Origin of the sequence: Dickeya ananatis (genome assembly GCF_019464615.1) — a bacterium.
GTDB lineage: Bacteria > Pseudomonadota > Gammaproteobacteria > Enterobacterales > Enterobacteriaceae > Dickeya > Dickeya oryzae.
Genome location: NZ_CP040816.1, coordinates 2,132,500 through 2,187,318, shown reverse-complemented (window position 1 = coordinate 2,187,318; position 54,819 = coordinate 2,132,500). Strand labels below are relative to the sequence as shown.

Sequence of the window (54,819 nt, the reverse complement as noted above, 5' to 3'; positions counted from 1 at the left end):
ACGGAGGGTAGGAGGCTTCCGTGGCAAAACGAATGGTCTCAGCTGCGCCAGCGGAAAGACTTAAGCCGCCGAGCAGGGCGGCAACGAGCAGTTTCTTCATGTTATTATCCTTATCTATCAGTGAGATAAATAGCCAGCAAACTCGGGTGTTTGTGGTTGGGAAAAGTGTGAGGCGTCGCCATGTTCCACAATGCGGCCATTTTCCATATACACCACGCGGCTGGCGGTTTTACGTGCAAAATCGACTTCGTGGGTGACGATGACCTGAGTAATACCAGTTTCGCTCAATTCTTTAATGATACTCACCACCTGAGCGGTGATTTCCGGGTCGAGGGCCGCGGTCGGTTCATCAAACAAGAGTACCTGCGGTTCCATCATCAACGCGCGGGCAATGGCAACGCGTTGCTGCTGACCACCCGAAAGGTGGAGCGGGTAGCGGTCGGCAAAGTCGCTCAGTCGCAGGCGGCTCAACAATTTTTCCGCCCGGGTATGTGCTTCCTGACGGTTGAGGCCCAGTACGCGGCAGGGGGCTTCGACCAGATTTTGCTGCACAGTGAGGTGCGGCCACAAATTATATTGCTGGAACACCATACCGACATTGCGGCGCAGCTCACGGATCGCGCTCTCACCGGGTGTCTGGCTAAAATCAAACGTTGTACCGCTGATGCTCAGGGTGCCGGAGCGGGGCGTTTCCAACAGGTTCAGTACCCGTAATAATGAACTTTTACCAGCACCACTGGGGCCGAGCAATACCAGCGTTTCGCCGGATGGACAATCAAGGGTGACATCGAACAGCGCTTGATGTGCGCCATAGAAACAGTTAATGCTGTTTAGTTGAATACTCATGCGCAAGAATTGAATAGACATTGATGCCGCAAATGGTAGCCTCGGCAGAATAGTTATGCAATCGCCACGGGTTAAAATTTGCGAATACACGACTTATTGTCGCTATTTTAGCACAAAATCTCGCTTTGCCGCGATGGCGGTGGATTTGTCAAGGCAATCGCCGTACTGTGGCACACAATCTTCAACTATAACGTTACCCGGTTTTGGCGCAGTTCGTTGTTAAAACAGGCGATTGATGACTTCTGTGTTGTAAAATGCACTGTTAATGGCAGAAATTGCTATAAAAGCGTAAGAAGACTGTGAAAAACACGAGTGGTCAGGCAAATGAACATCGGATGCGAGGAGGCATGATGCTGTTATCGACAACACCCACGCTGGAAGGACGGGTTATTGAAACCTATTGCGGTGTGGTGACGGGAGAAGCCATTCTTGGTGCCAACATCTTTCGGGATTTCTTTGCCGGTATTCGAGACATTGTCGGTGGTCGTTCCGGTGCCTATGAAAAAGAGTTATGCCATGCCCGGCAAATCGCATTTCGTGAAATGCAGCAGCAAGCCGAGGAGTTGGGGGCGAATGCTATCGTCGGTATCGATATCGATTATGAAACCGTGGGGAAAAACGGCAGCATGTTGATGGTTTCCGTCAGCGGCACGGCGGTTGTGGTTCGTGGTTCATGACAAGGAAGGCGATTCGGTTGGTGTGGCGAAGCGCAGTACTGATTACCGTGATAGTGCTGGCAGGCTGTCAGACGCATAAACGGTATGTCGATGAAGGTGATTACCAGATAGATCTGTCGTCGACGGCGGTCAGTCGTGGTGAACGAGTGCGTTTTCTGGTGTTGCACTACACGGCTGAAGACCTGGATTCGTCGCTGGAGACGCTCACGGCTGAGCAAGTCAGCGCACATTATCTGGTTCCCGCTTATCCGCCGCAGGTAAACGGTAAACCTGTGGCGTGGAAACTGGTACCAGAATCACAGGCTGCCTGGCATGCGGGTGCCAGTTACTGGCGTGGCTACAGTCAGTTGAACGCGACGTCCGTTGGTATCGAGCAGGAAAACCCCGGCTGGCGTCAGACGGCGTCTGGTACGCATTGGTGGCAACCCTACACACCGCAGCAAATTGCGCTGGTCACCCATCTGGCGCGTGACATCATCGCACGCCATCACATTGCCCCGCAGGATGTGGTGGGGCACAGCGATATAGCGCCCCAGCGTAAGGTTGACCCGGGCCCGTTGTTCCCCTGGCGGCAACTGGCAGAGTCGGGGATCGGTGCCTGGCCGGACGCAGCACGGGTGCGTTTCTATCTGGGCGACAGAGAGAAAACGATGCCGGTCGACAGAACCGTGTTGCTCACAAAACTGGCGTGTTATGGCTATGAAGTCAAAGAAGGGATGACCGAACGTCAGCAGAGACGGGTCGTGGCGGCATTCCAGATGCATTTCCGGCAGCAGCGCTACGACGGTGAGGCTGATGCGGAAACCGAAGCGATTGCGGATGCCCTGCTGGAAAAATACGGTGCGACGTCGTGTAAGGGCGCGTCATGAGGTTTTTCCTGCTTATCGTCTGTGACGCGAACGGTATGGGACTGCACCGCACAGTGTGAAACCTGCCTTGTTACCCAAGGCAGGTGTGCTGTAAAGGTTGATGATTAATCGCGATGAGAAAAGCGATGGATATCCCGTTGTTCCGCTTCCTGCGCCAGCGCCGCGATACGGCGTGCCATGCCACGGAATATGAATAAATGTGCGGGCATCATCAGGAACCAATAGCCTAGCCCGCTGCAACCTGCCGGATGCCACCAGGCCCGAACATCCAGCACCCGGTAGGTGCCACGCTCGTCAATAGAAAACGCCAGTCGTCCAAGCCCAGGGGCTTTCATTCCAAATAACAGCACCAACTGGCGCAATGGTTTCAGCCGGATGACTTTCCAGCCGTTGATAAGGTCGCCTTCCATCAATTCCGACCGTTCCGGGCGGCTATAAACCACCTGATTGCCGCACAAATCATCCATTCTGGCCCGAATTGTCCACAACGGATTGGCGTAAAAATAACCGTGTTTCCCACCGACTTGCTGCACGATGTTCCACAGTGCCTGACTACTGGCGTTGGTCTTATGGCTGTAACCGGCTTGTTTCGGGTAGAAGGCGTAATCAGGGCGCCAGCGCGCCTGTACATCCGAGTCAAACGCCCAGTCAGGGTGCTGCGCGGCGGCTTTCTCATCATCCAGTGTGGCCCGCACCGCGTCGTCAAAGGTCAATAACCGCTGCGAAATCAGACGCCGCAGTTTGCTATCGTCCATTGGCAAGTCATGCCGCAGACCTTGCACCAGCGCCCGGGCGGTAGAACTGGACACCGAGGTTATCAGGTTGAGAAACCAGGTGGAGATCAACGCGGTCGGTACGGGAACCGGAAGCAGCAGGCGGCGTTTACCGGTAAGGCGAATAAATCGTTCGAATAGGGTTTGATAGCTGAGGTATTCCGGTCCGGCGGCATCGAAAATGCGATGCTGTTCGGCGGGGTGAAGCCTTATTTCTGCCAGATAGGTGAGCAGGTTTTCCAGCGCGATCGGTGAGGATTTCGAGCGCACCCAGCGTGGTGGCGTCAGCACCGGTAAATTGTTGACCATATCACGCATGATTTCGAATGCAGCGGAGCCCGGACCGACGATGATCCCCGCACGCAGTTCGGTGACCGGGATGCCGCTACTGCGCAGAATATCACCGGTCAGTTTACGTGCCTGCATATGAATAGATGGGTGCCTGTCGGTCTGTGCTGACCCCAGATAGATAATCTGGCGGATTCGGCTGGTGCGGAGTACCTGACGCAGGTTTTGCGCCGACTGGTATTCCCGCTCCAGAAAATCGGCACCGTCGCCCATGCTGTGCGCCAGATAATAGAGCGTATCGGCCTGCCATAGCCCCTCAGGCAGCGTATGGGGCTTCATTAAATCGATGTATTCACAGCGCACACCAGGAAGGTTTAGCGCTGCCAGTGAGTCGATATGACGTGAGGCGGCGATCAGCGGTTGACCTTGTTGACTCAGTCGTGTGAGGAGGTGTCGGCCGATATAGCCACTGGCGCCAAGGATAAGTATCGGGGCGGGTTTGACGGTCATCATGTGTTTTTGCTCCTGCCACAACAACGCAACTTAAAACGTCAGCGGTGTCCCTGTCGATGTTTACGTCCGCCATGCAGACCCTACGAAATAATAGGCCATACAAGCTAACCGGCCATAAGAAACAATAAATTATGTGAAAATAAATTATGTGAAAATGGATTATTTAAAAACAGACTATGCCAATGTAGCGTAAAAAAACAGTCAGCGTACGGCATGCTCTGGCGTGTAGGCATGCTATAGCGCGGTGATTGCGCCACGCATCAAGCGTGATACCGCCTAATATAGCGGGAAGCTGAAAGGGGAAAAACCCCGCCTTAACGGTTTTGTAACGAAAATGCGGGGTAGGTCCAGAGGCTGATGAGAGCCGTAGGTGGGGAGGGTAAGGGAAATCAGGCTAGCTCAACATCTCCTTGCAACTGGCAACTGCAGGCCAACACATAGCCGTTTTCAATTTCTTCTGGCGTCAACGTCATGGTGCTGGTGGTGGTGTAGTGACCGCTGAGAATTCGCGTCTTACAGCTACCGCAGACGCCCGCACGACAGGCGGCATTCACCGGTAACTGGTGACTTTCCAATGCCGCCAGCAGGCTGATGCCGACCGAAACTTTCACTTGCTGTAATGAATGGCGAATCGTCATCGTGAGTTGTTCGCTGTCATCATCCACCGCCATATCCGGGGCGCCGAACTGCTCTTTAAAAATACGATCGCGTGGCACACCGGCCTGTAAACAGAACGTTTCTACCTGCTGCATATACGGCTGAGGACCACAGGTCATCACGGTACGGCGGGTGATATCAGGTACCTGTTGCAGCAGGACTGATTCAGTCAGTCGCCCGCTGAGGAAACCGGCTTTTGCCTGTTGCTCTGCCATCAGCGTGAGGTGCAGTTGCTGCGGGTAATGCTGACAGAGCGTTTGCCACTCCGAAGCAAAAATCACGTGTTGCGGGTCGCGGACGTTGAAGATGACCTGAATGTCGGTGTGTGGGCGATTCGCCAGCAGCCAGCGGGTCATCGACATAATCGGCGTGACACCACAGCCAGCAGCCAGCATCAGGTAACGGTCACTGACAGCATGGGTGCAGGTGAACTCGCCTTGGGCGTCGGAGATCCATAAATAATCACCGGGTTTTACCTGCTCTGTCAGCCAGCGTGAGCCAACGCCGTTTTCCAGCCGCCGTACGGTGAACGTGATAAAGGGACTGACTCCCGGTGATGAAGACAAGGTATAGGCACGCAGCGTTTCGCTACTATTGGCGATACTGACCAGTGCGTACTGGCCGGGCTGCCAGGGATAAAAATCATGGCTAATCAGCGAAATCGTCCAGACATCCGGCGTTTCCTGATGAAGAGAGTGCACCTGCATGCGGTTAGGGCATTGCGGGGTAGGCATAGTCATGGGGTGTCTCCATAACAGGCCTTCCGCCGGGTTGCAGCGGAAGGCGAAGGTCAACAAACAGGTCAGGCGGTGAGGATATCGTTCAGGTCTTGCTCAACGGTCGTGATAGAGCGCATACCGAATTTCTCGTTCAGGATGGCCAGCAGTGACGGTGTCAGGAAGCCCGGTGCGGTAGGGCCGGTGTAGATATTTTTCACACCCAGCGCCAGCAGCGTCAGCAGGATGACAATCGCTTTCTGTTCGAACCATGACAGCACCAGACTCAGTGGCAAATCGTTGACACCGCAACCCAGTTTTTCCGCCAGATTGACCGCCAGCATGATAGCGGAGTAGGCGTCGTTACACTGACCGACATCCAGCAGACGCGGCAAGCCTTCCAGTGTACCGAAATCCAGCTTGTTGAAGCGGTATTTACCGCACGCCAGCGTCATGATCAGGCAGTCTTGCGGTACGCTACGGGCGAAATCGGTGTAGTAGCTACGTTCGGTACGGCTGCCGTCGCAACCACCAACCAAAAAGACATGGCGCAGTTTTTTGCTGGCGACCAAATCAATCACGGTATCTGCCGCATTCAGCAGTGTTTGACGGCCAAAACCGACGGTAATCAGGTGTTCAATTTCACTGTATGGGAAGCCCGGCAGTTGCTGTGCCTGTGCGATGACGGCGCTGAAGTCATCCCCTTCGAGGTGTTGAGCGCCCGGCCAGCCGACGATACTACGGGTCCAGATACGGTCGGTATACTGGCCTACGTTAGGGTCGATGATGCAGTTGGAGGTCATCAGGATCGGGCCGGGGAATTTGGCGAATTCGGTTTGCTGGTTCTGCCAGCCGCTGCCGTAATTACCAACCAGATGGGAGAATTTTTTCAATTCCGGGTAACCGTGCGCTGGCAGCATTTCACCGTGGGTATAAATATTGATACCGGTCCCTTCGGTTTGTTCCAGCAGCATGCGCAGGTCTTTCAGGTCGTGGCCGGAGATCAGGATGGCTTTGCCTGCCACCGGACGGACGTTAACCTGAGTCGGTTGCGGATGGCCGTAGGCGGAGGTTTCCCCCTGATCCAGAATCGCCATCACGTTGAAGTTCATTTTGCCGATAGCCATTGCATTGCCGAGCAGCGTATCGACATCGGTAGGCGCGGTGCCAAGCCAGACCATAAACGCATGGTAGTCGGCGTATAAAGCGTCATCATGCTGCCCCAGTACGTGGGCGTGTTCCATGTAGGCCGCCGCACCTTTCAGGCCATACAGACACAGCATGCGCAGCCCGTGGATATCGTCGCCAATCGCGGCTTTATCTTTGTTCAGCGCGAACTCGGCAGACTGTTGTAACAGGGGCGGGATGTCGTCGCCCGCCAGTTGCAGTTCCGCCATCGGGTGGTCGACGGTAACACTGGCGTCTTTCAGACGGCAACGGGTTGCCAAACTTTCGCGCAGGCTAATGGCTTCGCGGGCATAACCGATGATGCGCGGCGAGTCAAAGTTTACATTGGTCAGAGTAGAGAAGAAGGCGCGAGGAGCAAAGCTGTCGATGTCGTGATCGATAATGCCCAGCGCGCGTGCCTGCAACGCCCAGGCCGATAATCCCTGGAGAACAGCGACCAGCAGGTCTTGCAGGTCAGAGGTTTCGGCGGTTTTACCGCACATGCCTTGCGCGTAGGCGCAGCCGTTGCTGGCCGGGGTTCGGATGGTCTGTTCACATTGCACACAATACATGATGGCTTCCTTTATTAAAGTTGCATTTGTAATGCCTGTTATGAGGATAGAACGGTTGCAGGTGTCTAAAAAGGCTTTTTATATGCAATTTAAGGTGAACTTGATTTAGCGCAATTTTCACGTGTGGATGAAAATCACTCGCATCTGTGGGGCATTTTTATGCGTCGCGAGGCAGATCCGAGGCATAGGGCTTGACCCTGTTGTACTTTTATCGTCATGCTCATCAGGAAAGCACAGCACTGGAGGCACGGATGTATCTGGAAAGAGTCGAGATTGTTGGATTCCGGGGCATTAACCGACTGTCGCTAACACTGGATGAGAATACGGTTCTGATTGGTGAAAACGCTTGGGGAAAGTCCAGCCTGTTGGATGCGCTTTCGCTGTTGCTGACACCGTCGCCGCCGCTTTATCACTTCGATCTGCAGGATTTTCATTTTACACCCGGCGATGAAACCAGCCGGGAACGTCACCTGCAGGTGATCTTTACGTTTTGTGAGTCTGCTCCGGGTCACCACCTGGCTCCCCGTTACCGCTCGCTGTCACCGGTCTGGATTAAAGGTGAAGGACGATTGCACCGTATTTTTTATCGTCTGGAAGGGGAAATGGATGAAAGTCAGGCGATTTTTACCTGGCGTAGCTTTCTGGACGCCAATGGACAGGCGCTGGTGCTGGAGAATATCGACTGGCTGGCCAGCGAGATAGTTCGGTTGCATCCGGTATTGCGGCTGCGCGACGCACGTTTTATCCGCCGCTTTCGCACCGGTACATTGATGCCACAAGTCGATGATAATGAGCTGCTATCACGCCAGTTCGAAACACTGGTGCGAGAATTGGCGCAGAATCCCAATCGGCTGACGAATCAAGAGTTGCGTCAGGGGTTGGTGGCGATGCGCCAACTGGTGGAGCACTATTTTTCTGAGCAGGGTGCTGACCCGAACGACAGGCGTCACCATCGTCATGCGCGAGCCGGTAATGGCCGTGCCTGGCGCTCGCTGGATAACATCAACCGCATGATTTCCGGCTCTCACAATCGCAGCCGCCGCATTATTCTGCTGGAGCTGTTTTCTACGTTGTTGCAGGCCAAAGGTTCCGCCGTGTTAGACCCGCACGCCAGACCCTTGTTGTTGATAGAAGACCCGGAAACCCGCTTACATCCGATCATGCTGTCGGTAGCGTGGGGGCTGCTGACGCAATTGCCATTACAGAAAATCACCACCACGAATTCCGGCGAGCTGCTGTCACTGGTTCCGGTAGAGCAGGTGTGCCGTCTGGTACGCGAGTCGGCGAAGGTGGCGACCTATCGCATTGGGCGGCAGGGCATGACGCAGGAAGACAGCCGCCGCATCACCTTCCACATTCGGTTTAATCGCCCAACGTCGCTGTTTGCACGCTGTTGGTTGCTGGTAGAAGGCGAAACCGAGGTCTGGATGCTCAGTGAACTGGCGCGCCAGTGCGGGCACCATTTTGAAGCGGAAGGGGTGCGCGTTATCGAATTTGCGCAGGCAGGGCTAAAACCGTTATTGAAATTCGCCTACCGCATGGGGATCGAATGGCATGTGTTGGTGGATGGTGATGACGCCGGGAAAAAATACGCGGCTACCGTTCGCAGCCTGTTGCAGGCGCAAGGGGAATCAGAGCGCGACCACCTGACGATGTTGCCCGCGCTGGATATGGAACATTTCATGTATCGCAATGGGTTTAGTCAGGTCTATCACCGGGTGGCGCAATTACCGGAACCGGTGCCGTTGTCAGCGGCTAAAATTATTACCAAGGCAATCCATCGGACGTCGAAGCCGGATCTGGCGATTGAGGTAGCGATCGAGGCTGCAACGCTTGGGGAATCGGCAATCCCGTCGCTGATTCGCAGCATGTTTTCACGGGTGTTATGGCTGGCGCGCGGGCGGGCGGATTAAGAACCTATCCGTAGTAGGCTAAGAATACCGGCCGCCCGACGGCGGCCGGTATTGGAGTCGTTTGACCTGGTCACAGGAATTAAAGGAGAAAGACCGGAAAGCGTAAGGTGAGCATTCAGGCGACCGTTTCACCGGCGATCGGTACGATCAGACTGGCGTGATTTCCTTTCGGTCCCTGGTGCACGGTAAATTGCACGACCTGACCTGCTTTTAGCGTCCTGTAGCCGTCCATCTGAATGGTTGAATAGTGGGCGAAAATATCTTCACCACCGCTTTCGGGGCAAATAAAGCCAAAGCCTTTGGCGTTATTGAACCATTTAACAGTACCTGTCTCCATGCATCTTCATCCTTCGCTAGAGTGTTCTCTAAGGTGAGGTTATTGGGTTAAGGCAAACCGAATTGATTAAAACAGCATCAATCCAACTCTACACTCTATTGAAATCGCCTTTGCCGTCAAGCGTCCGGCTCGGACACTTTGCAGCAGGTTTGTGAAAATTTGATGCAGGTAACGCTATCGACTGGTTTTATTGCCGTTAATATCAGGAAGGGAGTTTGTGGGGCCAGAGCGATTTTGAGCGGGCGGTGATACAATAAAAATCAGGTATGCTGCTGTAATGACAGCCAGCGATTAAGTATCAGAACTGATTTTGGGTAGAAGATGGGAAATCATAGCACTGGGCCACAGACCGACGACCTGACTAAAGAGCATTATACTGAAGCCTTGCAACCGCCATCGATGTATAAAGTGATACTTAACAATGACGATTACACGCCGATGGAATTTGTTATTGACGTTCTGCAAAAGTTCTTTTCTTATGATATTGAACGTGCAACGCAACTGATGCTTACGGTTCACTATCAGGGTAAGGCTATCTGCGGTGTGTATAGCGCCGAAGTGGCTGAAACCAAGGTCGCGCAAGTGAACCGTTATGCCAGGGAGAACGAGCATCCGTTGCTCTGTACGCTGGAAAAAGCCTGAATAGGGCAATTTATTGGGGGAGGTGCCTATGCTCAATCAAGAACTGGAACTCAGTCTCAACATGGCTTTCGCCAGAGCGCGTGAGCACCGGCATGAGTTTATGACCGTGGAGCATCTGTTGCTGGCGTTGCTCAGTAACCCCTCCGCACGAGAGGCCCTGGAGGCCTGTACTGTCGATCTGGCGGTTCTGCGTCAGGAACTGGAAACCTTTATCGAACAAACCACGCCCACGCTGCCACAAAACGATGAAGAGCGTGATACACAACCCACACTGAGCTTTCAGCGCGTGCTGCAACGTGCTGTGTTCCACGTGCAGTCGTCGGGGCGCAGTGAGGTGTCGGGTGCCAACGTTCTGGTCGCCATCTTCAGTGAGCAGGAGTCACAGGCCGCCTATCTGCTGCGTAAACACGACGTCAGCCGGTTGGATGTAGTGAATTTCATTTCCCATGGTACGCGCAAAGAAGAGTCCGGCCCGGCTGCAAATCCGGAGAATCCGGTTAACGAAGAACAGGCTGGCGGGGAGGAGCGTATGGAAAACTTCACTACAAATCTCAACCAGCTTGCCCGAGTGGGTGGCATCGACCCGTTGATTGGCCGTGACAGCGAGTTGGAGCGCACCATTCAGGTATTGTGCCGCCGTCGCAAAAACAACCCCTTGTTGGTCGGTGAATCCGGTGTGGGGAAAACCGCCATCGCTGAGGGGCTGGCCTGGCGTATTGTGCAGGGCGACGTACCGGAGGTGATGGCCGGGTGCACGATCTACTCGCTGGATATCGGTTCCTTACTGGCCGGTACCAAATACCGTGGTGACTTTGAGAAGCGCTTTAAATCGCTGCTCAAGCAACTGGAGCAGGATCAGAGCAGCATTCTGTTTATCGATGAAATCCATACGATTATCGGGGCTGGTGCGGCGTCCGGTGGTCAGGTGGATGCGGCTAATTTGATTAAACCGCTGCTGTCTAGCGGCAAGATTCGCGTGGTAGGCTCCACCACTTATCAGGAATTCAGCAATATCTTTGAAAAGGATCGTGCGCTGGCCCGCCGCTTCCAGAAAATCGATATCACTGAGCCGAGTGTGGAAGAAACGGTACAGATCATTAACGGTCTGAAGACGAAATACGAAGCGCACCATGATGTGCGGTATACCGCTAAAGCGATTCGCGCCGCAGTAGAACTGGCGGTGAAATACATCAATGATCGTCATTTGCCGGATAAGGCCATCGACGTTATCGATGAAGCAGGTGCGCGTTGCCGTCTGTTACCAGCCAGCAAACGCAAGAAAACCGTCAATGTGGCGGATATTGAATCGGTGGTTGCCCGTATCGCTCGTATTCCGGAGAAAACGGTCTCCGCCAGTGATCGTGATGTGCTGCGTAGTCTGAGTGACCGCCTGAAAATGCTGGTCTTTGGACAGGATAAAGCTATCGAAGCGCTGACCGAAGCCATCAAGATGAGCCGTGCAGGGCTGGGTCATGAGCGTAAACCTGTCGGGTCGTTCCTGTTCGCCGGGCCTACGGGGGTGGGGAAAACCGAAGTCACGGTGCAACTGGCAAAAGCGCTGGATATCGAGTTGTTACGCTTCGATATGTCGGAGTACATGGAACGCCATACAGTCAGTCGCTTGATTGGTGCCCCTCCGGGTTATGTCGGTTACGATCAGGGCGGTTTGCTGACCGACGCGGTCATCAAGCACCCGCATTCGGTATTGTTGCTTGATGAAATCGAGAAGGCGCACCCGGATGTATTCAACCTGCTGTTGCAGGTGATGGATAACGGGACGCTGACGGATAACAATGGTCGCAAAGCGGATTTCCGTAATGTTATCGTCGTGATGACCACTAACGCCGGAGTGCGTGAAACCCAGCGTAAGTCGATTGGCCTCATCCAGCAGGATAACAGTAGCGATGCGATGGAAGAGATCAAGAAGGTCTTTACGCCGGAATTCCGCAACCGTCTTGATGGCATCATCTGGTTCAACCATCTGTCGGCAGAGGTGATCCAGCAGGTTGTCGACAAGTTCATCGTCGAACTGCAGGCACAGCTGGATGCCAAAGGCGTGTCGTTGGAAGTCAGTGAAGAAGCACGCAACTGGCTGGCAGAGAAAGGCTACGACAAAGCGATGGGTGCCCGACCGATGGCGCGCGTCATTCAGGAAAACCTCAAGAAACCGTTGGCGAATGAGTTACTGTTTGGCTCGTTGGTGGACGGCGGCTCAGTGAAGGTGGAACTGGATAACGCTGCCCAGCAACTGACTTACCGTTTCCTGAGCGCCCAGAAAAACAAGGCGGAAGGTGTGGTTCACTAGTGGGGTTAACGGAGTGTGTGGCGCTGAGGTAAGCACACTCCTCAAACCAAATAGGTTTCATACCCATCTACATCTCGAACGAAAATAGAAAGGGCATCGTCAGATGCCCTTTTTCATGACGGTATGACCGTCTTTGTGTGCCAACTGGCACCCGAATCGTTTGAATTAATAGGTGGGTAAGTAACGTGCCACCTTAAAATGCAAACGCCCTCGCCAGAGGCAAGGGCTGAAAGGTAAACATACCGGCCTATCGCTTCAGACGATAGTGCGGTTGTTAACGGCTACGGAAGACAATGCGGCCTTTGCTCAGGTCGTACGGGGTCAGTTCCACAGTCACTTTGTCACCCGTCAGGATGCGGATATAGTTTTTACGCATTTTACCGGAGATATGAGCGGTAACCACGTGCCCGTTTTCCAGCTCAACGCGGAACATGGTGTTGGGCAGCGTATCCAGCACGGTGCCTTGCATTTCAATATTGTCTTCTTTGGCCATCGAGTCCTCTAGGTGTAATTACCTTAGTTTTTAACCGGCAAGATAATGCCGAAAAACCCTCATTATGTAAAGGCGCGTGAGCAGCCACCGTTCATTTATCGCCCGCGGATGTCGCCCCGACAAGGGGGAAAGGCAGTGACTGCGGGTGCCAGCATCCGTCGCGTAAGACCTTATGTTGCAACTGTTGCAGCAAGTGCAGAAACTCGCGTCTGGGGATATCTGTCGCCCCCAGAGAGGCTGTGTGGTCGTTAAGTACCTGACAGTCAATCAATTGGCCGCCGTGATGCACAAAGTGCTGCAGAAACGTCGCCAGAGCGTATTTGGAGGCATTGTCCGCCCGGCTAAACATGGATTCGCCACAAAACAGCGCACCCTGAGCGATGCCGTATAACCCACCAACCAGGTGTTCGCCGTGCCAGACCTCAACCGAATGGGCCACACCTGCCGAATGCAACTGGCAATAGGTACGAATAATCTCTTCGCCAATCCAGGTACCTTCCTCACGTTCGCTGGCACAGGCGGAGATCACGGCCTCAAACGCTTGATTGAGTGTGACGCGATAATCGGCGCGGCGCATGAATTTTCGCATGCTACGACTGAGGTGGAATTGCGCCGGAAACAGTACCGCCCGTGGGTCAGGGCACCACCATAGAATGGGGTCGTCCTGAGAAAACCATGGGAAAATGCCTTGCCGATAGGCACGTAATACCCGCTCGGGCGACAAGTCGCCGCCGTAAGCCAGCAGACCGTTAGGGTCGCGCAGCGCCGTTTGCGGGTCGGGAAACTGCAGTGAGAATGGGGAGAGTTCACACAGTAACATGCTCACCTCAGCCTACAGGTGTTGATGAAATTGCCAGTAGCGCCCCTGCAACGCCATCAGGCTGTGATGTGACCCCTGTTCTACCAGTTTCCCGCCATCCATCACGAACAGCCTGTCCATGCTTTCCAACCCGTTGAGACGGTGGGTAATGACGATCAGGGTCTTACCAAGACAGTGTTGCCGCAACAATTGCAGTATACGCTGTTCGGTATCGGCATCGAGCCCTTCGGTAGGTTCATCCAGCAACACTAAAGGGGCCGGGTGGAGCAGGACTCGTGCTACGCCAATACGGCGTTGTTCGCCGCCGGAGAGCTGGCGTCCCCCTTCGCCCAGCCAGGCGTTCAGCCCCTGGTCATCCAGCAATTTTTCCAGCCCAACCTGAGTGAGCACGGCGCTGAGCTGCTCGTCGCTGGCAGACGGTGCCGCCAGACGCAGGTTTTCCCGCAATGTCGCACTGAAAATATGCACCCGCTGCGGTACTACGCTCATGGCATTGCGCAATGTCGATTCCGGCCATGCGGCAAGCGGCGTGTCATTCAGGCGAATTTCGCCAGTGTTGCAATCCCATGCACGGGTCAGTAACTGCAATAGGGTCGATTTACCACAGCCGGTGCGACCAAGCAAGGCGACATGCTCGCCCGGTGTCAGCGTGAGCGACACGCCGCTCAGTGCTGGTTGGCTTTGCTCCGGGTAGGTAAAACTCACGTTATCCACCGTAAGCTGAACCTGTTTTACCTGTTCAGGCCCCTGGGTGGGGAAAGTGACCGATGGGCGTAATGTCAGTAACTGATTGACCCGTGTGGCGGAGGCCACCACATGGCCGATGTGTTGAAATGCACCCGCCACAGGGGCCAGTGTTTCAAATGCGGCAAGGGCGGTAAACACAAATAGCGCGATGAGCGCTCCCGGCTGACTATCACCACCTACGCCGCCGGCAGCCAGCCATAACATCAGGGTGGCGGTCAGGCCGCTGGCAGCAATCAGGATAGCTTGCGACAGTGCACTGAGTCCGGCTTGTTGGCGTTGTCGTTCAAACCAGCGCAGTTCCAGTATTTCCAACTGCTGACGAAAATGTGTCAATGCGCCGAAGACAGCCAGTTCTGCCTGCCCCTGAATCCAGGTCGTCAGTTGCACCCGGTAATGCGCACGCAGCATAGTCAGATCAGCACCGACAGGTTGTCCGGCACGATAAAAAACCAACGGTAGCACTACCAGCAACGCCAGCATGATGGCTGCCAGCGTCAACGCCAGCGAAGTATCGAGAAAGCTGAGCCCATAGGCCAGCGCCACAATCACCACCAGCGCGCTGATCAGCGGTGAAATGACGCGCAGGTAGAGGTGGTCCAGTGTATCTACGTCCGCTACCAGCCGGTTGAGCAGTTCTGCCTGGCGAAAACGAATCAACCCACCCGGTGACAACGGCAGAATGCGGCTAAAGGTGAACACCCTAAGATGTAGCAAAACGCGGAAAGTCGCATCGTGGCTTACCAGTCGCTCAAAATAACGGCTGACGGTACGCAGGATGGCCGCGCCACGCACACCCGCAGCGGGCAGCATATAGTTGAATGTGGCTAATCCAGCCAGCCCAGCCAGCGCTGACGCGGCCAGAAACCAACCTGACAGTGTTAACAGACCAATACTGGCGAGCAACGTAAGAATTGCCAGTATGATGCCCAGTCCGAGCCGAAAAAAATGGCGGCGATACAACGCCAAAAAGGGTTTAAGTACCTGCATTACGCGAATTTTTTCCATCTTACAGTTCTCCCCGGCGTTGCATCAGTAGCGTGGCGAAGGGGCCGGCTACCTGACTCAGCGTGAGGTAATCACCCTGCTGGACTAACTGCCCGTTGACCATGACCCAGACGGCGTCGTAGTCCCGAATTTCGCTGAGTTGGTGTGTCACCAGCAGTGTAGTCTGCGAACGTGAGGCATCGTTTAGCGCGCTCATCACCCGTTGCTCACTGTGTGCATCCAGACTGGCGGAAGGTTCATCCAGCAGTAGCAATCGACATGGATGAAGCAGCGCACGTGCCAGCGCGACCCGCTGTGCCTGACCGACCGATAGTCGGGCGGCACCGTCGCCCAGTGGCGTGTCCAGACCTTGCGGTAACTGCGGCAAAAATTCGTGGACATAAGCGCGCTCAAGCGCCTGTTGCAGCGACGGCTCCGAGGCATCCGGTCGTCCCAGCAACACATTCTGACGTAAGGTCGATTCGGGCAAATGCGGATTTTGCCCCACCCAACTCAGGTGTTGTCGCCATGAAGTGGGCGATAGGGTGTGCAGTTCTTCACCATTGACGGTTAGTGAGCCGCGATATGGCAGGAAACCTAACAGTAGATTCAGCAGAGAGCTTTTCCCGGCACCACTCGGGCCGACTAGCGCGACGCGTTGACCGGCTTCCAGCCTGAAGCTCAGCGGTCCTGCCAGCGTCTTACCATCAGGCGACAAGATAATGAGTTCATCGGCGATGAGCGTGACAGGGGTATCGCTGTGAAAAAGGTGTGTACCGCTTCCGGTTTCTTCGCTGGCGGCCATCATAAAGCGGTGTAACGCTTCTGCGGCGCCAATCGCCTGTGCTTTGGCATGATAGAAGGTGCCAAGGTCGCGTAACGGTTGAAAGAATTCCGGTGCCAGAATCAGTACCAGGAAACCGGCAAACAAGGTGACTCCGGTACCGTAACTGCCGAAATGTAACTCGCCAAGGTAGGAAAAGCCAAAATAGACGGCGACTACCGCGATGGAGATGGAAGCGAAAAACTCCAGCACGCCGGAAGAGAGGAAGGCCATACGCAGCACTTCCATGGTCCGGCTGCGAAACTGCTCGGATGCCTGACGAATCTGTTCGATCTCTGCTTCGCCGCGATGGAACAGGCGCAGGGTGTCCAGACCGCGTAATCGATCAAGAAAGTTGCCGCTCAGTCTGGCCAGTGCCTGAAAATTGCGCCGGTTGGCGTCGGCTGCGCCCATACCAACCATCGCCATGAACAGCGGGATCAACGGTGCGGTTGTCAGCAGGATTAACCCTGCCGCCCAGTTCACTGGAAACACAACAATCAGTATCAGTACGGGAATGATCACGGCCAGATACATTTGCGGCAGGTAGCGAGCATAGTAATCATGCATGTCGTCGACCTGCTCCAGAATCAGCGTCGCCCAACTTCCCGCCGGTTTGCCTTGAATCCAGGCTGGCCCCAATTGCTGCAGGCGATCCAATACCTGCTGACGGATATGTTGGCGAATGGTTTGTCCGCAGCGAAAACCAACACGCTCACGTACCCAACTGACGAAGGCTCGTAATACGAAAGTGGCCGCCAGTAGCAGAAATGTCATCACTACGTGATCTCGCGGCGTATGGTCGATAATCAGGGCGTGCAGCAGTGATGCCAATAGCCATGCCTGCGCCATAATCAGCAGGCCGCTTACCATGCCCAGCAGGAGAGACAGTCGTAGCCAGCGATGTGCCAGGCGGCTTTGCTGTTTCAGCCAGTGGGTCAGTTCTCGTTGTCGGGTGTCTTTCATCAGGTGCCGATCGGTTCCAGTTGCTACATGAAAATAACGCTTATGTAGCCGTTACTTAACACAATCATGTGTGTAATGGCTGTTGTGGCGTCATGTTACCTCGGTGTTGGGGTTGTGCAAATGAAAAGCCGATGCCAGGGTAGGGGAGCGATCAATTTTTATCTCGGCGGCAGGCAATAAAAAACCCGGTCATGATCATGACCGGGTCTGGAAGGCGGGCAAGGCCAGTAATGATTACTTGGCGAGCGCGTCTAGATAGCGTTCAGCATCCAAAGCCGCCATACAGCCGGTACCGGCAGAGGTAATGGCCTGGCGATAAATATGGTCCATCACATCACCAGCGGCGAAGACACCGGGAATACTGGTTTGTGTGGCGTTACCGTGAATACCGGATTGCACCTTGATGTAGCCGTTTTCCAACGCCAACTGGTCGCCAAAAATGGCGGTATTCGGGCTGTGGCCGATAGCGATAAATACCCCGGCGACATCCAGCTGTTCGGTTGCTTCGCCAGTTGCTTCGCGCAGGCGCACACCGGTTACGCCCATATCGTCACCCAGCACTTCATCCAGCGTGCGATTGGTATGCAGAACGATATTGCCGCTGCTGACCTTGGCCATCAGGCGGTCGATCAGAATCTTTTCTGCACGAAAACTGTCGCGGCGGTGGATCAGATGCACTTCAGCGGCGATATTGGACAGATACAGCGCTTCTTCGACAGCGGTATTGCCACCGCCGACGACCGCCACTTTCTGGTTGCGATAGAAGAAACCGTCACAGGTAGCACAGGCGGATACGCCTTTGCCTTTGAAGGCATCTTCGGACGGCAGCCCCAGATAGCGGGCAGATGCACCGGTAGCGATGATCAAGGCATCACAGGTGTACTCGTCGCTGTCGCCAAACAGGCGGAACGGGCGAGTTTGTAGATCAACCCGCGTGATGTGATCAAACACGATTTCGGTATTGAACTTGACTGCATGGGCGTGCATACGCTCCATGAGCAACGGACCGGTGAGGTCATCCGCGTCACCAGGCCAGTTTTCCACTTCAGTGGTGGTCGTCAACTGACCGCCTTTTTCCATCCCGGTGATCAGCAGTGGACTTAGGTTTGCCCGCGCAGCATAGACCGCGGCGGTATAGCCTGCCGGGCCTGAACCCAGAATCAATAGTTTACGATGTTTGGCAGTGCTCATGAGTTCCTCATTTCACTCGAACGGACGATGTAGCCGATTGTAAGGAAATTACCTGCGTAAAAAAAGTGTGGAGAAATGTTGTTGGCTATTAGTTCAATCGTTACGAAATATCGGCAGGCGCGGGTAACGCGTCTGGTTGGTGGCAGGTGACGTATGAAAACGCTGCACTAATGGGGTGCAGAGGCTGAATCTGGCACTTTCTTCTGATTTTAATTGTTTTACTTTGACAATCGGCTGTGCTTTTGCGAAAACATCCTTGGAAGAGGAAATATTTTGTATGTGAATAGTTGAATGCTCCGGCTTTTATGCGTTTGGGTCTGAATCGGCGGCGTCGGCCCGGTTATCTATAATCGGTATCGCTATAACGTTTCCGTAAACGCGGTTGGAACAGAGCAGGACCACATTACAAAAGGCAGGGGTCTTCTTTAGGGGTGGCTCTGGTACATTGAAGTTGGTCAGAGACAGCGGTTTAACAGGGAAGGGTGAAGAGAGACAATAAGAATGGTAGACACGAAAAAGCGTCCGGGAAAAGATCTTGATCGTATCGATCGCAACATCCTGAACGAATTGCAAAAAGACGGGCGTATCTCAAATGTGGAACTTTCCAAACGGGTCGGGCTTTCGCCAACCCCGTGTCTGGAGCGCGTTCGGCGTCTGGAACGACAGGGTTTTATTAATGGCTATACCGCACTGCTGAATCCGCATTATCTCGATGCGTCGTTGTTGGTGTTCGTTGAAATCACCCTCAACCGTGGTGCGCCGGATGTATTTGAACAGTTCAATGCAGCCGTGCAAAAACTTGAGGAAATCCAGGAGTGTCATCTGGTTTCTGGGGATTTTGACTATTTGCTCAAAACCCGTGTACCGGATATGTCGGCATACCGTAAGTTGCTGGGAGAAACGCTGTTGCGTCTGCCGGGTGTGAACGATACCCGCACCTATGTGGTGATGGAAGAAGTGAAGCAAAGCAACCGGCTGGTCATCAAGACCCGCTGACGGCAAAGGTGCATAACCTGATAAATTCAGCTACACTCCTGTGAATCTGTACAGTATGGCGCCGGGGGATACTCGGCGCTTTATCATGAAACATTTACAGGGAACCTGGAGAGACGCTTGAGCCAGGAATACACAGAAGATAAAGACATCACGCTGGAAAAACTCAGCGCGGGTCGACGTTTACTTGAAGCGATGTTAATCGTCGTGGTGCTTTTTGCTATTTATCTGGCGGTAGCGCTACTGAGTTTCAGCCCTTCGGACCCCAGTTGGTCACAGACTGCCTGGCATGAGCCGATTCATAATCTGGGGGGCGGGGTAGGGGCCTGGCTGGCCGATACCCTGTTTTTCGTTTTTGGCGTACTGGCGTATGCCATTCCTGTTGTGATGATCTCGCTGTGCTGGGTTGTCCATCGCCAGCGCGGACAACGCGCCACGTTGGATTATTTTGCCCTTTCATTGCGCCTTATCGGCACATTAGCCTTGATACTGACGTCCTGTGGGCTGGCAGCGCTTAACGTAGACGACATCTACTATTTCGCTTCTGGCGGGGTACTAGGCAGCCTGCTCAGTAGCTCAATGATTCCGCGCTTCAACAATATTGGTGCCACCATGATTTTGTTGTGCGTGTGGGCGGCAGGGTTGACCCTGTTCACGGGCTGGTCCTGGTTGACGATTGCGGAAAAGATCGGTGCTGGTGTCATGGGATGCCTGACACTCTTTTCCGGCCGTCGTCGTGAAGATGACTACCTTTACGATGACGATGATATCGATGAACAACCCGTAGACGCGAAACACGACGCCTCCCGTCACGATAGTTTGCGTGAGGAGCACGTGCATGCCGATAAAGACGATGTGCTGATTGCGCCTGCACCGTCCCCGGCAGACGAGGATGAAGACGACGTGCTGTTTTCCGCACCCGCTGTGACGGCCATATCGGCAGTGGCGGCCGCATCAGCACAGGCGGATACGTCAGCTACCCTAGCTACCCCAGTCGCTGACACAGTAGCGGCAGCAGTGGATGTGCTGCAGAGAGAAAATCAGAGTCAGCACACGACGGCGATGCCTGATGCGGAACCGGTGCTGAAGCCACATCCTGAACCGATAGCGATGACGCCGTTGCCAGAACCGACTGCGTACTCAGTGCCATCGCCCATGAAACCCTCACCAGAAGTCGCTCAGCGAGCGGATGTCCCTCCGGTGACGATGTCCTATCCGCCATCGTCTGTCTCTGGCGGTGTCATGTCATCATCGTTTGGCTCTGCGCCATCCTTGCTGGAAACTATGCCGGACTGGCAGCCGCTGACATTGCAGGCAGACGATCGTATTGGCCGAACAGCAGCGACGGTGACAACAGAGGCTGCCGTTGCGAGTACTGTCGCGGCAATCAGTGAACCGGAGCCTAAGAGTGCGACGCCGTTTATGCCGGCATTCACTACTGATGAAGAGAATAATCCGCAGGTGAAACGCGGTATGGGGCCGGAATTGCCGCGACCCAATCCGGTGCGCATTCCCACACGGCGTGAGCTGGCATCGTATGGTATCAAACTGCCTTCACAGCGGCTGGCTGAACAGCAGGCTCGTGAGGCCGAACGGGCGCAGGCATCCCATGCAGAGCAGCCAACAAGCGCTTCAACAACGCAAAATGGGCTAACCGCACCCGAGGGGCTGCTGGCACAAGATGGTGTAACGCCATCAGATACGGTGGCGGCATTAGCTGCTCAACCATCGCTGCATTCTGCACAATCGGCACCGACAGGTTTTTCTGACGATGATCAGGAGGCGTTGGCCCAGGAGGCAGCATTACGACAAGCTTTTGCCGACCAGCAACGTGAGCGCTACGGCGATACCTACCCGGACCACGAAGAAGCACAAGACGCGTTATTGCAGGCGCAACTGGCGCGTGATTTCGCTGCCATTCAGCACTCCCGTTACGGTGAAAGTCATGAGCCAGAACCGGAAGAAATTGATGTGCCGCGCGCGGTCGTGGCTGAACCGCCTGTAACCACAGGCGGTCATGTCTCTGGCAATGTGCTGACAACCGAAGCACCACACCTGTCAGCAGTACATCAGGCAGAAGCACATCAGACAAAAGACAGCGTTTATGCCATTTCGCCGTTTGCCGACCTTGTGGATGATGGCCCATCGGAGCCGCTGTTTACTCTCTCGGCCCAGGAGTCGTTCCCGGATGATGAACCTGCCTCTGTGCCGGTTGAGCCTAAACCGGCGGAAATGGAATCATCACCGTCGATTATGGATAGCCTGATTCATCCCTTCCTGATGCGAAATGATCAACCATTGCAGAAGCCGACAACGCCATTGCCGTCGTTGGATCTGCTAACGCCTCCGTCGATGAATGACGCGCCGGTTGATCGGGTTGCACTGGATGAGATGGCGCGTTTGATTGAAACCCGGCTGGCGGATTACCGCGTCAAGGCGACGGTGGTGGATTACCATCCCGGGCCGGTGATCACCCGGTTTGAGCTGGATTTAGCGCCTGGCGTCAAGGCCGCCCGTATTTCCAATCTGGCGCGTGATCTGGCGCGTTCTTTGTCGGTGGTAGCGGTGCGTATTGTCGAGGTTATCCCCGGCAAACCTTATGTGGGGCTTGAACTGCCTAACCGCCATCGTCAGACCGTTTTCCTGCGCGAAGTGCTGGATTGCGACCGATTCCGTGACAACGCTTCGCCGCTGGCTGTGGTGTTGGGGAAAGATATCTCTGGCCAGCCAGTAGTGGCCGATCTGGCGAAAATGCCGCACTTACTGGTTGCCGGTACCACCGGCTCAGGGAAATCGGTCGGTGTGAACGCCATGATCATCAGCATGCTGTATAAAGCGACGCCCGCGGATGTTCGCTTTATCATGATCGACCCGAAAATGCTGGAATTGTCGGTATACGAGGGTATCCCGCATCTGTTGACCGAAGTTGTGACCGACATGAAAGACGCCGCTAACGCACTGCGTTGGTGTGTTGGTGAGATGGAGCGTCGCTATAAACTGATGTCAGCGCTGGGCGTGCGTAATCTCAGCGGCTATAACGAGCGCGTGATGCAGGCTGAATCGATGGGGCGCCCGATCCCGGATCCATTCTGGAAGCCGGGTGACAGTATGGATACCCAGCCGCCGGTGTTGGAAAAACTGCCTTATATCGTGGTGATGGTTGACGAGTTCGCTGACCTGATGATGGCAGTGGGCAAGAAGGTGGAAGAGCTGATCGCGCGTCTGGCGCAGAAGGCCCGTGCCGCTGGGATACATCTGGTGCTGGCAACGCAGCGTCCGTCGGTCGACGTGATTACTGGCCTTATTAAGGCCAACATTCCGACCCGTATTGCCTTTACCGTATCAAGCAAGATTGATTCTCGTACCATCCTCGATCAGGGTGGCGCAGAATCGCTGTTGGGTATGGGGGATATGCTGTATATGGCGCCCAACTCGTCGATCCCGATTCGTGTTCACGGGGCGTTCGTCCGTGATCAGGAAGTGCATGCGGTGGTTCAGGATTGGAAAGCGCGTGGCCGTCCTGAGTATATCGATAGCATTATTAGCGGTGATGACGATGGCGAGGGCGGTAGCCTGGGCTTTGACGGAGACGAAGAATTAGATCCGTTGTTCGATCAGGCGGTAGCGTTCGTGGTGGAAAAACGGCGTGCTTCAATTTCTGGGGTACAGCGACAGTTCCGCATCGGTTATAACCGCGCAGCGCGTATCGTTGAACAGATGGAAATGCAGGGGATTGTCAGCAGCCCCGGCCATAATGGCAACCGTGAGGTGCTGGCTCCGCCACCGATGGAGTAATGTTCAGTGGTGATATCGCTTCCTGCACCCGTCCTGCAAAGAAGCGTAAAATGTCGTAGATAACAGATAATTCGTCTGTCATGCCGCTTCCGGCTGGGATACAGTAGCGCCCAGCCGAGTCGCGTTCGGTTGAGCGCGACGCCTGTGGTTGGCCGCAGTCGCGGTAAGAACACGCAAAGGATTTTTTGTATGATAAAAATAGGGTTGATAACGGGCTGTTTGCTCACCAGTCTGGTTTCCAGCGCAGTCTATGCTGATGCCGCCAGTGATTTGCAGAGCCGTCTTAGCAAAGTGAATAGCTTTCATGCCAGCTTTGCGCAGAAAGTCACAACGAATGATGGCGCAGCAGTGCAAGAAGGGGCCGGTGAACTGTGGGTAAAACGCCCGAATCTGTTTAACTGGAAAACCACGACACCGGATGAAAGCACGCTGGTGTCTGATGGCAAAACGTTATGGTTTTATAACCCTTTCGTGGAACAAGTCACGGCAACCTGGGTGAAAGACGCGACAGGCAATACACCGTTTATTCTGATTACCCGTAATGACCCGAAAGACTGGGGCAAATATAACGTGAGTCAGAAAGGGGATGAGTTTGATCTGACCCCCCGGGTGGCGAGCGGTAACCTCAAGCAGTTTTCTATTAACGTGAGCAGCGACGGCACGATTCATGGCTTTACCGCCACCGAACAGGATGGGCAGCGCAGTGCCTATACGCTGAAGAACCAGCAGAATGGCGATGTGGATGCCGCGAAGTTTCGCTTTATGCCGCCAAAAGGCGTAGCGGTGGACGACCAGCGTCAGTGAGGCGTGTGTGAGTAACCTGTCCCTCGATTTTTCCAATCAACAGTTTCAGCCGCTGGCCGCGAGAATGCGGCCGGTTACTCTGGCGCAGTATATCGGCCAGCAGCACCTGTTGGGGCCAGGAAAACCGTTACCACGTGCGATTGAAGCCGGGCAGCTTCACTCCATGATTCTGTGGGGACCGCCCGGTACCGGGAAGACAACGCTGGCTGAGTTGATTGGCCATTACGGTCAGGCTGATGTCGAGCGTATTTCTGCGGTGACGTCTGGCATCAAGGAGATCCGCGAAGCGATCGAGCGGGCCCGCCAGAACCGTGATGCCGGACGGCGTACCATCCTGTTTGTGGATGAAGTGCACCGGTTTAACAAAAGCCAGCAGGATGCGTTTTTACCCCATATCGAAGATGGCACCATCACGTTTATTGGGGCTACCACGGAAAACCCATCGTTCGAACTTAATTCGGCGTTGTTGTCTCGCGCACGTGTTTATCTGCTCAAAGCATTGAGTGTTGAGGATATTGAGCAGGTACTGTTGCAGGCGTTACAGGACAAAGAGCGCGGATTAGGTGGGCAGCAGATTGTACTGCCTGATGAAACCCGTCATTTGCTGGCAGAACTGGTCAACGGCGATGCTCGCCGTTCATTGAATCTGCTGGAAATGATGGCGGATATGGCCGAAGCCGACGCCACTGGCCGACGCCTGTTGACGCTGGAATTGCTGAAAGAAGTCTCTGGTGAACGCAGCGCCCGCTTCGACAACAAAGGTGATCGTTATTACGACCTGATTTCAGCGTTGCATAAATCGGTTCGTGGCTCGGCACCGGATGCTGCGTTGTATTGGTATGCCCGCATCATTACCGCCGGGGGCGATCCGCTATACGTTGCCCGCCGTCTTTTGGCGATTGCTTCCGAGGATGTCGGCAATGCCGATCCCCGTGCCATGCAGGTGGCGATAGCCGCCTGGGATTGTTTCACCCGTGTCGGTCCGGCGGAAGGTGAGCGGGCTATCGCTCAGGCGATAGTGTATCTGGCGTGTGCGCCGAAAAGTAATGCCGTGTATACCGCGTTTAAATCGGCGATGCGTGATGCCCGTGAAAAACCGGATTACGATGTGCCGGAGCATTTACGCAATGCGCCTACCCGCCTGATGAAAGAGATGGGCCTGGGGGCAGAGTACCGTTACGCGCATGATGAAGTTAACGCTTACGCCGCTGGCGAAGTGTATTTCCCCCCTGAAATGGCAGAAACACGCTATTACCAGCCGACTTCTCGTGGTTTAGAAGGCAAGATTGGTGAAAAGCTGGCCTGGCTCGCTGCTCAGGATCAAAATAGCCCGACAAAACGCTACCGCTAGCATTCACGTTGCGGTAAGGTTATTGCGAGATTTTCTTCTGCACGGTGCCGCCACCGGCACCCTGTAATTATCAATATCCCCTTAATAATACAAGCACAGGACTAGCATGCTCGATCCCAATTTACTGCGTAATGAGCTAGACGCAGTCGCCGAAAAATTACTGGCTCGCCGAAATTTTAAACTGGATGTAGAAGCGCTGCGTAATCTGGAAGAACGCCGCAAAGTGCTTCAGGTTGAAACAGAAAATTTGCAGGCAGAACGTAACTCGCGATCGAAAGAGATTGGGGCGGCTAAATCGCGTGGGGAAGATATTGAACCACTGCGCCGTGATGTAAATGAATTGGGTGAGAAACTGGATGCCGCCAAGGCTGAATTACAGCAGGTGCAGAGCGACATTGAAAGCATTGCCCTGACGATTCCCAATATGCCTGATGATTGTGTGCCACTGGGTAAAGACGACACAGAAAATCAGGAAGTCATGCGTTGGGGTGAACCACGTCAGTTTGATTTCCCGGTGCGTGACCATGTAGACCTGGGCGACATGACGGGCGGTTTGAGCATGGCGCTGGGCGTGAAGCTGACTGGTTCCCGTTTCTCAGTGATGAAAGGTCAGGTAGCCCGGTTACATCGTGCGCTGGCGCAGTTTATGCTCAACCTGCATACCGCTGAGCATGGCTATGAGGAGGCGTATGTCCCTTATCTGGTCAACCACGCCACATTGTATGGCACGGGGCAGTTGCCTAAGTTTAAAGAGGATTTGTTTCACACCCGCCCTCTGGAAGAAGAATCTGAAACCAGCAACTATGCGTTGATTCCAACCGCGGAAGTGCCGTTAACCAATCTGGTACGTGATGAAATTCTGGATGAAGAGTCTCTGCCGATCAAACTAACCGCACATACACCATGCTTCCGCTCTGAGGCTGGCTCTTATGGTCGGGATATGCGTGGTCTTATCCGTGTACACCAGTTCGATAAAGTCGAAATGGTGCAGATCGTCCGTCCGGAAGACTCCATGCAAGCGCTGGAAGAACTCACCGGCCATGCGGAAAAAGTACTGCAACTGCTGAAACTGCCGTATCGCAAAGTGCTGCTGTGCAGCGGCGACATGGGCTTCGGCGCATGCAAAACGTACGATCTGGAAGTCTGGTTGCCGGCGCAAAATACCTACCGTGAAATCTCTTCCTGCTCCAACTGTTGGGATTTCCAGGCTCGCCGTATGCAAGCGCGTTGTCGCAGCAAAGGCGACAAGAAAACCCGTCTGGTACATACCCTGAACGGCTCTGGTCTGGCTGTAGGGCGTGCGCTGGTTGCGGTGCTGGAAAATTATCAGCAAGCCGATGGCCGGATCGAAGTGCCAGAAGTGCTGCGTCCGTATATGAACGGTGTGCAGTTTATTGGCTAACCCTCCGCAACATTTCATTTTATTAAAGCGCTCTTCGGAGCGCTTTTTTTATCTTTTGAAATTCATTCAGGCATGATGACGCGGTGTGGAATAGTCTGATTCCGCGCTTATAGCGACGTTGATAAGAGGATTCAGGCATCCTCTTATGGAGCGCTGGCTCATAGGGTTCTAAGTTTTTTGTCATTGCACTGACCGAGCGGTTTTCAAAAGAAGAAAGGCAAGGGCAGCATGATGAGAATAAGGGGAAAACTCCTGAAGATTGAGCCAGCGAGGTGATTTATGCCACGACATATCGTTAGTCTGACCGGACGCTTACTGGGCGCGCTACTCTATTACGCACCTGATGATGAACACAATGTCGTGTTGATTGAACGGCTGAGGCATTCCGCGTGGCAACGGACATGGCCGTGTGGTAGTCAGGCCGATATCGCCACTGTTGCCCGACAAATTCATAGCGGGTTACAACCCGGTTACGATGAGCGGTTATCGCTTGCCTGGAAGCGATGGTTCAGTGGTGATGAAGGCATGCCCGTACCACCCTGGGGGTCGGTATACCTTGACAGGCAGAACGTGTTGTTTGGTGATTCGACACTGGCGCTGCGGCGTTGGTTGCGGGAGTTGGGGATTGAGCCGCGTTGTGATCGCCATGAACCGGAAGATCACATTGGGTTGATGCTGATGCTGGCAGCGTGGTGTGCGGAAAATCAGCCAGACAGCCTGCCGGAACTGCTTAGCGAACATTTGCTACCGTGGTCGATGCGTTATCTGGATTTACTGGAGCGCCATTGCTGCCATCCGTTCTATCAGGGGGTGGCTCGGTTAACACACATTACCCTGCAGGACTGGCAGTGGCGTTTTCAGTTAATTCAGACGGAGAAGGCGCTTTTTTATTAATCCGCATTGAGTAATACCCCCCAGCTCTTTCTGTGAACATTGGGGGGGATTGATGTATGTGGCATCTGGTGAATGCTTTTTAGCCGTACCGTGCAGCTCGTTGCCAGGCAGGTCGGTCACGCATTGCTTCCAGTAAACGCCAGAGGTGAGGGCGAGATGGTGAGATCCAGCCGCGTTGAGCGGCGATATCCAACGGGAATCCCATCATGATATCCGCTGCTGAGAAAGTATCACCGGCCAGCCAGCGAGAGGTCGCCGCTTCTTGTTCCAGAAAATCGTAATGCAGGTTGCATTGGGTATTGACCATATTGCGGATTGGCCAGCCGAACGGACCCATCTTGTACGCCACCAGTTTGAGTAACATGGCCGACATTAACGAGCCCTCGGCGTAGTGCATCCAGTACCGGTAACGCCAGAAGTCTGGGCTATCAGCGGGCGGTGCCAGATGCGGGCCAAATGTCGCAACCAGATATTCCAGAATCAGTCCCGTCTCTGCCAGAACCTTGCCATCGTGTTCAATGACCGGTGCTTTCCCCAGCGGATGAATATCGCGTAACGAGGCCGGTGCGCGCATCGTGGCTTTATTCCGCTGGTAATTGATCACCTCATACGGCACATCCAACTCTTCCAGAAGCCATAAAATCCGCTGCGAGCGCGAGGTATTGAGATGATGAACTCGAATCATGAGGATCGCCCTGTGTGCTTGTCTGATGAAAGGACTACCATCCCATATCATGCCCGGCGAAAAAAGAAAAATCAGATGCCTCGTCTGGACTGGAGCAACCCGCTGTTTCTGATAGCGTTGTTCATGAAATAGCGGGTTGAATGTGTGCTACTGATTCTCTTCTACCAGTTTGAGCAGGTAGTTATGCCAGTCGTCTGCTCGCCCTAGCCAGGGCGCGATGTTCAACGTAGTAAAAATATCGTCTACTGCGAAAACGATGGTGGGGAAACCGGCACCGCCCGATTGGGTCAACCACTGGCGGCTTTCCTCAATGTGCTTACGGGTGGGTAAACCACGCCAGTGTATACAGGCGTTTTCAAAGTCTTCCAGCGGCAAACCAATTTCTACCGCCATTTTCAGTAGTACCGATGTTTCGGAGATGCACAGCCCTTCAACATAATGGGCGCGTTGCAAACGCTCGAGTAAATCAATTCCCCGGCCACCGAGCTCCTCGGCTGCCAGAATGGCTGTTGTAGGGGGTTCTGAATCCAGCGTTGCGGTGACATCCCACAGTAGGCCATTGAAATAACCATCACCGAATGGCTGTCCGCTCATCTGGGCAATGCGACGATCGTGCGGCTGAACGTAATCCCGCCATTCCGGTGTGATGCGCCGACGGTTCGGTCCGGTCATCATGCCACCAGCATGCAGCACAACAGGCAGCCCTTCAATTTTGCGAGCTGCATGGATTAACGGCGCTGCGGCGTAACACCAACCGCACAGAGGATCGAAGATGTAGTGTAGCCTGTTCATTCATACGCTCCGTATGTTGCCCGATGGATGGGGCACATCAGCAAAGGGAAAGAGACTGGTTATCGCGCCACAAACCTTCCCGAGCAATTGCCAGAGTGGCCTGCTATGACTACCTGTGTGACGCTCTGTCTTAATTATTGTCTATTTCCTGAGAGTTAGCAGGCGGTGGTGTCATTTTATCCTTCCGGTTCTGCGATCACAGATCGCAAACCTGAAAGAAAAGTCCCCACCGTCAGGCATCAAGGTGGACTGTGTCGCGGCAACCGCAGATATTATCCGGTGAATATTAAGGCCACTGCATTTCGCCTTTGATGACCTTGGCGCTCAGTTCCAACGAGGCGGCTTCACTGAGATCCGGGTAAGCGAGTTCCATCGCCTTAACCAGCGCAGTGCTATCCGCCGACAACGGAATGTTCTTCTCGAAGGTTTTCAGGTAATCGCGGGTAAAACTCACATTCTGTAGTGACCAGGGTGATGAGCCATCTTTGTTAGGCAGATAGTGACCGGGTACCACCGTGGTTGGGTTGAGCTTCTCGATAGAATCCAGATCGCTTAACCACGCCTGACGTGAGGCGGTAGTTTGGGTATCCGCGACCCACACATGAATATTGGCCGAGGTTTGCACGCCGCCGACAACGGTCTTCAGTGACGGGATCCAGACAAAGGTTCGGTCCGGTGTTGCCCCTTTCAGACCCATGATATCGATGTTGCTGCCTTCGAGTGTCAGGTGATCGGTGTTCAGCGGTTGAGGAGCGATGACCTGTTTCGGTGCATTTTCTTTCAGGATGGGGCCCCAGTAGGCGATTTTCTTGTCTTTAGTCGCGTTGATGGCCGCGATAGTTTGCGGTGTGGCTACAATCTGCGCGTCAGGGAAGGCGGCCTTCAATACATCCAGACCAAAATAGAAATCCGGGTCATGATGGCTGATGTAGATAGTCTTCAGTTTTTTTCCGGTAGCGCGGATTTTTGCCACCAGATTCTCAGCGTCGTTACGCTGGAACTGGGCATCAATGAGTAAGGCGTCATGTTCCCCGGTGATGATTTCAGACGACACCGGGAAGAGGGATTTTGCTCCGGGGTTATAGACTTCCATTTTTAATGCTGCGGAAGCGGAAAATGCCATAGACGCTAACAGCGTGGCAAGCAGGGTGCGTTTTAACATGGGGAATACTCCTTCCTGAATGAGAGGACGTCATGATAAATTTCATTTTCATAAAGAAAAATCCTCACTTTCGGTCGTCTTTGTTGCATAAATCGGACAAATAATGGATAGAATTACCGCCGCTCAGGTATTTGTCACTATCACCGAACAAGGTAGTCTGACTGGGGCAGCCGACGCGCTGGAGATGTCCCGCGCGATGGTGACCCGGTATCTGGCTGAAATGGAGCGTTGGGCTGAGGCTCGATTATTGCACCGCAGCACCCGGCAACTGAGTCTGACCCATGAGGGCGAAACGGTGTTGCAGCATTGCCGTGAGTTGTTGGCTGTATCGCACAAACTCGATATGCCAGCCAAAGGCAGGAAGGAGCCCTCGGGCTTACTGCGGCTGACCTGTTCTCCGTCACTGGCGCAGGCGACGTTGGTTGCAGCCATTACGACTTATCTGCTGCGTTATCCCAAAACAGCGGTTGACCTACAGGTTGCAAGCCATACCCTGAATCTGATTGAGGAGCGTATCGATCTGGCTATTCGTATCACCAGTCAGTTAGATTCGGGGTTAATTGCCCGTCGGTTGGGAGGCTGTCAGTCGGTCGTGTGTGCAGCCCCTTCGTATCTGGCGGCGCACGGTACGCCGCAGCGCGTGGAAGACCTGGCCGTGCATAATTGCCTGACCTATTCATTTTTCGGTAAGAGTCTGTGGCAGTTCACCCGTAAGGGCGACACGATAGCGGTACCGGTCAGCGGTAGCTTCAGCGCCAATGATTCGCTGATGCTGCTGGAGGCGGCGCTAAATGGTGCCGGAGTGAGTTTACAACCGGTCTATTCCGTTACCGATTTGATCGCCAGTAAACGGTTGATTGCACTATTTCCGGAATCACAACCGCAAGAGTTGGATATTTACGCGGTATATCACTCGCGTGAGAGAATGTCGCCCGCGTTGCGAGCGCTGGTGGATTTTCTGGCGGAGTGGTTTGGCAATAATCTGGAATGGAGGCGTGTAGCCCGGCGCTGAGATCCCTGTAAAGGCACCGCATCGGCCGGCAATCGGGACGCATGGACAAAATGTGCGACAGCCTGTGAGAAGGCAATTGACTTTGCCATTGGCAGTGGCATGATGCGCGCAAAATATCCTCTCTTCTCGGTTTGCCTTTCCATGTCAACCTATACACGCCCGGTTCTGCTGTTGCTCTGTGGGCTGTTGCTGCTTACTGTTTGTCTGGCAGTGTTAAATACGCTGGTGCCGTTATGGCTCAATGATCGTCAATTGCCGGTCTGGCAGGTGGGCGTTGTAGGGTCAGCCTATTTCAGTGGGAATTTGGTGGGTACGCTGGTGGCTGGCAGGTTAATTCGATACAGCGGTTTTAATCGCAGTTACTACCTGGCAGTACTGATGTTTGGCGGTGCGACGGCCGCGTTAGCATTATCGCCGGATATTTGGAGCTGGATTCTGTGGCGCTTTGTTGCCGGGATTGCCTGTGCGCTGATTTGGGTCGTAGTAGAAAGCGCGCTGCTGTGCAGCGGTAATGCGCTCAATAGAGGGCAACTGCTGGCTGCGTACATGATGGCCTACTATTTGGGCAGCGTTGTTGGGCAGTTGCTCCTGAGCATGGTGTCTACCGCACTGTTCAGTATTCTGCCTTGGCTGGTGGCGTTGGTGCTGCTGGCTGCTCTGCCGTTACTGTTTGCCCGCATCCCACCTCCTCAGCCTGTTACGCACCGTGTCAACGTCTGGCGGATGCTACGCTATCGCACCGCCCGGCTGGGGATTCAGGGGTGTGTGATTTCCGGGATCATTCTGGGGTCGCTATATGGTTTGATGCCGCTGTATCTGGCTCATCAGGGGATGAGTGACGCCAGTGTCGGTTACTGGATGGCGTTATTAATCAGCGCGGGTATTCTCGGACAATGGCCCGTCGGACGAATGGCGGATCGCTACGGTAGATTGCTGGTGCTGCGAGTGCTGGTGTTTGCCGTGATCCTCGGTTCGTTGGCGATACTGCTTCCGGGGCGGTATAGCATGGCGTCGTCACTGTTTCTGCTTGGTGCTGCCGGGTTTACGCTTTATCCGGTCGCAATGTCGTGGGCTTGCGAGAAGGTGGCACCCAATGAGTTGGTCGCCATGAATCAGGCTCTACTGCTTAGCTATACCATTGGCAGCCTGTGCGGACCGAGCCTTGCCGCCATGCTGATGCAGACCTATTCCGACAAGTTACTGTTTGTGCTGATTGCAGCGGTCTCGCTGGGGTATTTGATTATTCTGCTGAAAAAAGCCGACCATCATCCCCGACCGCTGGCAGTATGAGGTGACTGCCGTGTCGACTGATTTATAGTCGGCGTCGACGATAGGCTGGCGAGAGTTGCCCGATTTCGGCAATGTTGTTCCACAGGACTTCAGCCACCGGGCTTAATCGCTGTCTGGCGTTGCGAACCAGATAAAAAATACTGTTGAGCCGCAGGTTTTCCGGCGCAATGGCCGTCAGCATGCCTTCCTGCACCCAGCGTGAAGCATAATGGTCCGGCAAAAAGCCCACGTGGGTGCCAGCCAAAATCAGTAGCATGCAACCTTCTTCGCTACAGGCAATGTGTTGTTGTCCTTGTTTGGCCACCGGCCCGAGTTGTTTGCACATCTCGTTCATGGCGTAGCCGCCAACCAATAACCGCTTTGGGTTAAGGGTGCCGTCACGCCATTCCTGCTCAATACGTCCAGCGTGTTCTGCAGCAGCATAGAATGAGCTGTGCTCAATAAACGCTGGCTGGAAGAAAATATCAGGTGGTACGTCGTCTGGCAGGACGGTCAATACGACATCCAGCTCACTGTTGCGTAGCCGCTCCATCAGCGACTGATGGTCGCTAACGTAGAGGTTCATGGATGCATCGGGGCTTAACTCAAGTAAGCGGCGTATGGCTAGCGGAACGGCTCGCTCCGGATGCGAAACAATATTATCCAGACAGCCCAGTCTCACCTCACCAATCAGCTCATGTTTGATACGAGCCAGTCGATTGGCAAAATCATCCAGTGTAGCGATTACCGAACGTGCTTCCTGATAAACCAACTCACCCTCTGTCGTGAGGGAAAAACCACCGCGGCCTCGCTCACACAGAATCAGCCCTAGCGTGTCCTCTAGCCGCGACAGGTAGTGGCTTAGTACTGGCTGACTCAGACCAGTGGCCTCCTGTGCATTGGTGATACCTTTATTCTCAACAATCTTACAGAATAGTTTCAGCCAACGAATTTCCAGTTTATCGAGCCGCATAATGTGTCCCTGAAGCACAAATACCCAGCGTAATTCAGGTTGCTGGCACGCTGTCAGTATCACGCTATTCCCGCGCTGTGCGGGTGTCTGCGTGGGCGAGCGCTGGTCCTGCTGTGTGATTACTTTGGGTATAAGCTGGTTCAATTAGCATTGAACGCCGTCCATGGTGTTCAATGTCTTTTTCTGTGGCGTATACCTCTCGCCTTATCTGCAGCGAGTCGATGTCCCACAATGTGTGATGCACGACGCCCTGAGTTTCTCCATTTTGTCTCATTGAGTGGCGCGCTGCTCTCTGTCACATCATCGTTATCATGCTTTATTTTTATAGTGCACGCTTGCTTCGGATTGTGACACGTGACGAGCGAGGAAAATTGTGATGCTTGTTGGCGATGCAAGCTGGGTAGGCCAGCGAATGGAGGAAGAGGGAAACGGTAGCGGTAGCCAGCCAGAGTGCGTCAGCAGATGACGTTAACTCCGGCTGGTCAGCAAGGCAGGCTGGTTATTCCTGTCTTTAACGGTGGTGTTTACCGATTAATACACCACCTTGTGGCCGTAACTGGCCAGAATGGACTTAACGCGATCCATGGTGTCGGCTTTAGGCGGCTTCACGCCATCCAGCTTGTATTCCTCGCCCATGGCTGTCCATTTGTGCTTGCCTAATTCGTGGTAGGGCAATAGCTCGATCTTCTCGATATTACTCATCCCTTGGGTAAACTCGCCCAGCAAATGAGCGGAGGCATCGTCATCACTCCAGCCAGGCACGACCACATAACGAATCCAGGTACGTTGGTTGCGTTTGGCAAGATAACGGGCGAAATCCAGTGTACGGTGATTGGATACCCCCACCAGATTTTGGTGTATCTCGTCGTTGAGCTGCTTGAGATCCAACATAACCAGGTCGGTGGCGTCCAGCAGTTCGTCAATCACCGGGTCGTAGCGTCGCACGAAACCGTTGGTATCCAGACAGGTATTAATCCCTTGCTCATGACAGGCACGGAACCAGTCGCGGACGAATTCAGCTTGCAGAATAGCCTCACCGCCTGATGCCGTTACACCACCGCCGGACGCATTCATAAAATGGCGATAGGTCACCACTTCTTTCATCAGTTCTTCCACCGTGATTTCCTTGCCGCCGTGGGTATCCCAGGTATCACGATTGTGGCAGTAGAGGCAACGCATCAAACACCCCTGGAAAAAGGTGATGAAGCGAATACCGGGGCCGTCTACGGTGCCACAGGATTCGAAAGAGTGAATGCGACCAATAACTGACTTGGTGGCCCCCGCATCGGCGGGGGATTCATTTGAAAAACAACCTGTTACGCTATTCATAAAGTACCAATTAGTGCTAAATAGTGCTGGTTCATGGACATTATATGGACACTCCGTTTAGTGGGTTAAGCGTCACAGCGTCCTGTAAGAAGTCAGGTGCAAAGTGCGCATAGACCATCGTTTGCTGGATCGTTGAGTGCCCTAATATCCGCTGCAATGTAACGATATTACCGCCATTCATCATAAAATGCGTGGCGAATGTATGCCGAAAGACATGCAACGCTTGTCCCTCCGGTAAATCAGGTTTCATTGCACGCAGCGTATTTCTTACCTTTCTGTAGTTTGGCCTGAAAACATAGCCTGATTTCACACGTTTTAAACGGTTCGTCAGTTCCTGAGAAATAGGAATAGTTCGGCGTTTCCCGTTTTTTGTTTTCATGAACGTCACCATATTGTTGATGATATGCTCACTTTTCAGGTTAGCCACTTCACTCCATCTTCCTCCGGTAGCCAGGCAAACCAGAACGGCGTCCAATTCATCACCTTCTAATAAGCTGAGCAGATCGGGGATCTCGGATGCAGTCAGGAACGCCATTTCTGTCAGCGATTCTTTGAGGGGTTTAACATCCTTGAACGGGTTAGGGCAGTGGTATTCTTCCGCGTCAATTAACTTTGTAAACATACCACTTAAGATGGCATGGTGGCGGTTAACGCTGGACGCCTTTAATCCATTGTTCAACATGCTTACCCTATAATCCATGATGGCTTTTTTGGTTAATTGATCTGCCCGTGAAACGCCCATCTCTTCAAATGTCGCAATGATGGTTTTTAGCCTCCCATGCTCGATCTCACCTCGTGCATGGCTTTTGCCGTGATACACCCACCATAACGCCAACAGTTCCAAGAGTTTCCGGCGGTCTGCTGGTTTCTCTATCCAGTCTTTGTTGTGGTAATTCACAAGGATATGGCGTTCAAAAATCTGCGCTTCACCCTTAGTATTAAATTTACGCCTGATGCGCTTTCCCTCGGCACCCTGCGGTCTAACGTCCACTTCATAGCGACCATCATCGAGTTTCTTAATTGCCATAAGAACACTCTCCGATGTAGTCATCATCCTGATATGCAATATCAAAGATGTAACTTATGTAAATATTTATCCAATATTCTGGTTTGATTGGTGAGATTTTGTTTCTTCTGGCCCAATGTGTGCGAGGGCCGGTGCGATCTGACCAGCTTCCGGTGCTGTTTTATCCGTCATTAACCACAGGGTGTATTTTTGAAACCGTGGATGCATTGTGATTTTCACCAGTGCGTTTCCCCCTGGTTCAAACAACCCGGTTTCGTACTTAGCTAAGGTACTTCTTGATAAATCTATGATTTCACAAAGTTGGTTTTGGCTTAGCCCCTCAGCCATCCTTATCGCGCGAATTTTCTCGCTCAATTTCATTTGACTTTGTTCCTATTTAGGATGTAGATTCCCTTCATGTTGTTCCTATATGGGAAACAATGAAGGCGCGAAAAACCAACCGCGAACATAAGCAACTGAAAGCCGATGTAAGCGGTTGGTGATCGGAAGAGAGTATCACGGTAAGGGGGAGGGGTGAACGGATGGAAGGTGAGAATCAAGTAAGACCCAGCATTATGCGTGGTAATCTCACTGATGATGAATTGATTGAGTTCTTGAAAACTTTCATTAAGAAATTAGAAGCCCGCGAATTTTTCAAGGAAAGACCAGAAAAACTGCGGGCCAGTGCAGATAGTGCTGAAAGGGAGTTAGACGAGCTGAATGAATTTATTTCCTCAGTTCTTCATCAGCATAATTAGGATCCCATTCTTCTTCTATATAGGAAGGGTAATCTTTCTTGAATTTAGAAATATCGTTATTGGTGTGATGATAGTTATCACTAAGATTTATAATGTGATTTATGACATTGTCAGGAATTTTATATGCATTTATTTCATTCCATAAAATGATTATTGCATCGTTTAGTGAAATATTTTTTGCTTCAGTGAATGTTATCCCTTTTTTATTAAAAAGATAATGAGTTAATGCGTTTCTACCGATGAGGGCCTCTCTTTTTTTATCAAGACTTTCGCGGTACTCAAAAAGTATAAGGTTAAGTTTAAAGATCACAAGAGTTCTAAAAGTTAAAGGGGCGCAAAGATAAGTGTTATCTGAGTTATTTATTTTGAGGGCAGTTGCGATATTGTTAAATGTTTTCTCGTAAACCCTAAAACATGCAGTCAGATTTAAATCCATAAAATAGACTCCTTTGTCGGTAGTTGATTGATGTGAGCACAGCAATCCTACCATAACCACGCGCCGGGCGTGGCTAAAAATCCCGGCACATATTCAATAAATAAAAAGTGAGGTTTGTGATGGGTGAACGCGTTTATGAGGTTCGCTATCCGGTTGATGCTGTTCCATATCCGAAATTTGCGGAACTGATCGGTAAGTCGGAAGCGGCAGTAAAAGCCATGGTTGATAAGGGTAAATTGCCGCTTGTTCCGTGGGTGAATCCTGAAAAATCAAATCCTAGTCGCGCTGAAAATTGGGTTTATATCCCGGAATTTAACCGTGCTATGCGCGAAGCGTTTATGAATCGACCAGAAGAACAGCGTGACGCATGGCTGTTATGGCTGGGGCTGCGACCTGAAGGGGGGAAATAATAACATGGATGATTTGTCAATAATTGAGTCACGTCGCCAGATTCGATTGTCAGAGAAACCAGCCGATCTTTTATCAAAAGAGGGTTTTGCGCTGTACGTCGGAAAAACTCCAGCCGCGATTGTTGCGATGGCAAAAGCCGGGAAATTGCCCGCTTTTTACATGGCAGACCCATTAAACCCAGGCGGCCACGCTGAACTGTGGATTAACCGCCGTGAATGGGATAGCTATGCGGCACAATTGGTGGATGGCGCGCCGCCAGAATGGCATGGGTGGAAAGATCGTATTAGCGCAAATAAAAGAGCACGAAAGGGGTGACATGGAGAATAAAAAGTCAGGCCGCCAATACGCCATTACACAATTAAGTAAACACACAAACGTATATCGGGGCTTCTCAATTATTAAATGTCCGCGAACGATATCAAATCCGGTTACCCGATATCGTGTTAGTCAGGCTGGGCAGTCTTACGGTTTATTTGATGCACTGACATTAGCCACCGGTTATATCGATAACCTTTACACAGCGAGGCGATAATATGATTTCCATAGCTCGTCTATTAACTTCTCAGTCACCATCACCAGTAATCCCTAATCAGGGTAAAGGCTGGCTGGAACTGCCAAACGGCCAGCGCGTTAAGCCGTCCGTTAATCAGGTCTATTTCGCACCCTGGAGCCAAAAGCCCTACATGCCAGCACCTAAGCAAAAGCGCCGCTGGTTTTCTCGCCTCATGGGTATTGCGGCGTAGCGTCATGGCTAATACCGAACCCGCTCGCGCCATTCCGCTGAGTATCGCGGAAAGAACAGACGGGCTAAACCACATAGCCATGCTGCGAGGGAAACACTTCAAGACAAACAGTGAGAAAGAAATGTGCCGCTTTATTGATGATATGCGGGACAAGATTGATGACGATTACCATAAGAATATGCGCGTACTGTCGGCAATATTTGAATTAGCGGATATTGATAAGGAGCGGCATCACCTGAAATTTAATGAACTGACAACTGACGAAAAAGAAAGGCTGATTAAAGCAATGAATAAGCTCCGCGCAGTTGTGAGTTTATTCCCCAAAAACTTAATTCTTCCACTGTAATAAAAAAACCAATTTTAGGCGTAAACCCGCCGGGCTTTCTATTACCTAAAAAAAGGAAACCACAATGAAAAATGCCGAAGTAAAAACCATGACTGTCGCCAATGATGGCGCATTGGTCGATCTGCTGAAAAAGGCCCGATTGGAGGAACGCAAAGACCAGCATTTTTCCTTCTCACTGCGCCTTGCTGCGCTGGCTGTCCGCGCTCAACAACGCGACCTTTCCGCCGCCGAAGTGGTGGAACTGATACGCCAGGAATCAGAACGTTTTGAGCACTCCGCTCAGGGGTTGAGCTGATGGACTCAATGGACATGGCTCAGGAACGCGAAGCGTTCATTCGTGAAACGCAAATCCAGCAGGCCCGGCAACAGTCGGGCTGTGCCGCTTCTGCATTCGTCTGTGAAAGCTGTGACGCCCCTATCCCGGAAGCCCGCCGCGTGGCCGTTCCGGGTGTGCGTCTGTGCGTGTATTGCCAGGGCGATGCTGAATTGAAAAACAAGCACTATAGGGGGACTGCGGTATGAAAAACGTAATGATTGATTTAGAGACGCTGGGAAAAAATAAAAATGCACCGATCGCGTCCATCGGGGCGGTATTTTTTGATCCAGCAACCGGCGAATTGGGCGAGAAATTTTATTGCCGCGTCGATTTTGAAAATGACATGAAAAACGGCGCCATCCCAGACGGTGACACCATTAAGTGGTGGCTGAAACAGTCGTCAGACGCACGCGCAGAATTAGTCAGTGATGATGCTATTCACCTTTGGGATGCTGTGAATGGTTTTGGCGATTGGCTTACAGACAATGCTGATGACCTTAATAAAGTAAAAGTGTGGGCCAATTCACCGTCATTTGACTGCGTTATTTTGTCTGCGGCGTTTGCAAGAGCGGAAACAGATATTCCGTGGAATTTTTGGAATGAGCGGGACGTCCGGACAATTAAAGCGATTGGCCTATCCATCATGGATATGGGGCGCTTTCTCGGTACTGCGGAAATCATCGGAATTAAACATAACGCACTGAATGATGCTATTAATCAGGCGAAAATGGTATCTGCTGTCTGGCAGAAAATTCACTCAGCTATTCACGTTCTTGATGTCGGGGGTGTCCAATGATCCGCCCGTTCATCAAATGGGCGGGCGGGAAAACCCGCGTACTGCCCGAATTGCTCCCGCACTTGCCGAAAGGTGATCGCTTGTTTGAGCCTTTTGTCGGCGGCGCTTCGGTATTCCTGAATACCGATTATCCCCATTATGTACTGGCTGATATAAACGCTGATCTGATTAATACGTATGAGATGGTCAGGGAACACACCGAAACATTTATCAGGGTGGCAAAAGAATTATTCGAAAATGGGAATAGCAAGGCCGCGTTTTATCGTAACCGCGATACGTTCAACGCCATATCAGACGACGAACACCTGCTAAAAGCCGCGTTATTCCTGTATCTAAATCGTCATTGCTTTAACGGTATTTGCCGGTACAACAACGCTGGTTTTTTTAACGTCCCGTTTGGGGACTATAAAAAACCGTACTTCCCGGAAGCCGAGATCAGGCTTTTCGCGGAGAAAGCTAACGACACAAAAGCGTGTTTTGTCGTGGCTGATTTTCGCAAAACCCTGACAATTAAAGCGATAAACGAAAGCAGCGTTATCTATTGTGATCCGCCGTATCTGCCCATCAGCGATACAGCCAATTTCACGCAATACCACCATGCAGCATTTACTCACGAACAGCACCGCCAATTAGCTAAGTACCTGCTGTGCATCCGTTACGAAACTGACGCCGCAGTCGTTATCTCAAATAGCGACACCCCCGCCACGCGTGAAATTTACCAGCACTATCAATTCCATGAAATAAACGTGAATCGTTCGCTGAGCGCTGCCGCGACATCGCGGAGAAAGGCCGGGGAATTGATTGGTGTGCTGAATACAAGGAGGTTGCGCCATGCGTAAAAACCCTGTCGCTATTCTGCAGCTCGCGGTGATGGGGGAGTATTTCGCCGCAATGAAGGCTGGGCTAAAGCACTTTGAATACCGGTTGGACAATGCCTACTGGCGGCGTCGGCTCACTGGTCGGGATTATGAGCAACTGGTGATTACATGGGGCTATCCGGCTCGTTCTGATATGTCACGCCGCCTGATCCTGCCCTGGCTTGGCTATGAAATGCAGACGATTACACACCCGCATTTTGGCGACAAACCGGTAAACGTGTTTGCAATACGGATAGGTGACGGGGTTTGTGAGTGATGCCTGAACAGTGGGCCTATCCCTGGAATGCTCCACGCCCGGCGATCTCCGCACCGTCGGGCGTGGCTGATCTTCGATCTCCTCTATTCGTTACCGATGCTGAACCGCATCCCACCGTCACACGTTATCTGAGCCGGATGGTTAAACACGCTCTGTCCGCGCCAGGTGATGACCGGAATCTTAATCAAGCCGTAGCACAGTTGGAGCACCAGGAGCCGAACGGCACCCAGTTGCTTATCCGTCGCGGTCTGGCGGAAATAGTACGCTGGGATCATCAGAAAACGCTAAGTGACTGGATGAAAACACCGGAAGGCGTGGAAGCCCGCTTGCACGAACAACCGTTTTTTATCCGTGACGTTTACCGCCAAAAAATTGAATGGCTACGCGCAAACCGCGAGCCGCGACACATCAGCGCCTTTTTCATGGGAACCGTGAAAAAAGCCCTGCTGCGTCTGGATGCTGTGCGCGCGCAGCAAGGTGTGCGTGGTGGTTTTACATCGGAACTGGCGGCCTATTGGGGGCCGCGTTGGGCGCATCTGGCCGGGTTTACCAAGCATGAGGTGATCAATGCCGCGCATACTCTTGCGGCCGCCGTCGCCGAAATGTTTGAAACCGAGTGCGGCCACACATCGCCGGCCGGCATGACCGACGATGAAATTCAGTGGTTGTATCGCCATCTGGGGCGCGAACTGCTGGCATTACGTGTAACACCACCGTGCTGGGGGCTGGTCATCGGTGATGAACAAGCCCGGCACCGCATCTATTCCGCCATTTTACGCATTACTTCACCTGAATGGTGGGGGCGGAAACTGTGGCGACTGCGTTGTGAATGGCGGGAAAATCAATTTCGCGCCATCGGCGTTGTCCACAAAAAACGTATGCCGTATGTCAGCCTTGATGCCCTCAACCTGTGGCAAGAGCAGCGCCGCAAGAATCGCGCCTTTTTCCAGACACATGAACTGGTTGATGAAGATGGCAACATCGCATCACTGGAAAACATGGTGTATGGCAGCATCAGTAATCCGGCTATCCGCCGCCATGAGCTGATGACCCGCATGGCAGGCGTTGAAATGGTGGCAATAGCGCGGGGCGATGAAGGTGTTTTCCTCACTATCACCTGCCCGTCGCGTTACCACGCTAACATACAGAACGGTCATCAAAATCCTAAATGGGATCATGCTTCTCCCCGTCAGGGGCAGCGGTATTTGTGCCGCACCTGGGCGCGCGCCATGTCTGCGTTGAATCGTCGCGGTTTGCGCCCTTATGGCTTTCGCGTTGCCGAGCCGCACCACGATGCTACCCCGCACTGGCATGTGTTGCTGTTTATGCCACCAGCCGACAGAAAGGCCATCACCGATATCTTGCGTGAGTATTTTATTGCTGAAGACCGGGCGGAGCTGGGGCGCAACACCGGCGCACGATTCAAGGCGAAAAAGCTCGATCCAAGAAAAGGCAGCGCTACGGCTTACGTGGCGAAGTACATCAGTAAAAATATCGACGGTTACGCGCTGGATGGCGAGCTTGATAACGAAACCGGCAAGCCATTACGCGAAACGGCAAAGTTTGCGATGGCCTGGGCATCACAGCATAACATCCGGCAGTTTCAGCCGTTTGGTCTGCCGCCGGTAACGGTATGGCGTGAACTGCGTCGCCTGGCGAACCAGCTTACAGCAGCCCAGAAAGAAAACGGCACGTTTAAACGCGGGGCCGCGCAGCTTGCTGACCCGGCAATGGATGCCGTATTGGCATCGGCCGACGCCGGTTGTTTTGCCTCGTACATCGAAAAGCAAGGCGGCGTGTTGATCCCACGCGAGCGCTACACCGTGCGCATTGCCTATGAAGACGCTGACGAACAAAACACCTACGGCGAGACACCGGAAAAAATCTTTGGTGTTTTCTCCCCGCGTTTGGGCGAGCTATCCCGCATTTGCACCCGTCTCGTTAAGTGGAAAATCCGCAAGAAGCAGTCCGCTGACGATGGTGCCAGCATTGGCACCGGGAGTGGTTTGGCCGTTACGTCGCCAACCGGCGACGCTTGGAGTTCTGTCAATAACTCTACGGGCGATGAAAAAACATCCATTCCAACATGTATAGACGGGGATGACTATGGTAGTTGTGAACTGCCAGATGGAGAGCCTAGCGATACATCCGCTCAAACCTTCGCCGACTTCGAGCGCATGACAGACCCGGAACGCCGGGCGCTGCTGTCCAGGTTGCGAACTCAACCGCCGGATCGGCGGAATAACCAACACTCGTCCACTACTCAACAGAACAAATCGGCTGAAAAACAGGTGGTTGGCAAACTGCCGGACGAGTGGCGTGCCAGTATTGCCGATTTCGCCCGCTCAATCGGCTGGGATATCAACACCGGTGAGTTGCAGCGACTTGCGGCAGGCAATGCGATCACATTTGCCGATCATTGCTATGTCGCCAGTACTGATGGTTGCCTGTACCGCACGCAGACGAGAAAGCAAAAAGAAACGGAATATCAGGATAAAGCAACGGCATTGCTGCAACGCATCGCCGTGTTACGTGATGTTTCATAGTCATAACCGGCTGTGCTGGCCAGAGTCAAAGCGGCTGCGCTGCAGTACAGATAAAAACATCTATGTGGTACCACAAGGGGGAGTTATGGCAATGCCAGCAGGTAAAGAAGTACCTAAGTACACAATTAAAGAACTGAAATTAATGGGCGTTTCATCGCGATTACAGTCCATCATGATCAATGAAAATTTAACACCAGGTGAGCTTGTGGGGTGCGCTGAGTCTGTTAGGAATGGCTATCAAGCTTTGCAGCGTGAAGGGGTAACCGCTGTTGATGGTGAATTACGGTGCTCATTCTGTAATGTCCCGAAGGCCGAAGCTAAAAGGATCATAGTCGGGCTGGGGAATGTATGTATCTGTGATAAGTGCATTTGGCTTTGCGTCGGAATAATAAAACCAGATGCGGAGGCAAAGTAATGGGCTATTTGGGGAGTAAGGCGGCGTCTGGTGCATATCAGAAAATCATTGCGGCGATGCCGCCGCATGACACATATATTGAGACTCACCTGGGCAGTGGTGCCGTGATGTTGCGTAAACCGTCGGCATTGCGGAACGTCGGGATAGATATTGACGATGAGGTGTTGAGAAATTTCTCTATCGGTCATTCTATCGGGGCGGGCTGGTTGCAACACGTTGCTCTGATCGATGCTGACGCCGTGGAGTATCTACGCGAGTTTGATTTTACTAACGCCGGTCGGGTGTTGATTTATGCCGATCCGCCGTATTTGCCTGAAACCAGAACCAGCAACGCAAGATATAGGTGTGAGTATACGGTAGGTCAACATAGAGAGCTGATCGCTGTGCTGCGCAGTGTGCCAGCCAGTGTCATGATCTCTGGCTATCCTTCGGCACTGTACGATGAGTTGCTTGGGGATTGGCGTTCAATCACGTTTCAGGTGATGACACGCGGTGGGCCGCGTACCGAGCAACTTTGGATGAACTATCCAGAAGGGGCGGCATACGATGCCACATTTGCAGGTGAAAACTATATTGATCGACAGCGCATTAAGCGGAAAGCGGAACGGTGGAAATCTAAGTATGCGGCGTTACCACCTGCTGAAAGGCTGGCGATCATGACAGCACTAAGTGAAATAGACTCTATTTAAACCTGCTTCGGCAGGTTTTTCTTGCCACAAATGCGCCGCACAAACCTGCACAATTTTGCACAACTTTTTTGATGCTATTTTTCCCCTTTCCGCCCGGTACGCACGCGCACCGGGTCGGTTTCTGCACTTGCACAAAAAATGAAGCGAGAGTCGCGCGCAGGTGACGGGGGAACAGCCCCCGCGATGGGGGGGGGGGAGGTGGGGATCCCCTTTGATGTACCGAATCCGGCCCATTTCCTGCCCTGCTGCGTGTGTATTTCCCTCCAGGAGACGCGGCGCGTCATCCGGTGAGAGCGCCCGACAGCGCGGCGCTGAGACGGTTTTATACGGGCGGGGAATGGTGGCGTTAGCCGTTGAACTGAAAAGAGATTGTGCGCGGGTGATGTGAAAGTTTTTGAATAAAAACCGCCGCGTGAGTGCGGCGGCGGTGGCGGGATATCACTCGGCTTTCAACAAGGCATAAGGATTAAAGCGGATCACCTCCATCCCTAGCCAGTCATTCACATGCTTCAGCGCTTCCATCACTGGCATCAGTTCGTTGATAGCGAACACCCGTGCGGCTTTCTCCACATCGCCAAAGGAGCCGTTGCCTTCCGGCATAGCGCCCATCAGTTGCGGCGGTACGCGGTGCGCTGCCAGAATGTCATCACGCGTTACCGATTTGATATTCAGGAATTCATCTTTGGCAGATATCTGGCTGAAGGGAATAATCTGCACTCCTTTTTCACCGCCGCCCGGTGCATGTAACAGCAGGTTTTTAAACGCGCCTTTGCCGCGTGCTTCCTTCAGCGTTTTCTTCACGCTCTCCATACTTTCGTTATCCACCTGCGATGCACCGATATAGATAATGCACCCGGCGTGCGAACCGTTGTCATAGTAGAGTTTGCGGAACATATCGGCGGAGTGCGACAGGCTGGCCGACAGCAGCGCGCCCATGTACTCCGGCATACCGTAGATCTCCTGGTGAATATCCGGGTTGATGACGTGGCACACGCTATCGGTATCAAACGTGTGTTCATCTTTCCACTGCCGGATAAACCAATAGGTATTCAGATCGCTGCCGCGCCGGGTGTACTTGGCCGGAACGTGACGCAGGGCCAGCACGCCGCCCAGCCGGTTGACCCGGCGTTCAAGATAACCGTTGCCGAAAACAAACCAGTCGAGCACGAAGGCGGAGAACGCCTGACGCGACAATAACGGGTGCGGGATAAAACACCCGGTCAGCGCATTGCGTTTGAAGTACAGCGCCGACTGGTGCCACGACGCACTGCCAAACGCGCGGGCCAGCCCGTACCAGTCCACCGGGGTGTCGTAGTAACGGCCATTATCGGCGCAATACATGTTATCCAGCAGGTCGTGGCCGTCTCTGACCGGATAGGGGCCGTCAAAGGTAAAAGCGCTCAGCCCCGGATCGCTTTTCAGAGCGGCGGCCATATCCGGCTGACCAGCCGTCATTGCCGGACGGGCGCCGGGTTTATCTTTTCTTTTCATCAGAACTCCATCGCAAAGCCACCGCCGCCCTGCTCCTGGCCGAGCGGTTCATTGATGACGGCCAGCATGGTTGCCCAGGCCAGATCGCCATGATTAGAGCCGCGTGCGCGGTCGGTGTCGTAAGTCATGATGCCGCCCGGCGTCTTGACGCGCCGCACGGCGTTGAACGCATTGATCAGCGCCTGCTCGCTGCGGTCGTATTCCCAGCGACCGGCACGAATGACCTGAAGCATTTTCAGCACTAAGGCGCGTTTGGATGACACCGACATCAGGAAGCACACCGCCGCCGGGAAGAATTTCTTCACAATCTGGTAGACTGCTTCGCCAATGCCGGTGCCATCAATAGCGATATGCAACACGTTGTATTTGAAGGTTAGTGCCTCGATCACTTTCGCCTGTTCTTCGAACTCCAGACCACGTATCTGCTGGGTTTCGATGGTGCGGAACTTGCCGCCGGCCACCAGCGGCGGTACCACCACCGAGATCGCCCCGCTGTCGCCGTTGCCGCTGCTGCCGTTGGCGTCATACCCAATCCAGACGCCGCGATCGGCCATCGGGCGTGACGCGAAGGGCTTCCAGTCCGGCCACTCGTCGTAACCATCGGCACCGCAGCTAAATAACAGGTTGAGATTAAAGGCCGATTCACCGTCGCGGACGAACTCACAGCCGTACAGGTTGTTGTATTCATCCGGGCTGTTTTCGTCGCGGATTTCCTCCAGGTCGGTGTATTCCCAGCCGTGATCGATAACGTCCTGTAGCGTCACAATCTGACGCCAGGTTTTATCCGGGCATAACAGGCCGCTATTGAGCGCTTTCCATGACACATCAAACGCGACCTTTTGCGCCTTGCTGCGCTTCTCATTCCAGCGTGCGCCCGTCCAGAACGGGTACGCTTCATGGGTTTCGCTCGACGGAGTGGAAAAGTAGGTGCGCGTCAGCCCCTTCAGTGTTGCCATCGCCCCGGCTACCTTGCGCAGGTTGGCAAAGTTACTGACCCAGAAAAATTCATCAAAATACAGGTTGCCGGTGTAGGACTGCGCCGTCGCGGCCGACGTCCCCAGAAAATGCAGCTCGGCCCCGTTGCTCAGGACTATCTTGTCACCACCCTTTAGCTCAACGTCCACCTCCTCCGCCACCTTCTGGATAAAACCCCGGAACTGGTGCGCCTGACGGCGTGAGGCGGACAGAAAGATCTGGTGGCGCTGGTAAGGGTAAGCCACGTCATCACGCAACGCCCGCAATAACGCTTCACGGGCAAAGTACCAGGTGGCGCCAATCTGACGGGACTTCAGGAGCATCCGGTTGCGTTGATCCTGCTGGGCATGCCAGCCGTTTTGATGCCAGGCCAGCGAGTCGAGAATCTTCGTTCGCAACGCGGCAATCTGTTCTTCGGTGAAATGGTTTTTCACCTTGCGCTTACGGAGTTTCTTGCCGCCTGCGGTATTGGCCGGCTGGCCGTCGTTCAGCGTTTTCAACTGCCGGGTCAGCGCGTCCATTTCCTTCAGGTCGCCGCCGGTTTTGGTCGGTTTCTGGGCTAACTGGCACAGCCGCGCATCGATAGAATGCGTCACGCGCTGGATAGGCGGCGTTTCGTCCCATTCATCCCGCTTTTTCCAGGCGTACACCGTGTTTTGATTAATTCCCATCAGGCGCGAAATTTCCGCTGGCGGGTAGCCCTGCCAGTAAAGCTGTTTTGCTCGCTGCCGTACAAATGCGTCCTGAATCATGCGCGGTGTCCCCCTTTGCCGGGAAGATTACCCCGCGCGCGATCCGCCTTTCGCTCACTTTCGGCTCTGGCCCTCCGCCGACAACAAAACCGCGTTGAGACAGGGAGTTAGGCTCTGCAATCATGGCGTCACAGACACCACAGGACAGGACTACAGGCATGAGCGGCACAGCCAAACCGACCCGCAAAAAATTCCGGGTTGCCGTCTCCGGTTCCACCGTTGACGGGCGTGAAATCGGACGCGACCAAATCTATGCAATGGCGGAAAGCTACAACCCGCAGGTATACGGCGCCCGCGTTAACGTAGAGCACATTCTTTCGCCCTATCCGGGCAGTGATTTTGGCGCGATGGGCGATGTGGAAGCGCTGAGCGCGGAAGACATTACCGACGGCCCGCTGAAAGGCCGTGCCGCGTTGTATGCGGAAATCGAACCCACCGAGCGGATGAAACAGCTCACCGGCGAAGGGAAAAAGATTTATTCCAGTATCGAAATCGATCCGCAGTTTGCCGCGACCGGCAGGCCGTATCTGCGCGGTCTGGCGATGACGGATACCCCGGCCAGCCTGGGCACCGATCGCCTGAAATTCACTGCACAGCAACGGGCACAGGTGCAGGCATTCAACAATCTGCCCGGTGAGCCGGTCATGTTTACCGAAGCGATGGAAGCGGAGCTGGTCGAACTGTCCGAACAGCGCAGCGACGAGGGTAAACAGTGGTTTTCCCGCGTGATGGGGATTATCGGCAAAGGCCGCAAGTCAGACGGTGAACAGTTTTCCCAGGTACGCGAAGCGGTGGAGAACGTCGCCCAGTCCCATGCTGACCTGCTGGACAGTTTCAACACGCTGAAAACCCAACAGCAGCAGGACAGCCGCACTATCCAGACGCTGTCCAGCGAGCTGGCCGCGCTCACGCAGAAGCTGGCGACGCAGGATAACAGCTACAGCCAGCGTCCGCCGGCCAGTGGCGGCAACAGCGGCGCGCAACTGGCTGACTTTTAAGTACCGTTAAGCGAGACAAGCGAACATGGAAAACTCTACCCGTAATCTTTATAACCAATACATTTCCCGCCAGGCGCAGCTTAACGGGGTGCAGCCGAATGACGTGGCGATGACCTTCAGCGTCGAACCGGCTGCCCAGCAGCGCATGGAGCAAGCCGCGCAGGAAAGCGATGAATTCCTGAAACAAATTAACGTGTTTGGCGTGAAAGCCCAGGAAGGCCAGAAGATCCTGATCGGCAGCAAGGGGCCGATCGCCAGTACCAACAACAGCAGCGACGGCACGTCCCGCCGTAACCCGACCGACAACCATTCCAAAGAGCCGAACACCTACCACTGCCGCAAGGTGAATTATGACTCGGCGATCAGTTACCCGCAGTTGGATGCCTGGGCGACGCAGCCGAACTTTCAGGCGCTGATCAGTCAGGCGAATGCACAGCAAATCGGCCTCGACCGCATCATGATTGGTTTCAACGGCACCGCCTATGCCGAGAAATCCAACCGTAGCGCCAATCCGTTGTTGCAGGATTGCGGCGTCGGCTGGTTGCAAAAAACTCGCAACGATGCAGCGCACCGCATTATCAAAAACGTCACGCTGACCGCCCGCGACGAAGACAACAAGATTATTGCCAAAGGCACCTACGGCAACCTCGACACCGCTGTGTTTGATGCCAAAAACAGCCTGCTGGATCCGTGGCACCGCAAGGCGCCGGATTTGGTGGTGATCATGGCGTCCGACCTGCTGACGTCCAGCAATTTCCCGCGCCTCAATGCGCTGAGCCAGAGCAACCCCAATACCGAGTTGCTGGCCGGTCAGTTGATTGTCAGTCAGGAGCGTGTGGGCGGCCTGCCGACCTTTCTGGCACCGTACTTCCCGTCCAATGCGGTGCTGATCACCTCGTTCAAAAACCTGTCGGTTTACTACCAACTGGGGGCGCTGCGCCGCAGCATCGCTGAAGAGCCGGAGTACAACCGGATAGCCACCTACCAGTCGTCCAACGATGACTTTGTGGTGGAAGACTACGGCAAGGTGGCCTTGATCGACGGCATTCAGTTTGCGCAGGCCGCAGGCGACGGCCAGTAACAGCCCGGCGGGGTAACACTCCGCCCCAACCGGAGAACACACCATGCTGACACCGGCACAACGACATTTTCAGCGGGTCATGGCCGAACGCCGGGGCCAGGCGGACACCGAAACGGAGGTGTCACGCACGGCCCATGAGCAAATCCTTCACCGCCTGCGCCTGCATCAGGCCACGCTGAAACAGGTGCAATCTGCCGCCACCAAAGCGGAGATGAAAAAAACCATGCTGCCGGAATACGACGGCTGGATTGATGGCACGCTGGAAGGCGACAGCGGACGACAGGATGAGGTGATCGTCACCCTGATGGTGTGGGCGATCGACTGTCAGGATAGCGCGCTAGCGCTGAAGCTGGGCCACTACGTCATCGGTCACGATCTGGTGCTGCCCGACCGCTTCAACCGGGACGCTGCCACGCTGTTTGCCGAGGAGATGAGCAACCCGGTACTGACACTGGCCGCCACCGACAACCGCGCTGACCTGAGCGGTTACACCGCCGTGCTGGATGAAGTGGCCGCGATTGTGGACGGCAAAGACATGCCGGACGAAGTGCGCGCCAAGCTGTGCAAAGCCCGTGCCTTCTCACGCCGTGCGGCGGTGGATGCGCCAACCAAAGGCGAGGCGCTGAAACTGTTCCGGGAAGCGATGGCCCGCAATCCGAACGCGGGGGTGAAACGGGATATCGCCACGCTGACGCGGGAGTTGAAAAAGCTCATGCCGGCCAGCAGTGACGAACCGGAAGAAAGCGCGCCCGGCGACGATGAAGCAGCCACTGAGCCGCCTGCCGGAGAGACGACGCCGGCGACCCCGACCGATGCCGCGCAGCCAGCAGCAAGGCAAACTGCCGTGCGTAACACCACTGCGCGGAAAACCACACGGACGACGGGCAAAAGTAAAGCCGCCCGTCAGTCTGCCAAACGTTAACGACTTCGGCCCCGTCCGACAGGCGGCGCGCCGGGTGATCTGCCCGTATACGGTCTTTTTGCCCGGTGCCCACCGCCTGACTTTTGGGAGAGTTGAGCATGAGCCTGGTAGCGCCAAAACGTGTCAGCGACAGCGGCGACGTGCCGGAGATTGACGACGGCGCGGCTGCGGTCAGCGCTGGGGATTTCTGGCCGGTGATCGTCCTGCGCGATCTGCGCCTGGCCGCCCGCATCACCGGCGGTATCACCACCACCCGCCTGATGCACGTCACCACTGAAGCGGTGGTGCATGTGACTGACCAGCTGGCGAGCTGGCAGCAGACACAACAGGCCGCCGGATATGCCGCACTGGCGGACGTCCCGGCCGGACAGGTCAACGGCGAAAGCATCAAGGTGTACCGCTTCAAGCGTGCGGTTTATGCCATCGCCCGCGCCTTGCTGCTGGAGGGATACCGCGATGTGGATACCACGGCCAAAGGCGACAAGGCAACGGACACTTTTGACAGCCAGCGTGACGATTTGTGGCGTGATGCGCGCTGGAGCATCGCCGATATACGCGGCGCCCAGCGCCTTTTTGCGGAGTTGTGCTGATGGTGGTCCGGGCGCTTCAGGGCGATACGGTGGACTTGCTCTGTTATCGCCATTACGGCACATCCGCCGGCGTCACCGAGCAGGTGATCGCCGCCAATCCGGGGTTAAGCCGCCAGATGTTTCTGACGGCCGGGCAGGCTATCACGCTGCCTGATATTCCCCGTCAGACAGAACAGGAAACGGTGCAGTTATGGGATTAAACGATCTTCAGCGCCTCAATGATGGGGTGACCTATGGCCTGTCCGTGATGGTGACCGGCATCGGGGTGATGACCGTCAGTGAAAAAGTCGCGCTGGCGGGCCTGGTCATCGGTGTTGTCACCGCATGGCGCGCCTGGTTGTTCCGGCGTCGTATTGAGCGCGCACAACGACGCCGCAATGAACTGATTGAGCAGATTTTACAGCAGTCCGAGCGCCGCACGCTGAATACGTCGGAGCGCCGTGCGGTGGCCATTTTGCATCAGGGTGACGTTGACGATGAAAACCGCGATTAAACGCTGTTCGATTGCGCTGATCGTGGCGCTCGGCGTCACGCTGTCCCCCGGCACACTGCGCACGTCGCCGGAAGCACAGCAGAAAACGGCCAGTTGGGAAGACTGCCGGGCGTCGCCGTATTACTGCCCCGCCGGCGTGCTGACGGTGGGCATTGGCTCTACCGGCAACGTGCAAAACCGGCCATACAGCAATGACGAGATCGCCCGCCGCTGGGTCAACGACATGCAGCGGGCAGAGAACTGCGTCAACGGCAATTTTAACGGCGCCGCCATGCCGCAATCGGCGTTTGAAGCCATGACCGACACGGCGTTTAACCTCGGTTGCAGCGGCCTGATGTGGTTTACCAACCGACAGGGCAGCAAGCAGCGCACCACCATCTGGAAACACGCGCAGGCGCAGGAATGGCCCGCGATGTGTGAGCGGCTGACCGATTTTGTCAACAGCGGCGGCCAGCGCTCAACCGGGCTGGTCAATCGGCGCAGCGACTTTAAAGCCTGGTGCCTGCGCGATCTGGCGGGTACGCCATGAAGCTGACCGCCACCCTTGCCGTGCTGCTGGTACTGGCCGTCAGTGGCGTGCTCTGGCAAACCTACCAGCGCGGCATCGACCGGGCACATACCGAGGCACTGACCGACAGCGCCCAACAACAGCGCGAGCTATTAAACGAAGTCCGGGCACTGGCTGACGATGCAAGAAACGTGCTGGCGCAGGTGCGCGAGCGTGAGCAACAGCGTTATGCCGAAGGGGAAGAACGCCGTGAAAAGATGCGTGAGGGGATGCAGCCCGATACGTGCGCTAACACTGTGGTGCCTGTTGCTGTCAGCGACAGCCTGCAAAAACGCGCCGCCGTCGTCCAGCGTGCAGATACTGCACGACCCGGTACCGCCCAGCCTGACGGCACCCACACCGACGCCCGTACTGAAAACACCGGTGACCTGGGGCGCGGTCGCGCTCTGGAGTGATCAGCTTTTGGATGCGCTGGACACCTGCAATGCAGACAAGGCCGCCATCAACGATTTATACCTGCGTCGCCTTCAGCGCCTGAAGGACGCCGCCACCACACCATAGGGGAATGCTCATGCTGAAAACCGACTCGCTGCGCGATGCGCTGACGGCATCCAATACCTGGTGCCGGGCCAACCCGGAAGCCTTCACGGTATTTGTCGAAGAAGGCGGCATTGAAACCACCGGGGAAACGCCGTCGTTTCTGTACCGCTACTCGCTGGTGCTGTTCGTGATGAACTTCACCGGCGATATCGACGATTTCACCTTACCGTTGATGGCCTGGCTGTGGCAGAACCAGCCTGACCTGCTGTTGAACCCGCAAAAGAACCGCGAGGTGAAATTCACTACGCTTATCAACAACGACGACAGCGCTGACATTCTGTTTGAAATCCCGGTGCGCGAGCGGGTCAGGGTCACGCGGGACGATAACGGCATCCTGCGTGCTGAACATCTGCCTGAACCTCGTCCGCGCCTCACCGGCGGGGTATGGGATGCGGTGCTTGACGATGCCACCGGGGAGACAGCGACATGACGGACAACCTGTTTCACGCACTGGATCAGGTGTTTGATGACATCCTTTCAGGTCTGTCACCCGCCGGGCGGCTGAAAACAGCCCGTCAGGTCGGGCAGGCGCTGCGACGCAGTCAGCAGCAGCGCATCCGGGCGCAGAAGAACCCGGACGGCTCGGCCTATGCGACCCGCCGTCGCAAGGTGTTGCGCTCGCAGCAGGGAATGATTTTTGTCTGGGAAGGCCAGGTGCGCCACCTGAAAAACTGGCACGGCGGCCGGGGAAAATACGGCCGCACAATCACCGGCTTTGATGAAGACCGCAATGCCATCCGCACGTTTTACCGCAGCGATATTGAGCGTTATATCGAGATCAACACGCAGGCCGTGCGCCGCACGACCAGCAAGAAAGCCCCGATGTTTCAACGCCTGCGCGGTTATCGTTTTCTCAAAATGCAGGCCGATACCGACGGGGCCAGCGTCGGCTTTGATGGCATTGCCGCCCGTATCGCCCGCGTGCATCAGTACGGCGAGCGTGACAAGGTCGGGTCGGGCGCTTTCGCCCGCTACCCGGTGCGTGAACTGCTGGGGATCTCCCTAGCTGATGAGCGTCTGATCCAGGACACGGTGATCAACAGTCTGGGGAGTGCCGCCACATGAGTGCTGAACTGATGCGATTACTGGAAAACGTGTTGCGTGTCGGCGTCGTCACGGCGGTTGACCCGGAAAGCTGGCGGGTGCGCGTTAAGAGCGGTGAATTGCTCACTGACTGGCTGCGCTGGAACACCACGCGCGCCGGGGCGTTTAACGTCTGGATCCCGCCCGCCGTCGGGGAACAGGTGTGGCTGGGCTGCCTTGGCGGTAACCCGGAAACCGCCGTGATTATCGGCAGCCTGTTCAGTGAGGCCCACCCGGCGCCGGGCAACAGCTTGCAGGAAATCGTGATCACCGCGCCGGACGGTGCCCGGTTTCGGTATGACGCCGCCGCCGGTGCGCTGGAAGCAACCGGTATGAAAACCGTTAACGTGGTGGCCTCAGTCAGCGTCACGCTGAACACGCCGGTGGTGGAATGCACTCAACACCTGAAGGCCCGCACCGTGGAGATCACCCACGGCGGCACCCTGGCCGGTAATGTGGCGCATTCTGACGGCGCGATGACCTCTAACGGCGTCCAGGTGGATAACCACCGCCACGGCGGCATTCAGCCCGGCGGTAGCTGGACGAGTGGCACACAATGACCGCGACCTATACCGGCATGAATCCGCATGGCACCGGCACCCTGACCGATGCCGATCAGCTCTGGCAGTCGGTGCGCGACATTCTGACTACGCCGCTGGCATCCAGGGTGATGCGCCGGGATTACGGCAGCCTGATCCCTGACCTGCTGGATGCGCCGCAGAACGCTGTTACGCGGCTTCAGTTGATGAGTGCGGCTGTTATCGCCCTGACGCGCTGGGAGCCGCGTATCTCGCTGAATGCCGTCGATATTCGCTATTCAGCATCGGGAGCGGTAGACGTGGCGTTATCGGGGTTGATTACCGAAACGATGCAGGCGGCCAACGCTGCCATTACGCTCAGGAGTGACAGTGATGGCAACGGTTGATTTATCACAGTTACCCCAGCCGCAAATCATTGAAGTGCTGGACTT

The 54,819-nt window shown here is 54.3% G+C and carries 61 protein-coding genes (2 of these 61 cut by a window edge); 40 read left to right on the top strand and 21 right to left on the bottom strand.

The genetic code is table 11. From position 1 onward, the window contains the following. Together artJ and artP are read right to left on the bottom strand one after the other, a co-directional pair. Positions 1 to 100: the beginning of an arginine ABC transporter substrate-binding protein gene (artJ, locus tag FGI04_RS09630; RefSeq protein WP_023639856.1), read on the bottom strand. The gene continues 632 nt to the left of window position 1, outside the view; 100 of the gene's 732 nt are visible here — the first part of the coding sequence; it begins with the start codon at positions 98 to 100; its stop codon lies off the left edge, out of view. A 17-nt stretch (positions 101 to 117) separates the two neighbouring features. Further along, positions 118 to 846 carry an arginine ABC transporter ATP-binding protein ArtP gene (gene artP / locus FGI04_RS09625; RefSeq protein WP_342700667.1) on the bottom strand — a complete coding sequence of 243 codons (729 nt, stop codon included), beginning with the start codon at positions 844 to 846 and terminating at the stop codon, positions 118 to 120. Positions 847 to 1,196: 350 nt separating this feature from the next. On the opposite strand from artP, the gene FGI04_RS09620 reads away from it, so the two are divergent. After that, positions 1,197 to 1,523 (top strand): heavy metal-binding domain-containing protein, encoded by a 327-nt coding sequence (locus FGI04_RS09620; protein ID WP_407274761.1) that lies wholly within the window; start codon positions 1,197 to 1,199, stop codon positions 1,521 to 1,523. Beyond that, complete coding sequence (locus tag FGI04_RS09615; protein ID WP_407336645.1) at positions 1,520 to 2,392, top strand: N-acetylmuramoyl-L-alanine amidase; 873 nt, start codon at positions 1,520 to 1,522, stop codon at positions 2,390 to 2,392. The genes FGI04_RS09620 and FGI04_RS09615 overlap by 4 nt, the downstream gene beginning before the upstream one ends. Before the next feature lie 104 nt (positions 2,393 to 2,496). Here FGI04_RS09615 and FGI04_RS09610 read toward each other — a convergent pair whose 3' ends face one another. The 3 genes from FGI04_RS09610 to hcp all read right to left on the bottom strand — a co-directional run bounded on the left by FGI04_RS09610 (position 2,497) and on the right by hcp (position 7,078). Then, on the bottom strand, positions 2,497 to 3,966 hold the full coding sequence (locus FGI04_RS09610; protein WP_407336644.1) for a DUF2867 domain-containing protein: 1,470 nt from the start codon (positions 3,964 to 3,966) through the stop codon (positions 2,497 to 2,499). Positions 3,967 to 4,355: 389 nt separating this feature from the next. Next, positions 4,356 to 5,363, bottom strand: coding sequence for an NADH oxidoreductase (hcr, locus tag FGI04_RS09605; protein ID WP_407336643.1), 1,008 nt, complete (start codon positions 5,361 to 5,363; stop codon positions 4,356 to 4,358). 62 nt (positions 5,364 to 5,425) lie between these two features. Beyond that, positions 5,426 to 7,078 (bottom strand): hydroxylamine reductase, encoded by a 1,653-nt coding sequence (gene hcp, locus FGI04_RS09600; RefSeq protein ID WP_407336642.1) that lies wholly within the window; start codon positions 7,076 to 7,078, stop codon positions 5,426 to 5,428. 251 nt (positions 7,079 to 7,329) lie between these two features. Between hcp and FGI04_RS09595 the strand changes: the two genes are divergently transcribed. Further along, positions 7,330 to 8,991, top strand: a complete 1,662-nt coding sequence (locus tag FGI04_RS09595; RefSeq protein ID WP_407336641.1) for an ATP-dependent endonuclease — start codon at positions 7,330 to 7,332, stop codon at positions 8,989 to 8,991. A gap of 115 nt (positions 8,992 to 9,106) precedes the next feature. Here the strand turns inward: FGI04_RS09595 and cspD are convergent, their stop codons facing one another. Further along, entirely contained in the window at positions 9,107 to 9,328 is a 222-nt protein-coding gene (gene cspD / locus FGI04_RS09590; RefSeq protein WP_038914074.1) for a cold shock-like protein CspD, read from the bottom strand. 321 nt (positions 9,329 to 9,649) lie between these two features. Between cspD and clpS the strand changes: the two genes are divergently transcribed. Then, positions 9,650 to 9,970 (top strand): ATP-dependent Clp protease adapter ClpS, encoded by a 321-nt coding sequence (gene clpS, locus FGI04_RS09585; protein ID WP_012884971.1) that lies wholly within the window; start codon positions 9,650 to 9,652, stop codon positions 9,968 to 9,970. 28 nt (positions 9,971 to 9,998) lie between these two features. After that, positions 9,999 to 12,275: an ATP-dependent Clp protease ATP-binding subunit ClpA gene (clpA, locus tag FGI04_RS09580; protein ID WP_248587712.1), complete on the top strand. Its 2,277-nt coding sequence runs from the start codon at positions 9,999 to 10,001 to the stop codon at positions 12,273 to 12,275. Between the two features lie 274 nt (positions 12,276 to 12,549). On the opposite strand, the gene infA is transcribed toward clpA, so the two are convergent. From infA to trxB, 5 genes are all read right to left on the bottom strand, one after another. After that, positions 12,550 to 12,768, bottom strand: a complete 219-nt coding sequence (infA, locus tag FGI04_RS09575; RefSeq protein WP_002211347.1) for a translation initiation factor IF-1 — start codon at positions 12,766 to 12,768, stop codon at positions 12,550 to 12,552. 91 nt (positions 12,769 to 12,859) lie between these two features. After that, on the bottom strand, positions 12,860 to 13,588 hold the full coding sequence (gene aat, locus FGI04_RS09570; protein WP_407336640.1) for a leucyl/phenylalanyl-tRNA--protein transferase: 729 nt from the start codon (positions 13,586 to 13,588) through the stop codon (positions 12,860 to 12,862). Positions 13,589 to 13,600: 12 nt separating this feature from the next. After that, on the bottom strand, positions 13,601 to 15,322 hold the full coding sequence (gene cydC / locus FGI04_RS09565; protein ID WP_407337405.1) for a heme ABC transporter ATP-binding protein/permease CydC: 1,722 nt from the start codon (positions 15,320 to 15,322) through the stop codon (positions 13,601 to 13,603). A 19-nt stretch (positions 15,323 to 15,341) separates the two neighbouring features. After that, positions 15,342 to 17,108, bottom strand: a complete 1,767-nt coding sequence (gene cydD / locus FGI04_RS09560; protein WP_407336639.1) for a heme ABC transporter permease/ATP-binding protein CydD — start codon at positions 17,106 to 17,108, stop codon at positions 15,342 to 15,344. 234 nt (positions 17,109 to 17,342) lie between these two features. After that, positions 17,343 to 18,299 carry a thioredoxin-disulfide reductase gene (gene trxB / locus FGI04_RS09555; protein WP_102801669.1) on the bottom strand — a complete coding sequence of 319 codons (957 nt, stop codon included), beginning with the start codon at positions 18,297 to 18,299 and terminating at the stop codon, positions 17,343 to 17,345. A gap of 501 nt (positions 18,300 to 18,800) precedes the next feature. On the opposite strand from trxB, the gene lrp reads away from it, so the two are divergent. The 6 genes from lrp to dmsD all read left to right on the top strand — a co-directional run bounded on the left by lrp (position 18,801) and on the right by dmsD (position 27,538). Further along, the gene (gene lrp / locus FGI04_RS09550; RefSeq protein WP_010277211.1) at positions 18,801 to 19,295 is read left to right on the top strand and encodes a leucine-responsive transcriptional regulator Lrp; all 495 of its coding nucleotides are present in this window, start codon (positions 18,801 to 18,803) and stop codon (positions 19,293 to 19,295) included. 117 nt (positions 19,296 to 19,412) lie between these two features. Next, on the top strand, positions 19,413 to 23,087 hold the full coding sequence (locus tag FGI04_RS09545; protein WP_407321328.1) for a DNA translocase FtsK 4TM domain-containing protein: 3,675 nt from the start codon (positions 19,413 to 19,415) through the stop codon (positions 23,085 to 23,087). Positions 23,088 to 23,276: 189 nt separating this feature from the next. After that, a complete protein-coding gene (lolA, locus tag FGI04_RS09540) occupies positions 23,277 to 23,891 on the top strand; it encodes an outer membrane lipoprotein periplasmic chaperone LolA (RefSeq protein WP_407321329.1) in 615 nt (204 codons plus the stop codon). Between the two features lie 7 nt (positions 23,892 to 23,898). Next, positions 23,899 to 25,242, top strand: a complete 1,344-nt coding sequence (locus FGI04_RS09535) for a replication-associated recombination protein A (RefSeq protein ID WP_407321330.1) — start codon at positions 23,899 to 23,901, stop codon at positions 25,240 to 25,242. A 106-nt stretch (positions 25,243 to 25,348) separates the two neighbouring features. Beyond that, positions 25,349 to 26,644, top strand: coding sequence for a serine--tRNA ligase (serS, locus tag FGI04_RS09530; RefSeq protein ID WP_342700638.1), 1,296 nt, complete (start codon positions 25,349 to 25,351; stop codon positions 26,642 to 26,644). A gap of 279 nt (positions 26,645 to 26,923) precedes the next feature. Further along, positions 26,924 to 27,538: a Tat proofreading chaperone DmsD gene (dmsD, locus tag FGI04_RS09525; RefSeq protein WP_342700639.1), complete on the top strand. Its 615-nt coding sequence runs from the start codon at positions 26,924 to 26,926 to the stop codon at positions 27,536 to 27,538. A 79-nt stretch (positions 27,539 to 27,617) separates the two neighbouring features. On the opposite strand, the gene FGI04_RS09520 is transcribed toward dmsD, so the two are convergent. The 3 genes from FGI04_RS09520 to FGI04_RS09510 form a co-directional block, all read right to left on the bottom strand. Then, the gene (locus FGI04_RS09520) at positions 27,618 to 28,223 is read right to left on the bottom strand and encodes a glutathione S-transferase family protein (RefSeq protein WP_407336638.1); all 606 of its coding nucleotides are present in this window, start codon (positions 28,221 to 28,223) and stop codon (positions 27,618 to 27,620) included. A gap of 147 nt (positions 28,224 to 28,370) precedes the next feature. Next, positions 28,371 to 29,015 carry a DsbA family protein gene (locus tag FGI04_RS09515; protein WP_012884959.1) on the bottom strand — a complete coding sequence of 215 codons (645 nt, stop codon included), beginning with the start codon at positions 29,013 to 29,015 and terminating at the stop codon, positions 28,371 to 28,373. Positions 29,016 to 29,301: 286 nt separating this feature from the next. Beyond that, complete coding sequence (locus tag FGI04_RS09510) at positions 29,302 to 30,177, bottom strand: MBL fold metallo-hydrolase (RefSeq protein WP_407336637.1); 876 nt, start codon at positions 30,175 to 30,177, stop codon at positions 29,302 to 29,304. 103 nt (positions 30,178 to 30,280) lie between these two features. On the opposite strand from FGI04_RS09510, the gene FGI04_RS09505 reads away from it, so the two are divergent. Continuing rightward, positions 30,281 to 31,189 carry a LysR family transcriptional regulator gene (locus tag FGI04_RS09505; protein WP_407336636.1) on the top strand — a complete coding sequence of 303 codons (909 nt, stop codon included), beginning with the start codon at positions 30,281 to 30,283 and terminating at the stop codon, positions 31,187 to 31,189. Positions 31,190 to 31,330: 141 nt separating this feature from the next. Then, entirely contained in the window at positions 31,331 to 32,479 is a 1,149-nt protein-coding gene (locus FGI04_RS09500; protein WP_168365571.1) for an MFS transporter, read from the top strand. A gap of 22 nt (positions 32,480 to 32,501) precedes the next feature. On the opposite strand, the gene FGI04_RS09495 is transcribed toward FGI04_RS09500, so the two are convergent. From FGI04_RS09495 to FGI04_RS09480, 4 genes are all read right to left on the bottom strand, one after another. After that, complete coding sequence (locus tag FGI04_RS09495; protein WP_342700642.1) at positions 32,502 to 33,431, bottom strand: LysR family transcriptional regulator; 930 nt, start codon at positions 33,429 to 33,431, stop codon at positions 32,502 to 32,504. Positions 33,432 to 33,962: 531 nt separating this feature from the next. After that, entirely contained in the window at positions 33,963 to 34,760 is a 798-nt protein-coding gene (gene pflA / locus FGI04_RS09490; RefSeq protein WP_407336635.1) for a pyruvate formate lyase 1-activating protein, read from the bottom strand. Between the two features lie 40 nt (positions 34,761 to 34,800). Continuing rightward, positions 34,801 to 35,787: a phage integrase gene (locus FGI04_RS09485; protein ID WP_407339887.1), complete on the bottom strand. Its 987-nt coding sequence runs from the start codon at positions 35,785 to 35,787 to the stop codon at positions 34,801 to 34,803. A 66-nt stretch (positions 35,788 to 35,853) separates the two neighbouring features. Further along, positions 35,854 to 36,147, bottom strand: coding sequence for a helix-turn-helix domain-containing protein (locus tag FGI04_RS09480; protein WP_407336634.1), 294 nt, complete (start codon positions 36,145 to 36,147; stop codon positions 35,854 to 35,856). 161 nt (positions 36,148 to 36,308) lie between these two features. On the opposite strand from FGI04_RS09480, the gene FGI04_RS09475 reads away from it, so the two are divergent. Beyond that, on the top strand, positions 36,309 to 36,524 hold the full coding sequence (locus FGI04_RS09475; RefSeq protein WP_407336633.1) for a hypothetical protein: 216 nt from the start codon (positions 36,309 to 36,311) through the stop codon (positions 36,522 to 36,524). On the opposite strand, the gene FGI04_RS09470 is transcribed toward FGI04_RS09475, so the two are convergent. After that, on the bottom strand, positions 36,493 to 36,960 hold the full coding sequence (locus FGI04_RS09470; RefSeq protein WP_407336632.1) for an ECs1072 family phage-associated protein: 468 nt from the start codon (positions 36,958 to 36,960) through the stop codon (positions 36,493 to 36,495). The genes FGI04_RS09475 and FGI04_RS09470 overlap by 32 nt on opposite strands. Before the next feature lie 119 nt (positions 36,961 to 37,079). Here FGI04_RS09470 and FGI04_RS09465 point away from each other — a divergent pair, with 119 nt between their 5' ends. The 12 genes from FGI04_RS09465 (at position 37,080) to FGI04_RS09410 (ending at position 44,356) form a co-directional block, all read left to right on the top strand. Next, positions 37,080 to 37,370, top strand: a complete 291-nt coding sequence (locus FGI04_RS09465) for a Cox family DNA-binding protein (RefSeq protein ID WP_038904579.1) — start codon at positions 37,080 to 37,082, stop codon at positions 37,368 to 37,370. A gap of 4 nt (positions 37,371 to 37,374) precedes the next feature. Next, entirely contained in the window at positions 37,375 to 37,686 is a 312-nt protein-coding gene (locus tag FGI04_RS09460) for a Cox family DNA-binding protein (protein ID WP_407336631.1), read from the top strand. A 218-nt stretch (positions 37,687 to 37,904) separates the two neighbouring features. After that, on the top strand, positions 37,905 to 38,114 hold the full coding sequence (locus FGI04_RS09455; RefSeq protein WP_071526193.1) for a phage filamentation protein Fil family protein: 210 nt from the start codon (positions 37,905 to 37,907) through the stop codon (positions 38,112 to 38,114). A 4-nt stretch (positions 38,115 to 38,118) separates the two neighbouring features. Continuing rightward, entirely contained in the window at positions 38,119 to 38,460 is a 342-nt protein-coding gene (locus FGI04_RS09450) for a DUF5347 family protein (protein WP_016940948.1), read from the top strand. A gap of 64 nt (positions 38,461 to 38,524) precedes the next feature. After that, entirely contained in the window at positions 38,525 to 38,755 is a 231-nt protein-coding gene (locus FGI04_RS09445) for a DUF2732 family protein (RefSeq protein ID WP_407336630.1), read from the top strand. Beyond that, positions 38,755 to 38,982 (top strand): TraR/DksA family transcriptional regulator, encoded by a 228-nt coding sequence (locus tag FGI04_RS09440; protein WP_407336629.1) that lies wholly within the window; start codon positions 38,755 to 38,757, stop codon positions 38,980 to 38,982. The genes FGI04_RS09445 and FGI04_RS09440 overlap by 1 nt, the downstream gene beginning before the upstream one ends. Then, positions 38,979 to 39,572, top strand: a complete 594-nt coding sequence (locus tag FGI04_RS09435; RefSeq protein ID WP_407336628.1) for a 3'-5' exonuclease — start codon at positions 38,979 to 38,981, stop codon at positions 39,570 to 39,572. Before FGI04_RS09440 ends, FGI04_RS09435 begins: the two co-directional genes overlap by 4 nt. After that, the gene (locus FGI04_RS09430; protein WP_407336627.1) at positions 39,569 to 40,411 is read left to right on the top strand and encodes a DNA adenine methylase; all 843 of its coding nucleotides are present in this window, start codon (positions 39,569 to 39,571) and stop codon (positions 40,409 to 40,411) included. Before FGI04_RS09435 ends, FGI04_RS09430 begins: the two co-directional genes overlap by 4 nt. Beyond that, on the top strand, positions 40,404 to 40,706 hold the full coding sequence (locus FGI04_RS09425; protein ID WP_407336626.1) for an ASCH domain-containing protein: 303 nt from the start codon (positions 40,404 to 40,406) through the stop codon (positions 40,704 to 40,706). The genes FGI04_RS09430 and FGI04_RS09425 overlap by 8 nt, the downstream gene beginning before the upstream one ends. Then, a complete protein-coding gene (locus FGI04_RS09420) occupies positions 40,706 to 43,252 on the top strand; it encodes a replication endonuclease (protein ID WP_407339889.1) in 2,547 nt (848 codons plus the stop codon). Before FGI04_RS09425 ends, FGI04_RS09420 begins: the two co-directional genes overlap by 1 nt. A 244-nt stretch (positions 43,253 to 43,496) precedes the next feature. Continuing rightward, the gene (locus FGI04_RS09415; protein ID WP_407337404.1) at positions 43,497 to 43,667 is read left to right on the top strand and encodes a ClpX C4-type zinc finger protein; all 171 of its coding nucleotides are present in this window, start codon (positions 43,497 to 43,499) and stop codon (positions 43,665 to 43,667) included. Next, positions 43,667 to 44,356, top strand: a complete 690-nt coding sequence (locus FGI04_RS09410) for a DNA adenine methylase (protein ID WP_407336625.1) — start codon at positions 43,667 to 43,669, stop codon at positions 44,354 to 44,356. The genes FGI04_RS09415 and FGI04_RS09410 overlap by 1 nt, the downstream gene beginning before the upstream one ends. Before the next feature lie 438 nt (positions 44,357 to 44,794). Here FGI04_RS09410 and FGI04_RS09405 read toward each other — a convergent pair whose 3' ends face one another. Both FGI04_RS09405 and FGI04_RS09400 read right to left on the bottom strand, forming a co-directional pair. Continuing rightward, positions 44,795 to 45,847 (bottom strand): phage portal protein, encoded by a 1,053-nt coding sequence (locus FGI04_RS09405; protein WP_407336624.1) that lies wholly within the window; start codon positions 45,845 to 45,847, stop codon positions 44,795 to 44,797. Continuing rightward, positions 45,847 to 47,574 carry a terminase large subunit domain-containing protein gene (locus FGI04_RS09400; protein ID WP_407336623.1) on the bottom strand — a complete coding sequence of 576 codons (1,728 nt, stop codon included), beginning with the start codon at positions 47,572 to 47,574 and terminating at the stop codon, positions 45,847 to 45,849. Before FGI04_RS09400 ends, FGI04_RS09405 begins: the two co-directional genes overlap by 1 nt. Before the next feature lie 158 nt (positions 47,575 to 47,732). On the opposite strand from FGI04_RS09400, the gene FGI04_RS09395 reads away from it, so the two are divergent. The 14 genes from FGI04_RS09395 to FGI04_RS09330 form a co-directional block, all read left to right on the top strand. Further along, complete coding sequence (locus FGI04_RS09395) at positions 47,733 to 48,572, top strand: GPO family capsid scaffolding protein (RefSeq protein ID WP_407336622.1); 840 nt, start codon at positions 47,733 to 47,735, stop codon at positions 48,570 to 48,572. Positions 48,573 to 48,597: 25 nt separating this feature from the next. Next, a complete protein-coding gene (locus FGI04_RS09390) occupies positions 48,598 to 49,653 on the top strand; it encodes a phage major capsid protein, P2 family (RefSeq protein WP_407339891.1) in 1,056 nt (351 codons plus the stop codon). Positions 49,654 to 49,696: 43 nt separating this feature from the next. Continuing rightward, positions 49,697 to 50,575, top strand: coding sequence for a phage terminase small subunit (gene gpM, locus FGI04_RS09385; RefSeq protein WP_407336619.1), 879 nt, complete (start codon positions 49,697 to 49,699; stop codon positions 50,573 to 50,575). Positions 50,576 to 50,673: 98 nt separating this feature from the next. Further along, positions 50,674 to 51,165 (top strand): head completion/stabilization protein, encoded by a 492-nt coding sequence (locus tag FGI04_RS09380; protein WP_350312942.1) that lies wholly within the window; start codon positions 50,674 to 50,676, stop codon positions 51,163 to 51,165. Beyond that, positions 51,165 to 51,365: a tail protein X gene (locus FGI04_RS09375; RefSeq protein ID WP_019843877.1), complete on the top strand. Its 201-nt coding sequence runs from the start codon at positions 51,165 to 51,167 to the stop codon at positions 51,363 to 51,365. The genes FGI04_RS09380 and FGI04_RS09375 overlap by 1 nt, the downstream gene beginning before the upstream one ends. Further along, a complete protein-coding gene (locus tag FGI04_RS09370) occupies positions 51,356 to 51,658 on the top strand; it encodes an HP1 family phage holin (RefSeq protein WP_016940962.1) in 303 nt (100 codons plus the stop codon). Before FGI04_RS09375 ends, FGI04_RS09370 begins: the two co-directional genes overlap by 10 nt. After that, complete coding sequence (locus FGI04_RS09365) at positions 51,642 to 52,187, top strand: lysozyme (protein ID WP_407336617.1); 546 nt, start codon at positions 51,642 to 51,644, stop codon at positions 52,185 to 52,187. The genes FGI04_RS09370 and FGI04_RS09365 overlap by 17 nt, the downstream gene beginning before the upstream one ends. Next, positions 52,184 to 52,621: a DUF2570 family protein gene (locus FGI04_RS09360; protein WP_407336616.1), complete on the top strand. Its 438-nt coding sequence runs from the start codon at positions 52,184 to 52,186 to the stop codon at positions 52,619 to 52,621. The genes FGI04_RS09365 and FGI04_RS09360 overlap by 4 nt, the downstream gene beginning before the upstream one ends. Further along, positions 52,524 to 52,727, top strand: a complete 204-nt coding sequence (gene lysC, locus FGI04_RS09355) for an Rz1-like lysis system protein LysC (protein ID WP_434964888.1) — start codon at positions 52,524 to 52,526, stop codon at positions 52,725 to 52,727. The genes FGI04_RS09360 and lysC overlap by 98 nt, the downstream gene beginning before the upstream one ends. Positions 52,728 to 52,737: 10 nt before the next feature. After that, entirely contained in the window at positions 52,738 to 53,196 is a 459-nt protein-coding gene (locus FGI04_RS09350; RefSeq protein ID WP_407336615.1) for a phage tail protein, read from the top strand. Then, positions 53,193 to 53,831, top strand: a complete 639-nt coding sequence (locus FGI04_RS09345) for a phage virion morphogenesis protein (RefSeq protein ID WP_407336614.1) — start codon at positions 53,193 to 53,195, stop codon at positions 53,829 to 53,831. Before FGI04_RS09350 ends, FGI04_RS09345 begins: the two co-directional genes overlap by 4 nt. Further along, a complete protein-coding gene (locus FGI04_RS09340; RefSeq protein WP_407336613.1) occupies positions 53,828 to 54,409 on the top strand; it encodes a phage baseplate assembly protein V in 582 nt (193 codons plus the stop codon). The genes FGI04_RS09345 and FGI04_RS09340 overlap by 4 nt, the downstream gene beginning before the upstream one ends. Beyond that, positions 54,406 to 54,774: a GPW/gp25 family protein gene (locus FGI04_RS09335; RefSeq protein ID WP_042860344.1), complete on the top strand. Its 369-nt coding sequence runs from the start codon at positions 54,406 to 54,408 to the stop codon at positions 54,772 to 54,774. Before FGI04_RS09340 ends, FGI04_RS09335 begins: the two co-directional genes overlap by 4 nt. After that, a protein-coding gene (locus FGI04_RS09330; RefSeq protein WP_407336612.1) for a baseplate assembly protein crosses the window boundary here: on the top strand, positions 54,761 to 54,819 show its start. The gene runs 838 nt beyond the window's last position; 59 of the gene's 897 nt are visible here — the first part of the coding sequence; it begins with the start codon at positions 54,761 to 54,763; its stop codon lies beyond the right edge, outside the window. Before FGI04_RS09335 ends, FGI04_RS09330 begins: the two co-directional genes overlap by 14 nt.

What these genes read in the sequence shown, in the direction of transcription:
- lolA (WP_407321329.1), top strand. Translation starts at nt 23,277, where the DNA reads ATGATAAAAATAGGGTTGATAACGGGCTGTTTGCTCACCAGTCTGGTT.
- clpS (WP_012884971.1), top strand. Translation starts at nt 9,650, where the DNA reads ATGGGAAATCATAGCACTGGGCCACAGACCGACGACCTGACTAAAGAG.
- FGI04_RS09615 (WP_407336645.1), top strand. Translation starts at nt 1,520, where the DNA reads ATGACAAGGAAGGCGATTCGGTTGGTGTGGCGAAGCGCAGTACTGATT.
- FGI04_RS09350 (WP_407336615.1), top strand. Translation starts at nt 52,738, where the DNA reads ATGCTGAAAACCGACTCGCTGCGCGATGCGCTGACGGCATCCAATACC.
- FGI04_RS09455 (WP_071526193.1), top strand. Translation starts at nt 37,905, where the DNA reads ATGATTTCCATAGCTCGTCTATTAACTTCTCAGTCACCATCACCAGTA.
- FGI04_RS09515 (WP_012884959.1), bottom strand. Translation starts at nt 29,015, where the DNA reads ATGAACAGGCTACACTACATCTTCGATCCTCTGTGCGGTTGGTGTTAC.
- FGI04_RS09475 (WP_407336633.1), top strand. Translation starts at nt 36,309, where the DNA reads ATGGAAGGTGAGAATCAAGTAAGACCCAGCATTATGCGTGGTAATCTC.
- cspD (WP_038914074.1), bottom strand. Translation starts at nt 9,328, where the DNA reads ATGGAGACAGGTACTGTTAAATGGTTCAATAACGCCAAAGGCTTTGGC.
- FGI04_RS09520 (WP_407336638.1), bottom strand. Translation starts at nt 28,223, where the DNA reads ATGATTCGAGTTCATCATCTCAATACCTCGCGCTCGCAGCGGATTTTA.
- FGI04_RS09335 (WP_042860344.1), top strand. Translation starts at nt 54,406, where the DNA reads ATGACCGCGACCTATACCGGCATGAATCCGCATGGCACCGGCACCCTG.
- FGI04_RS09375 (WP_019843877.1), top strand. Translation starts at nt 51,165, where the DNA reads ATGGTGGTCCGGGCGCTTCAGGGCGATACGGTGGACTTGCTCTGTTAT.
- FGI04_RS09400 (WP_407336623.1), bottom strand. Translation starts at nt 47,574, where the DNA reads ATGATTCAGGACGCATTTGTACGGCAGCGAGCAAAACAGCTTTACTGG.
- FGI04_RS09390 (WP_407339891.1), top strand. Translation starts at nt 48,598, where the DNA reads ATGGAAAACTCTACCCGTAATCTTTATAACCAATACATTTCCCGCCAG.
- FGI04_RS09425 (WP_407336626.1), top strand. Translation starts at nt 40,404, where the DNA reads ATGCGTAAAAACCCTGTCGCTATTCTGCAGCTCGCGGTGATGGGGGAG.
- FGI04_RS09340 (WP_407336613.1), top strand. Translation starts at nt 53,828, where the DNA reads ATGAGTGCTGAACTGATGCGATTACTGGAAAACGTGTTGCGTGTCGGC.
- FGI04_RS09435 (WP_407336628.1), top strand. Translation starts at nt 38,979, where the DNA reads ATGAAAAACGTAATGATTGATTTAGAGACGCTGGGAAAAAATAAAAAT.
- FGI04_RS09395 (WP_407336622.1), top strand. Translation starts at nt 47,733, where the DNA reads ATGAGCGGCACAGCCAAACCGACCCGCAAAAAATTCCGGGTTGCCGTC.
- FGI04_RS09610 (WP_407336644.1), bottom strand. Translation starts at nt 3,966, where the DNA reads ATGATGACCGTCAAACCCGCCCCGATACTTATCCTTGGCGCCAGTGGC.
- clpA (WP_248587712.1), top strand. Translation starts at nt 9,999, where the DNA reads ATGCTCAATCAAGAACTGGAACTCAGTCTCAACATGGCTTTCGCCAGA.
- FGI04_RS09485 (WP_407339887.1), bottom strand. Translation starts at nt 35,787, where the DNA reads ATGGCAATTAAGAAACTCGATGATGGTCGCTATGAAGTGGACGTTAGA.
- dmsD (WP_342700639.1), top strand. Translation starts at nt 26,924, where the DNA reads ATGCCACGACATATCGTTAGTCTGACCGGACGCTTACTGGGCGCGCTA.
- FGI04_RS09595 (WP_407336641.1), top strand. Translation starts at nt 7,330, where the DNA reads ATGTATCTGGAAAGAGTCGAGATTGTTGGATTCCGGGGCATTAACCGA.
- pflA (WP_407336635.1), bottom strand. Translation starts at nt 34,760, where the DNA reads ATGAATAGCGTAACAGGTTGTTTTTCAAATGAATCCCCCGCCGATGCG.
- FGI04_RS09480 (WP_407336634.1), bottom strand. Translation starts at nt 36,147, where the DNA reads ATGAAATTGAGCGAGAAAATTCGCGCGATAAGGATGGCTGAGGGGCTA.
- FGI04_RS09505 (WP_407336636.1), top strand. Translation starts at nt 30,281, where the DNA reads ATGGATAGAATTACCGCCGCTCAGGTATTTGTCACTATCACCGAACAA.
- trxB (WP_102801669.1), bottom strand. Translation starts at nt 18,299, where the DNA reads ATGAGCACTGCCAAACATCGTAAACTATTGATTCTGGGTTCAGGCCCG.
- artP (WP_342700667.1), bottom strand. Translation starts at nt 846, where the DNA reads ATGAGTATTCAACTAAACAGCATTAACTGTTTCTATGGCGCACATCAA.
- FGI04_RS09500 (WP_168365571.1), top strand. Translation starts at nt 31,331, where the DNA reads ATGTCAACCTATACACGCCCGGTTCTGCTGTTGCTCTGTGGGCTGTTG.
- hcp (WP_407336642.1), bottom strand. Translation starts at nt 7,078, where the DNA reads ATGTATTGTGTGCAATGTGAACAGACCATCCGAACCCCGGCCAGCAAC.
- serS (WP_342700638.1), top strand. Translation starts at nt 25,349, where the DNA reads ATGCTCGATCCCAATTTACTGCGTAATGAGCTAGACGCAGTCGCCGAA.
- FGI04_RS09365 (WP_407336617.1), top strand. Translation starts at nt 51,642, where the DNA reads ATGAAAACCGCGATTAAACGCTGTTCGATTGCGCTGATCGTGGCGCTC.
- FGI04_RS09510 (WP_407336637.1), bottom strand. Translation starts at nt 30,177, where the DNA reads ATGTTAAAACGCACCCTGCTTGCCACGCTGTTAGCGTCTATGGCATTT.
- FGI04_RS09410 (WP_407336625.1), top strand. Translation starts at nt 43,667, where the DNA reads ATGGGCTATTTGGGGAGTAAGGCGGCGTCTGGTGCATATCAGAAAATC.
- FGI04_RS09495 (WP_342700642.1), bottom strand. Translation starts at nt 33,431, where the DNA reads ATGCGGCTCGATAAACTGGAAATTCGTTGGCTGAAACTATTCTGTAAG.
- FGI04_RS09405 (WP_407336624.1), bottom strand. Translation starts at nt 45,847, where the DNA reads ATGAAAAGAAAAGATAAACCCGGCGCCCGTCCGGCAATGACGGCTGGT.
- FGI04_RS09440 (WP_407336629.1), top strand. Translation starts at nt 38,755, where the DNA reads ATGGACTCAATGGACATGGCTCAGGAACGCGAAGCGTTCATTCGTGAA.
- lrp (WP_010277211.1), top strand. Translation starts at nt 18,801, where the DNA reads ATGGTAGACACGAAAAAGCGTCCGGGAAAAGATCTTGATCGTATCGAT.
- FGI04_RS09445 (WP_407336630.1), top strand. Translation starts at nt 38,525, where the DNA reads ATGAAAAATGCCGAAGTAAAAACCATGACTGTCGCCAATGATGGCGCA.
- aat (WP_407336640.1), bottom strand. Translation starts at nt 13,588, where the DNA reads ATGTTACTGTGTGAACTCTCCCCATTCTCACTGCAGTTTCCCGACCCG.
- FGI04_RS09420 (WP_407339889.1), top strand. Translation starts at nt 40,706, where the DNA reads ATGCCTGAACAGTGGGCCTATCCCTGGAATGCTCCACGCCCGGCGATC.
- cydC (WP_407337405.1), bottom strand. Translation starts at nt 15,322, where the DNA reads ATGCAGGTACTTAAACCCTTTTTGGCGTTGTATCGCCGCCATTTTTTT.
- FGI04_RS09450 (WP_016940948.1), top strand. Translation starts at nt 38,119, where the DNA reads ATGGCTAATACCGAACCCGCTCGCGCCATTCCGCTGAGTATCGCGGAA.
- FGI04_RS09620 (WP_407274761.1), top strand. Translation starts at nt 1,197, where the DNA reads ATGCTGTTATCGACAACACCCACGCTGGAAGGACGGGTTATTGAAACC.
- FGI04_RS09370 (WP_016940962.1), top strand. Translation starts at nt 51,356, where the DNA reads ATGGGATTAAACGATCTTCAGCGCCTCAATGATGGGGTGACCTATGGC.
- gpM (WP_407336619.1), top strand. Translation starts at nt 49,697, where the DNA reads ATGCTGACACCGGCACAACGACATTTTCAGCGGGTCATGGCCGAACGC.
- hcr (WP_407336643.1), bottom strand. Translation starts at nt 5,363, where the DNA reads ATGACTATGCCTACCCCGCAATGCCCTAACCGCATGCAGGTGCACTCT.
- FGI04_RS09430 (WP_407336627.1), top strand. Translation starts at nt 39,569, where the DNA reads ATGATCCGCCCGTTCATCAAATGGGCGGGCGGGAAAACCCGCGTACTG.
- cydD (WP_407336639.1), bottom strand. Translation starts at nt 17,108, where the DNA reads ATGAAAGACACCCGACAACGAGAACTGACCCACTGGCTGAAACAGCAA.
- infA (WP_002211347.1), bottom strand. Translation starts at nt 12,768, where the DNA reads ATGGCCAAAGAAGACAATATTGAAATGCAAGGCACCGTGCTGGATACG.
- FGI04_RS09360 (WP_407336616.1), top strand. Translation starts at nt 52,184, where the DNA reads ATGAAGCTGACCGCCACCCTTGCCGTGCTGCTGGTACTGGCCGTCAGT.
- FGI04_RS09380 (WP_350312942.1), top strand. Translation starts at nt 50,674, where the DNA reads ATGAGCCTGGTAGCGCCAAAACGTGTCAGCGACAGCGGCGACGTGCCG.
- FGI04_RS09345 (WP_407336614.1), top strand. Translation starts at nt 53,193, where the DNA reads ATGACGGACAACCTGTTTCACGCACTGGATCAGGTGTTTGATGACATC.
- FGI04_RS09470 (WP_407336632.1), bottom strand. Translation starts at nt 36,960, where the DNA reads ATGGATTTAAATCTGACTGCATGTTTTAGGGTTTACGAGAAAACATTT.
- FGI04_RS09460 (WP_407336631.1), top strand. Translation starts at nt 37,375, where the DNA reads ATGGATGATTTGTCAATAATTGAGTCACGTCGCCAGATTCGATTGTCA.
- FGI04_RS09465 (WP_038904579.1), top strand. Translation starts at nt 37,080, where the DNA reads ATGGGTGAACGCGTTTATGAGGTTCGCTATCCGGTTGATGCTGTTCCA.